We start from the raw sequence: 57,671 nt of genomic DNA on the forward strand, positions 1-57,671 counted from the left end.
TACAAGATCTACGGCGCGCTGATCGGCATTGAACGCGAGGCCATGAGCGACCCCGAACCGGCTCAGCGCGAGGCGCTGATCGACCGGGTGGACGGCATCGAGAACGCGGTCAACCAGATGAAGATGCCGCTCGCCTACGCCGACCAGTTCTACGTGCTGCGCGAGCATATCGGCTTCGTGCGGCAGCGGCTGACCATCGCGCAGGCCGCCGCACTCGACGCGCAGGGAGACAGCGTTCAGCACACCACGTAATATCGAAAGAAGAAACGACGGTAACCGGCGTGACGGCTACCGCGACGAGCAACGCACCAGGGAGATTCATATGAGCGCCTCGGCTTCCATCGATCCGCATCAGCCGTACTTTTTTTTCGATTTCAACTCTCCCTTTTCGTATCTGCTGCTCGAACAGCATGAAAAGTGGCCGAACATGCCGTTCGAAGTGCTGCCCGTCGACTATCTGAAGCTCCTCAAGCACTGGGGCCAGCCGATGCCGGGCAACATCCCGTCAAAGCGCGTGTTTATGTATCGATACGCGCTCTTTCGCGCCGAACAACTGGGTATTCCGTTCAAAATGCCGCCGTCGCATCCCTTCGATTCCAGCAAGGCGCTACGCCTTGCCGTGGCGGCGGGTGGGGAAATCGGCTGTATCCGCGAGATTTTCCGGTTCATCTGGAAGCAAGGCCGCGATCCGTCGAGCGAGCAGGGATTCGACGATCTGTGCCGCCATGTGGGCCTGCCCGACGGCGCGAAAATGATCGAGCTCGAGGACGTCAAGGCGACGTTGCGGGCAAATGTCGAGCGCGCGGTGGAACTTGGCGTGTTCGGTGTGCCGACGTTCGTGGTGAACCAGCAATTGTTCTGGGGCGAAGACACGCTGCCGATGGTGCTCTACGTCGCGCGTTCGCCGAACTGGCTCGACGGCAAGGAAGTACGGCGAATCAGCAATTTGCCGAGGACCGCGCCGGAAGTGTGACGCGGCGCGGTATGAGAGCCGGCTGATTCGTGAGGTTCAGCCCGCGCGGGTTGACGGCCGGCCCCTATTCGGAAGTGTGAAGCGGCGCGGGATGAGAATCGTCAGGTTCGGCGGGTTTCGGAGGTTCGGCCCGCGCTGGTTGACGGTCGGCCCCTATTCCATCCATAGCATGCACGCTATGGCGTGCGCGTTCGGTCGGGCTTAACGTAGTGCACTCTCGATCGGGCGTGCGCTGCGCCTGATCGTCCCGCCACGAATTGCTACGCAACACTCAGCCCCAAGGGTCCGCCCGAAGACCGCGCTCTATGACTGATCCCATCGATCCTGCCGATTACGCCAGCTCCGCCGCCGATTCCCTCGACATCTGGCTGATCCGCGTGCTGCAAACGTTGCTGACCGAGCGCAGCGTCACGCAGGCCGCGCTGCGCCTGGGGCAGACGCAACCCGCCATCAGTACGGCGCTGCGGCGGCTGCGCGAACTGCTGCGCGACCCCATTCTCGTGCGCGGCAAACAGGGTATGGTGCCGACCGAGTACGGCGCGTCGCTGCTGCCGGCTGTGCAGCGCACGTTGCGCGAGGTCGAGTTTGTCGCCACACCGCATGGCGCCTTCGATCCCACCACGTCACGGCGCACCTTCCGGGTCGCCGCGCCGGATTACCTGAACGACTTTTTCATGCCGACGATGATTCGCGCATTCCGCGTGGCGGCGCCGAATGCGCGGCTGGAGATCGAATCGCTGACGCCGACGCTTGATCACGAACGTGCGCTCGATGACGGCGATCTCGACCTGGTCGTCGGCAACTGGGAAAATCCCGAGCCGCGTTTTGCGCGCCGTGAACTTTTCACCGACAGCTTCGTGTGCCTCATGCGCCGCGGCCATCCGCTCGCACGCGAACCGCTGACAACGGCTCGCTATGCGCTCGCCGCGCATCTTGCGCCCACCACGTATAGCGGCGCGAAGCGTCATCCCATCGATATAGGCCTGGCGGGCGCAGGCATCCGTCGACGCATTGTCACGACCATTCCGTACTTCGGGCTCGTGCCGCAAGTGCTGCTGCAATCCGACCTGATCTTCACCGCTACGCGACGCTTCGCGCTGCATTACGCCGCGCTGTTGCCGCTGGTGGTCATGGAGTCGCCGATCGAGTTTCCGCCTATCGAAAGTTATCTGATGTCCTTGCCCGAGGTCAGCCGCCCCACCGACCTGGCCTGGTTGCAGGCGCTGATGGCCGATGTATCAATGGAGTTGACCGGGCAGTCCGCCGGCCTGGAAAACCGGTAAGACTTTCCCGCTCCACGGCCGGTCACGGGCCAGATGCAAATTCTTCGTCCGCAACGAAAATTCTGCAAACTCTTCCCCGACAAGGCTTTTCGCTATTCTGCGTATCCTGAAAAAGCATCTGGCGGGCCACGTTCGCGCCTAAGCTATGGGAGAATCACGCTTCTTCAGCGATATCAACCCCGCAATTACCCCAATGTCCACCGAAGCCCCGCTGTCCCGACGCGCCGATCTAGCCATTACCGGGCGGATCGTCTCGGTCGTCACGTTCACGTTCATTTGTTATTTGACCATTGGCATCCCGCTCGCGGTGCTGCCTGGTTTCGTGCATACGGATCTCGGCTACGGATCGGTGATGGCAGGCGTGGCAATCAGCGTCCAGTACTTCGCAACCCTCGCCTCGCGGCCGCTCGCCGGGCGCACGGCGGACACCATCGGGCCGAAGCAGACCGTGCTGTACGGGCTGACCGCCTGCGCGATCAGCGGCGTGCTGCTGCTCAGCGCGGCGCTCGCGTCGCAATGGCATTCGGTGAGCCTGGGGCTGTTGATTATCGGGCGTCTTGTGCTTGGCTTTGGCGAAAGCTGGGTCGGAACCGGTGCGATCACGTGGGGTATCGGACGGGTTGGCGCCGCCGGCAGCGGGCGCGTGATCTCGTGGAACGGCATTGCCACGTATGGCGCGCTGGCCGTTGGCGCCCCGCTTGGCGTGGCGATGGAGCGCTCGATTGGATTTGCGTCGCTGGGCGCGCTGGTGATTGCGCTGGGCGGCCTCGGCTATTGGCTTGCCACGCGCATGGCGGCTGTTCCGATCGTGCATGGCGAGCGCATGTCGTATCGCAGCGTGTTCTTTCGCGTGTTGCCGCACGGCATGGGTCTCGCGCTGGGATCGGCGGGATTTGGGTCGATCGCCACGTTCATTACGCTCTTTTATGCCGCGCACAACTGGCCTGATGCAGCGCTTTCGTTGACCGTGTTCGGCACGATGTTCGTCGGCTCGCGGCTGTTGTTTGCCAACACCATCAAAGTTTTTGGCGGCTTTCGCGTGGCTATTGTGTCGTTTGCGTTCGAATGCGTCGGCTTGCTGATGCTCTGGCTTGCGGCCGATCCCGCCTTCGCGCTTGCGGGCGCCGCGCTGACCGGGTTTGGCTTTGCGCTGATCTTCCCGGCGCTCGGGGTGGAAGCGGTCGGACTCGTACCGCCGGCTAGTCGTGGCGCGGCGTTGTCGGCGTATTCGGTGTTTCTCGATTTGTCGCTGGGCGTGACGGGGCCGCTGGCCGGGTATGTCGCCGGGGAATTCGGGTTCAGCTCCGTGTATCTGTTTGCTGCGGTTGCGTCGGCGGCGGGGGTGGCGCTCACCGTCGCGTTGTATATGCGCACAGGGCGCGGGGTGGGGGGAGCGGCTACGGCTTGAGAAGCCGGTTCGCTCAACCGATGAAAAACGTCCGCTTCGGCGGACGTTTTGTTTGGCGTGCTCAAACGGGTAAGAGGGGACTCGAAGACATCGGTCAACATTCCCCGTGCCATAATTTAATGCTGCTACCCGCCATCGTGCGATAGCGCTCTTGCCGTTTCACGAGCCGCTGATCATGCCCAACCTGCTTTCCCGCCACTTCCTCAGCATGGCCTACAACAATGCATGGTCGAATCATCGCCTGTTGAAGGCTTGCGCTTTACTAATCCAGGCAGATTTCGCCGCGTATCGAACCAGCTTCTTTCCGTCGATCAAGGCGACGCTCAATCACAATCTGACCGTCGACTGGTTTTACATCGACGCACTCGAACGCGAGCAGCGTAACGAGCTGCCTCATCCGCAGATCACGTCTTTCTTCGATCCGGAAGAACCCTTCGATACCTGCGCCGACCTGCAACGCGAGCAACGGCTGGCGGACCGGCGGCTCATCGACTATTGCGCTCAGCTCACCGATAACACCCTCGAGCGCCAGGTCACCCTCCTGCGTCCGCGCGCAAAACAGCAGGAAACACGTACGCGGCTGCTCGGACACGTGTTCCAGCATCAGATCCATCATCGTGGGCAGGTGCATGCCATGCTTGCCGCAACACCGGTCGCACCGCCGCAACTCGACGAATTTTTCTGCGATATCGATGCCGAGCTCCGCGCCGCCGACCTGGCCGAAATGGGCCTGAGCGAAGCGGCTGTCTGGGGATAAACGAAGAGCTCACCCGCCTCTGCCCATGGGTGCCCCTTCTCATTCAATCCCCGTCGCCGCGCTGCTTGTCTTAGAATCTGCCCTTGGTCCCCACTTCCTGCGCACTATGAACACGACATCGGAGGACCGCTGGCGCGACTTGCGCCCGGACCCGGACAGTGACACCCCGCTTTATCTCCAGCTCGCCCGCAAGCTCGGCAACGCAATCCACGACAATCGCTGGAACGCGGGCGAAGCCTTGCCCTCGGAACGCGTGCTGTCGGAAGCGCTCGGGGTATCGCGGATTACGTCGCGTAAAGCAATCGCCTTGCTGGTCGAACAAGGGCTGATTCGCCGCACGCAAGGCGCCGGGTCGTTCATCACGCCGCGCTATGAAGATCCGCTGTCACGGCTGTCGAGCTTCAGCGAAATGCTGCGTCGACGCGGTTTTACCCCCGGCTCGAAATGGCTCTCCCGCGTGATCGAACCCGCAAATCGCGATGAAGTGATCCAGCTCGGTTTATCGCCAGCGGCTGCCGTGACACGCTTGCGCCGCTTGCGCACGGCCGATGGCATCGTGATGGCCGTTGAGAACTCCACCTTTCCGGCAGCGCTGATTCCGGACCCGCAGGCTGTCGGCGATTCGCTTTATAGCTTCCTGGAACAGCGCAACCTGTCGATCGTGCGAGCCCTGCAGCATTTCCGCGCGGTGAACGCGAGCGATGAGATCGCCGCGCAAATGGGCATCGCGCCCCACGACGCGCTGCTGCTGATCACGCGCGTGGGTTATACGGCCGACCAGCGCCCGATCGAACTCACCGATACCTACTGCCGCAACGACTATTACGATTTCGTCGCGGAGTTGCGCAAGTAGCCGTCAACAGCGCTCACCACCAGCGCGGCTGATCGGTCCCGATAGGCACCGGCGGCGACACCCAATACGGCGGCGTCAGCGACATCCGTTCAGGCGGCTGCGTGCACGTGAGCGAACCAAACGGCGAATCGATGGTTTGCAGCATGTCGCGGACATCGTCGAGTTGAGGATCGGGCACGTTCTGACCGCCTTGGATCAGACCCATCGATTGCAACCAGCGCCCGGTCCGCGCCAACGCCACCCGCACATGCCAGCTTCCGCCTTGCGTGGCGCGTCGTTGCAGCGCGATCATCGCGCCAAGCGCCGCGAGATAACCGGTGGCGTGATCGAGTGCCTGACACGGCAGATGGCGCGGTTGCGCCTGACCAGCCGCTTGCGCTTCGGTCCACGCAATCCCGCTCGCCGACTGCACGAGGCTGTCGAAACCACGCCGTTGAGACCACGGGCCTTTGTGCCCATACGCCGATATCGTCACATACACAATGCCCGGGCGCAGCTGCGCAGCCTCTTCCGGTCCGAAGCCGTGCGCTGCCAGCGCGCCCGGGCGATAGCCTTGCAGGAAGACATCGGCATCTTTCAACAACGTGCGCAGCGATTCACGGCCGCTCTCTTCGCGAAGATCGAGCGTCGCCGAGCGCTTGCCGCGGCCGTTGTCGATGACTAACGGTGGAATGTTCGGCAGATGCGGACCGTTGATGAGCAGGACATCGGCACCGTGCTCGGCGAGCGTTCGCCCCGCCACCGGACCCGCGATGATGCGGCTCAAGTCCAGCACGCGGACGCCTGACAAAGGCCGATGCGGCTCGCCTTCACCGATGGATTCGGGAGGCACATCGTCAAGTCTGACGATCTCCAGCAGCGGTATTTCCGCAATCGCGTGGGCCTGCGGCGTGAGCGCCCATTCCTCCGGCGTGCGGATCAGCGCGGCGCACAGGCCGGCATCGGCTAGCGCCTCGTCCAGGCTTGCGCCATTCCATTGATGGATGGCCTGCGTCACGCCGGCGTGATCGTTCGCGCAGCCCAGCAGCTTCACCACGCCGTCCCGATGATGCTTGAAGTTCGTATGAAGCTGGATCCAGCGGCCGTCAAGGGTCTCGTAGAAGCCCATTAGCGGATCGCGCAGCTCCGGCGGGTTATCGGTCCCGATGCGCAAATAGCGCTCGCTGCGGAACGCAATGGCCGCGCGGCGCGTATAGATGTGCACGTCTTGCTGCCGGCCCGTGCGATGCCTGAAGCATTGCGCCGCCGCTAACGCCGACGCGCCCACGCTCGCCGCCGCCAACGCACTCACCCGATACACCGACGGCAGTTGCCGTTCGTCACCGCTGACCGTGAGGTGCTCAAGCGCCTCGGGGTCTCCCTCCGCCAGGCGCCAGAGTTCTTCGACAGGTTTCATGGCCATGTTCCTTCTCAAGGATCGTCCACGGATCGACGGAGCCGGGTATCCGTTTGCACGCTGACCATGATTTTACGTTCGTTTATCCGTGCGCCTGGTTGTCACTACTGGCCCGCGCCATTCACTTCTGCTGAAAGCGCATTCTCACCGATTCCAGCTCGGCGGGCAGACCGCGCGCCGGCGGGCGCTTGCGTGCCAGCGCAACAAACCCCAGCCGCCGATACAACTGCGCCGCCCGCTCGTTGCTTACCAGAACATCGAGCACGAGCCGTTCGCTCCGAGGGACGAACGACGGCACGGTCAGCGTCTGCGCGTCGTTCAGCAAAGCGCTGAATACGCCGCGGTTGCGGGCAGCTTCACGGGTGGCGCAATGCGCAAGCAGTGTTTCACCGCGACGCGGTGGCGGCAATTCACTTTCGAGGATCAGTCCGCGCCGGAGCACGGCGACCGTGCGCCACAAGCCGAAGGATCGCAAGGTCATCCATGCGAACCAGAGATTGTCCGAAAGCGTCGAGCGGCTGCCATGCGCCGCGAGTACGCCGACGACCTCTCCTCCCTCCATCGATACCCAATGCCGCCGCCACGAGAACCGTCCATGCGTGGACGCGAACGCGCTCTGCAGGAAAGCGATGCAGTGCTCCGGCGGCACGCCGAACAGGAAGCCGAACTCCAGCCTGCCCGAGGCGAAGACGAGCGGCGCAGCCTGGTGTGCATCGTCAGGACCGGCAGGACGGCCGCCGGTGTGGAAGCTTTGAGCTGCCATGGACGCGTCCGATGCGGGCGTCATCGCGCGAGCTTTCGCAGCACGGCTACCGTCTGCGAAATCTGTTCGGGCTCATGCGTCGAGCAGATAAAGAACCGCAGCCGCGCCGCGCGCTCTTCCACGGCCGGATAGAAAATCGGCTGGGCGTTGATGCCTTCTTCGAACAGCGCATTGGCCCATTGCGCCGCCTTCAGCGAACTGCCGGTGATCACGGGTACGACCGCAAAGCCCGCGCTCATGCCGGTGTCCAGGCCCGCACTGCGCGCTTCATCGAGGAACTGGTGACCGCGCTCCCGCAACAGCTTGACGCGCCACGGCTCGGCGATCAATCGTTCCAGCGCCGCCAGCGAAGCGGCCGCGAGCGTAGGCGCCAAGCCCACGCTATAGAGGAATCCGGGCGCCAGATGCCGCAGGATATCCACCAGCGCCTGCGAGCCCGCGATAAATCCGCCGCATCCTGCCAGCGTCTTGCTGAGCGTGCCCATCCAGATATCGACGTCCCCGCTCGGCACGCCGCAATACTCGCGGATGCCCTTGCCCGTCTCGCCGATCACACCCAGCGAATGCGCTTCGTCGACCATGAGAAAGGCGGCATGGCGCCGCTTCACTTCCACGAAGCGCGCGAGATCGGGGATGTCGCCATCCATGCTGTACAACCCTTCCACCACGATCAACACGCGCCGGAATTCATGGCGCACGCGTGTCAGCAGATCATCGAGCGCGCGCCAGTCGTTGTGCGGGAAGTTCAGGCGTTTCGCGCCGCTCAGTTGCGCGCCTTGCAGGATGCTGTTGTGCGCGAGCGAGTCATGGACGACCAGGTCACCCTGACCAAACAGCGAGCCGATGACCGTCACGTTGGTTGCGTGGCCGCTGACGAAAACCAGCGCGTCGTCGGCGTCATAGAAACGCGCCATCGCGTGTTCCAGTTCGCCGTGCACGGTGCGTTCGCCCGCGACCATCCGGCTCGCCGATGCCGACGTTCCGTATTGATCGATCGCGGCCTTGGCGCGCGCGTTCACCTGCGCATCGCCGGCCAGCCCGAGGTAGTTGTAGTTCGCGAAGTTCAGATACTGCTTGCCGGTGATCTGCGTCGTCGCCCCTGCGGTGCCCTCATGCACGCGGAAGAATGGCGACGTCACGCGCAGCTTGTCGCCCATTTCACGCAGCAGCTTCACCTGCGTGTAACCGGGCATGGTCTCGAAACTGCATAACGCGTCGCGCGTCGAGCCGGACGCGCTGCCGGGCGCCTGCGCAAGTTCCTGCGCGAGCGAACGCGCCGGAGCCTGAGCTTGCTGTGACACACGTTCGAGTTGTCGCTGCAATGCCTTTGCAGCGAGCTGCTGGCGAAAATTTCCGGTCAAATCCATGAGGTGTTTTTTCCTGTGTGGCGTGCGCTCAGGCGGGGAATTCGGTCCATTCCCATGCATCTCGATCGGCAAGCAGTGCGGCGAGCAGCCGATAGTTCATCTCGTGGCTGGGCCGCACCGCCGTCACGCGTCCAAGCAGCGGCGCACCCGCGAGCGCGAGGTCGCCGACCAGGTCGAGCACCCGATGCCGCACGAATTCGTCCGGCAAGCGCATCCCGCCGATCACCTTGCTGCCCACGATCGCCGCAGTCGAACTGAGCCGTGCGCCGCGCAGGATCGGCACGCCGCGCACATAGCCCGCAACAATGGCGAGCGCCGCCCACTTCACGCGGCCATACGATCGCGACGGGGCGATTTCGGCCGCGAAACTGGCGGGTGTGATGCCGCCATCCCAATGCAGGTTGCCGAACCCCTTGAGATCGTTGCGAACGCTCATTTCGTATCGGTCTGAAGGCTCGATGCTCATGCTGCGAACATTCTTGCTGCCTGCACCGTCCTCCACGCTGACCCGGCGCAACACGCGAATGAAGCGCTTGCGGGCAGACAGGGAACGCCGGCCGCAGCAGGTGATGGCTTCAATCCAGGGTTGAGCGCTGCCATCGAGAATGGGCACTTCTTCAGCGTCGAGTTCCACCGTCGCGTGATCGATTTCGCACGTCAGCAACGAAGCCAGTAAATGCTCCACCGTACGCACGCGGATGCCACCGCCCGTTTCGAGCGTCGTGCAGAGCGGCTGCGCGAGACGTATCGAAGGGCTCGCCGGCAACTCGGCAAGCACCCGGCCACTGCCCATCCGCCGAAAAATGATGCCGCCCGCCTCGCTGGGAACAACGCGCACATTCACGCGGCGTCCCGTGTGAAGCCCACGGCCGCTCAGTTCAAGGTTGCGGGCGAGCGTGCCCTGGTCGCCGTGCCAGCCGGCCGGGGCGCTCAATGCGTTCCCCCGGTGGTATCGGCGAGTGCGGCCTCTGAAACCGATTCCAATTCAGCTTCTGTATCGGGTTCCGCCAGCGCCCGGGTCTCGTCTTCAATACCGTGACGTGCAGCCAGTACCGACGCCTCGTCCGGTGCATCCAGCGACGTGCCTTCTGCGTCGCCGGTCATGACGGAATCCACGATACGCCGCGCCAGCGATACCACGGTCGCGCCTTCGGCCAGCGCCATCACCGAGAACTTCACGCCGAACGATTCCTCGACCGCCATGCCGAGCTCCATACCCATGAGCGAGTCCATGCCCATGTCGGCGAGCGACCGGTCCTTGCCAATCTTTTCCGGCGACATATGCAGGATCCGCGCGATCTGCAATTGCAGCGTTTCTTCGGCGAACCACAGCGCGTCCGTACGGGACAACGCGCGAATATGCGCGCCACATTCGCGCGTGACTTCCGCCGCGCCGCGCGTGTGCAGCTCGGAGTAGCGTTGCGCGTCGGCAGCCGGCATGCCGCGCGCGACGACATTCCAGTCGAGCCGCAGCACCGCTTCGCCGGAGCGGCCATCGAGCAGCGCTTGCTCCAGCGCAGCCAGTGCCTCCACCGACGTGATCGACAAACCGCCAATTCGCGCCTGCAACGCCTCGCGTGTTTCTTCATTGCGCGCGAGGAAACCGACGTCATCGACAGGACCCCACGCCATCACCGTGCCCGCGAGTCCGGCTGCGCGACGCTGTCCGACCAGCGCTTCGAGGAACGTATTCGCGGCCACATAGCTGCCCTGCCCCGGATTGCCGAGGAACGTGGTCGCCGACGAATACACGACAAACGCATCGAGCGTGCAAGTCCGCGTCGCGCGATGCAGATTCCATGCACCTGCGACCTTCGGCGCGAGCACGGCGTTGAAGCGGGCGTCGTCGAGATTACGGATCAGGCCATCGTCGACAAGCATGGCCGAATGCACGACGCCCTTCAGCGGCAAACCGCGTGCATCGATGTCGCGAATCAGCGTGTGAACAGCTTCGCTGTCCGTGATATCGCACGCGGCTACGTGAACCTCCACGCCCTCCCAGGTCTTGACTTCGTCGGCGAGGGCCGGCGCCAGTACACCACGGCGGCTTGCCAGCGTGATATGCCGCGCGCCGCGTTCGACCATCCAGCGCGCCGTCGAAAAGCCCAGCCCGCCGGTCCCGCCCACGACCAGATACGCCGCAGAATCATTGAGCCGCAATGCGTCCGGCGTAACCGTCGCGTGCGCGGGCGCGGGCGTGCCGCCCGAATACGTGACCAGCACCTTGCCGATCTGACGCGCCTGCTGCATGTGCCGGAACGCGTCTTCCACGCGCTCGGCAGGGAACGCGCGATAAGGCAGCGGATGCAGCACGCCATCGGCGAAGAGCTTCATCACGTCGGCGAACAGGCGCGCGGTGAGTTCGGGTAATACGGTCATCAGTTGGTCGGCATCGATACCGAAGTAGCTGATGTTGTTGCGGAACGGACGCAAGCCGATACGGCTGTTCTCGTAGAAATCGCGCTTGCCGAGTTCGAGGAAACGTCCGAACGGCCGCAAGGTATCGATGCTTCGTACCATGGCTTCGCCCGCCAGCGAATTCAACACGATATCCACGCCCGCACCGCCGGTGCGCTCGCGGATTTCATCGGCGAACAGCAGGCTGCGTGAATCGAGAACATGGTCGGCGCCCAGCAGCCGCACGAACTCGCGTTTCTCGCGGCTGCCTGCTGTCGCGAACACTTCCGCGCCGAAGTGACGCGCGAGCTGGATTGCCGCGATGCCCACGCCGCCCGCGCCGCCGTGAATCAGCACACGCTCGCCGGGACGCAGCCGCGCGAGTTCGCACAGCGCGTACCAGGCGGTAAAGAACGTGGTGGGAATGGTCGCGGCTTCCTCGAAGGTCATCTGCGCCGGCTTGTGGGCGATGGCCACGACCCGCGTACGCACCCGCGATGCAAACGATGCCGGTGCAAAACCGAGCACGGCATCGCCGGGACGAAAGCCCGTGATGTCGCGTCCCACGCGCACGATTCTTCCCGACAACTCCATGCCGATAGTCGCGCCCGCGAAGCCATTTTCCACGGCTTCGTCGGAGAGCAGGCCCATCGCGTACATGACGTCGCGAAAGTTCAGGCCGGTGGCGACGGGTTCGATCTCGACCTCGTCGGCCGCCAGTTCGCGATCGGGCAGCGGGAACCATTCGAGGTTACGAAGCGACCCCGGCGTGCCGAAGCCCAACACGGCTTCGACGCGCGCGCGCCCGGCAGAAACCAGGACCGGCTGACGCAATGCGGCGGTGGCGGCAGGCAGCATGCGCGGCACGTGACGGCCCGAAGGCGTCAGCAGCACTTCCTCTTCAGCATCGGCGGCAAGCAGTTCGCCGACGAGACTCGCCGCCGGGTTCGCGCATGCCGGATGCACATCGACGAGACGGCACGAAAGTTCAGGATGCTCATTGGCGATCACGCGGCCGAGACCCCACAACGTGGCCTGTTCAGGATGCAATGCGGCGGCGTCCGTCTGCTGCGATACGGACTCCGGCCCCACGATCAGCGGCGCACCGCCACGCGTGACAATCCAGAGCTTCGGCACGGGCACACCCGGATTGCGCGTGAGATCGCGTACCAGCCGCGCAAGCGCAAGCGAAAGATCGCGCTGCGATGACAAGACATCTTCACCGGCCAGGTCCGGCGCAATGAACATGACGTTCTCAGCGCCGAGCGTGGACGCCGCGGACAGCACGACGCAGCTCACATCCTGCCCTTCGGTATCGAGTTCGGCAGCAATGGCGGTATGCAACGCGCTCGAAGCACCGGTCGTCAACAACGCCCAGGAATGCTTAGACCGGCTGTCCTGTGCAGGCGTGTTTTCCGGTGCGGATGGTTGCCGCGCGACCACGAGCGTCGGCGCGCCTTCCAGGTCGAGGCCCTGCTCGACGTGCCGGAAAACATCGTCGAAACCGGCCTCCTGCAACAGGCGCGCGATTTCGGCGGCGGACAGCCAAGTCCGCTTTGCAGACTCGCTGGCATCGAGATTAAAGACGATGTCGGAGAAACGGCTGCGGCGCGCTTCGGTGATGATGACCAGCGCGCCCGGCGAAAGCCAGCCGCGCATTGCGTCAACGAATGCGCGCGGATTCGATTGCGCCGCGAGCGCGTGACTTGCAACCAGCACGTCGTAGTGATTCGCCGCGCCGCTGCCGAGCTTCTGCCGTGCGCCGCGCTCCAGCGTGACTGTATGCACGGCGGGGTACGCGGCTGTGTCGAAGGTACTCAGTTGTTCATCGGTTCCGGCGATCGTGCAGTCCACGCGCGACAACGGCAAATGCATGCCCAGCGGCTGCAACACATCGCTTTCCGGCGAATCGATTTCGAGCAGGCGCAAACGGCGCGGCTGCTTCCATGAATCGATGGCGGCGTTCACGCAATCGCCCACCAGTTGATTCACGAACGACCAAGTCGGCGAGCCTTCAAAGAAATGCTCGACCAGGCTGCTGCGTGCGGCCGGCAAAATCTCAACGCCAGACTTCTCGCCGCGCAATACCGGCGCGAGCGCGCTGCCGCAATGCGCGAGCAACGTCAATTCCGCGACGTGTGACGGCGACTGCGCAAGCAGCTCACGCCAGAGTGCATCGGTGGGCGGCAGGCTCTCGCAGGCGGCTTCGTCGCGAATCAGGCGACCGCTCGCGTCCCAGCTTGCGAGCCCGTCCTCAACAAGCATGTCCACCAGCCGCGCAAGCAGCGCCGGATGGGCGCACGGCGGCAGCGTGGACTGATTGAACACATCGAGCGCTTCGAGCGCGTGCAAGGCGTATGCGCTCGCGAGCACGTCGAGCAACGGCAGCACTTCGGTGAGATGCGTCGTGCGGCGCGCATCGTCTTCGGTGGACGCCGCGCCTCGTGCCGACAACGCGTTCGCAACCAGTCCAGCCGAGGCCGGAAGCGTACGCGCGTGCGCGTCGCCGGACAGTGGTTTTGCGTCGAGCACGTAGGCGAAGCGTGCAGGCGCGCTCGGACGGCGCGCGTTCAAATCCACGCGACGGAACCGGCACGCGCTTAGCCGCGCGACGATGACATCGTGTTCATCGGCGAATTCAAACGATGCCACCAGCGAATGCGGACTGCGGCGCTCGACCCGTGCGAGCACATACTTGACGGCCTCACCGCCGAGGAAGTCGATCCGTCCGAGTTGCACCGGCACATACGCGGCGTGATCGGCAACGCCTTCTTCGACACCCGCCGCCAGCAACGCGAACAGCGGATGAAAACCACTGTCCATCAACGCCGGATGGAACGTGTACAGATCCGGCTTGCGGCCGGGAACGGCACACGCCGATGGCATCGCGACTTCGGCGAGCGCGAGGTTATCGTCGGCAATGCGAACCGTTTGAACCCACTGGAATGCCGGACCGTAGGCAAGACCGATGTTCGTGGCTTGTTCGTACAGCGTCGCGCCGTCGAGCGCCGGCAGCGTCATCAGCCGCTCAAGTTCGGCATGCGGCACCACGGCTGGCGCGCTCATGTCGGGACCGCCTGACAGCAGACGTCCCGTCACATTCAACGTCCACGCCGCGTCACTCATGCGGTCGCGCGTTTCGATCGTGAACGCGGCAGTGCGCGGATCGACGCTCAGGCGCAAGAGCTTTGAATGCTGTGCGCGGAACACCACCGGCACGCGAATCTCGACGTTCTCGACCGCGCAGGTTTCCGTGCCGAAAAACACGCGCGCGGCCGCCAGCGCCATCTCCACATACCCCGCGCCCGGGAACGCGATATTGCCGTCCACCACGTGATCGGCCAGCATCGGCAGCCGTTCCGGATCGATATCGTTTTCCCATGCGAGCGCCTGATCGCGCAGCCGATACCCCAGCAGCGGATGCTCGCGATGCCGGTTCACCAGGTCATACGCTTCCGCAGTCGGGCCTTGCCAGAAGTGCTCGTGCTGCCACGGATAACCCGGCAACGCGATGCGTGCCGGCGCACGATCCGTGGGTGCAAAGCGATCCAGATCCGCACGCGCGCCGTTGGCGAGCGCCGCGTACAGCGCGTGCTCCAACATCTGTGCGCTGTCGTGATTGCGCTTTAACGTGGACAGCGCGCGCACCGGCAATTCCAGGTCGTCGCAGGTCTGCTTCACGTAGTGACGCAGGATGGAATGCGGGCCGACTTCGAGAAAAATCCGCACGCCCGCGCGGGCGAGATGCGCGATGGCATCGCCGAAATGCACCGGTTCGCGAATGTTGCGCCACCAGTAGTCGGCATCGAGCTGATCGCCCGGAAAGTCCGCGCCCGTCACCGTCGAGATGAACCGGCGCACCGATTCCTGCGGCGCCAAGTCTGCGAGGCCGTCGAGCACCGCGCCTTGAATCCGGTCCATGTGCGAGCTGTGGAACGCGTAGTCCAGGTCGAGCATCTGGAAGAACGTGCGGCTATCGCGCAGCGTTTCTTCAATTTTTTGCAGGCTTTCGAGCGAACCGGCCAGCGTGACGGCTTGCGGACTGTTTATGCCGGCAATTTCCACCGATGCCGCAAGCCCCAGTTCCGCGATGCGCGTGCGCATCGCGATCTCGCTCATGCCTACCGCCGCCATGCGTCCGAGGCCCCGTGTCAGCGCCTGAGCCTGGCTTCTGACCTTGATGACCCGCACCGCCTGCGCCAGCGTCAGGGCGCCCGAGGCCCACGCCGCGCCGATCTCGCCCACGCTATGGCCGAGACACGCGTCGTACAGAACGCCGCGCGCTTCGATCACCCGCACAATGCCCACCTGGATTGCGAATAACAGCGGTTGCGCGTTTTCCGTTGCGTCGAGCCACGCGGCCGTTGCGCCCGCGCGCAATACGTCGAGCAGCGATGCGCTGCCGTCGGCGCGCCAGTGTGCATCGACTTCTTCCAGCGCAGCGCGGAACAGCGGCTCTTCGTCGACCAGACGCTTGCCCATGTCCACCCACTGCGCGCCGTTTCCGGAGAACACGAGCGCGAGACGGTCGTCGTCGCCGGGGCTGGTGCCGCGGACCAGCGCGTTGGCGTCGCCGGTTGGGTCCTCGCCTTTACTCAGGCTTTCGAGCAACGCACGCGCTTCAACTGCGTTCGACGGCGCAATGATCGCGCGTTCGCTCAGCCACTGGCGCCCGCGCGCCGAGCTCACCGCCAGCGTATTCCAGGGCGTGCCCGCGTCCAGCATGGCGACGTAGCGCGCGGCGATGGCAGCCAGCGCTTCCGGTGCGCGCGCCGTCACGCAAAGCGGCAATAAGGAAATGTCTTTTACGATCTCCGTTTGAACGTCACGGGCCGGCGTGCGTAGCGGCGCTTCGCGCAGCACCACGTGCGCATTCGTCCCGCCGAAGCCGAACGAGTTCACGCCCATCACGAGCGGCTCGCTGCTGTGGAGCGGCGTAAGCCGGTCCACGACCTTCAAACCGCCGCCTTCGAAGTCGATGCGCGGATTCGGCGTCTTGAAGTGCAGTGACTCGGGCACCGCGCGGTGCTTCAGGCTCAGGATGGTCTTGAACAAACCCGCCATGCCGGATGCCGTCTCGAGGTGGCCGACGTTCGTCTTCACCGACCCGATCAGCAACGGCTTGTCAGCCGTCCGCCCAACCGATGCCGCTTCGACCAGCGCCCGCGCTTCAATGGGGTCTCCCACCGCCGTGCCCGTGCCGTGTGCCTCCAGATAGGCGAGTTCGCTCGGATCGATACCCGCGCGCTGGTACACGCTCTTCAGCAGCGCCGCTTGCGCAGCCGACGTTGGAACGCTGATTCCACCGCGCGAATGGCCATCGGAATTGACGCCCGAGCCCGCGATCACCGCGTGGATCGTATCGCCGTCGGCGAGGGCTTTATCCAATGGCTTGAGCAGCACGAATGCGCCGCCTTCGGCGCGCACGTAGCCGTCGCCGGAGGCATCGAATGCGCGGCAACGGCCTGTCGGCGACAACATCGACGCCTTCGAGAAGCCGATGAACGCCGACGGATGCGTCAACACGTTCACGCCGCCGGCAAGCGCCATGTCGGCATCGCCTGCTTGCAATGACTGGCACGCCTGATGGAGCGCGACCAGTGACGACGAGCAGGCGGTATCGATCGACATGCTCGGGCCCCGCAGGTCGAATACATACGACACGCGATTCGATGCAATGCTCAACGTGGTGCCTGTCGCCGTGTAGGCATCGATACCGCTCACGTCGTCCATGCCGCGATGGCCGTAATCCGTATTCGCCACGCCCACATAGACGGCGCAGTTGCGCCCTGCCATCCCGCGCGGGGGCAGACTCGCGTCTTCAAAGGTCTCCCACGCGAGTTCCAGCAGCAGGCGCTGCTGCGGGTCCATCTGCGTGGCTTCGCGACGGGAAATGCCGAAGAAAGCGGCGTCGAATCCCGCGACGTTTTCGAGCACGCCGGCCGCGAACGTGTAGCTCTTGCCCGGCTCGCGTTTTGACGGGTGCTGGTAGAACTCGGTGCCGAAGCGATCAGGCGGGATTTGCGTAACCGCGTCGCGGCCGGTGGACAGCAACTGCCAGAAGTCGTCGGGAGTGGTCACGCCGCCCGGAAAACGGCAGGCCATTCCTATTATTGCGATTGGTTTGGTCATCATTATTTTTCGATCCCGGCAAGACTGGGATCGCTCTCATCTTCATCTATTAGTTAGCGCATCGATACAGCGCCATGCTTCGCTTCGATCAGCTTGACGAGAGTCAGTCCAAGTCGTGCGGCGCTCATTGGCTTGTTGGTTCGTCGCTCCGTGCGCGTGCCATGGCTGCACCAAATGAAGTAATCGCTTGTGTGTTGAGGTTTGTTCAGTGAATTGAAAATCTTGGGCAGTGCCGGCACGTGATCACCGTAAAAGCACACGATGGATTCGCGCGGCCGCTGCGCGAGTGCGCGCATAAGGGCGCCGATCATAACGTCTGCGTTGGAAAGATGCCGAAGGTAGGCCGTCAGATCGTGCCAGCGCGGATCCTCGCCTTCGCCGTGATACTGCGCAGCCTCTCCCGGTCCTACGTGCTCAAGATGTAGCGGACCGTGATTTTCCATGGTCATCGCCATCACGAATGCCGGCTGGTCCCCGGCCGCTTCGAGCGCTTCGAGAATGGCATCCGCCACCGCTGAGTCCGCAACATGCGGACCGGCGCGCGGCGCCGTTGCGAATGCGCTGATGTCGGTGAAGCTATCGAAATGCATGAGCGGGAAGACACGCGCCCGGCCGAAGAAATCGGCGAAATACGGGTGAATGGCGCGCGTCACGTAACCCGCCCGCTTGAACCAGGCGGCAATCGTCGTGCACCGGGTCCGAACAAACGCATACGGATAAAAACGTGCGTAGCCAAGGCTGGTTTCAGGTAAGCCCGTCAGCACGGCGAACTCCGTGCGCATGGTGTTCGCGCCCCACGCCGGGACGGTCAGTTCGCCGTATTGCTCGGACTCGCGGCAGGCTGCGTCGAAGTGTTTCAGCAGCGACGGTTCGATCGAACTGCCCAACCGGCGCGCATCAAAGAAGGATTCGCTCTGGATCACGATCACGTCTGGGCGAGCAACTGGCGCCGCCGTGCGGGCGAATGGGCCGCTCGCGAGCGCGGCGTGTAGTTGGCGCGCAGTCGCGGGACGCAAGCCATTCGACAAGTAGGCAATGAAGGTTGAAAAGAACCCGTAGCGCCGCTGGTCGTTGTCCAGCAGCAAGGACAAGTCGAGCCGCGACGACAAACGCACGATCGCTGCGAGACTCGCCAGTACGACAAGCGCCAGCGAGGCATGCGGAAGCCGTGGCAGCTTCGGCCCGAAGATAAACGCAGCGACAAAAAGCGCTGCGCCTGTTGCTATAACGACCACCTTGCCAGCGCTCAGGAACGGCAGATACAAACGTGGGTGGCGAAACAGCTGGCTAAAAAGGCTGAGATCCGTGAATACAAACGGTTCATGTAGCGATTCATGCTTGGCGTTGCTCACGATAGCCGGCAACGCGACCAGCGAGGCCGTCACGAGCGCGGCGAACGCGGGGCGGCCGCTCACCCACAGGACTATCGAAAACAGCAGTGCGAGTGCAGCCACGCCGAGACCGATGGCCCGCCATGAGCGCTTGAACGACGCCCGCGGCAACGCCACGGCTTCCGCCATGCACGAGCCGATCATCGAGACGAGAAACCAGAGCGTGACCGTCACGTCATCAACGCTCCTCGCGTGGCAGGTAGGACATTGAGGCGAGAATGCCATCCGCGAGGCGGGCCGGAAGAAACCGGAGGAAGACCATTCCCCAGGCCAGCAGGCCGGGAAACGCAATCTCCCGCCGATTTGCGCGCAGTCCGCGACGAATAAAGCGAGCCGCTTTTTCGGCCGTCCAGAGAAAGGGTTTATTTCCCGGGAACATATCGCTCATTGCCGTCTTGACGAATCCGGGCAACACGATTGACAGCGCGATACCATCGCGTGCCAGCAGCGGCCGCACCGATTCCCCATATGCTTTTAGCGCCGATTTGCTTGCGCAATAGGCCGGGGAAATTGCCATGCCGTGCAGTGCCGCCAGCGAACTGACGACGGCGATCTGCCCGCGCTTGCGTACACGCATGCGTTCTACGACTGGCAGCACCGCGTGCATTGCGCCGAAGAAGTTGGTTTCCATCACCGCGTTTGTAAGCGCGAGGTCTTCCCAATCCGCTGCCGAAGCCAGCGTGCTCGCTATCCCTGCATTGGCGATCAACAAGTCGATGGAATGGGTATTGTCGAAATGATCCAGCCAGGTTTGCATGGCGTTGGCGTTGCGGACATCAAGCGCTGCTGTCACTACCTGCGCGCCGGCGTTGCGGCATTGCTGCGCGCAGTCCTCAAGGCGCGTGATGTCACGACCGACCAGGCCCAGCACGATGCCTGGCGCCGCGTAGGCGCGCGCGAGCGCTGCGCCGAGGCCCGCGCTTGCACCCGTCACAACAATGTGGCGCGGCACGCCCTCAGCCATACAGACGCTCGCGCTCCGGCACAAGCACGCTTGCATGCTCGCGATCAACTTCACGCCCGACACTTGACGCTTCGAGTCGCTGCACGGCGCCCGCTGTTGCCATGGCAATACCGGTTTTTGTGTAGAAGTCGCCGTTGATCTGGGTGTGATGAATCACATAGTCGAGGAACGCGTAGTACAGGGCCATGTCGGGGCCTTCTGCGTGGCGCCAGAAGTCGTCGATGCTGCCCTGCCACGCCATGCCGGCCATGTCATAGATTGCGGTGCCGAGCGCGATCAGCGGTCTGCGATGGTGGACCGCGGAAAGTCCCACCGTGCTGTTCACGACTACCACGCCTTTTGCGTGATCGAGCAAAGTGGGCAGATGGCCGGCTTCGATGTACATCAGGCGGTCTTGCATGCCGAGTGTACGCGCGAGGTCGTGAGAGAAGCGCCGATAGTCGACGATGCCAGTGTCTAAAGGATGGTTCTTGATGACGAGCAGCGCGTCGCTTGGTGCGTGGATGGCGAACGAGCGCATTACTTTTTCGATTGCTTCACGCACCGAATTGAACGGCGAATGCTCGATGATTTGCGAGTCCGAGTTCAGTTGCAGCGGGAAGACGTAATACGTGCGCTTTGTGCCGAGAACCATTGCGGTGGCTTTTGCAGCGCCCCGCTCATGCGCTTTCTTCCGGGAGAAACGCCGGGCCAGACCCAAATACTCTTTAATCCCATTATGTGGGCGATGACTCTCATAATTCGGAAACCGCGACGCATAAAGTGTATTGGCGGCCCGATAACGGATATCGTGCCAAGCGCGTTCATAAAGATTATAGCCAGTCGAATGACACGGCGGCGGCGGTGTGTGGCTACGTCGATCCAGATACCACGCCGGATCGCGCGGTAGTTTTGAACGACCATTGACACCGTATTTTTCGAGAGTTAACCAATGCGGACGGACATAGCCCTCTTCGAATACGTGGACATTCACGCCGTATTGCTCAGCGATTGGATGGATAGGACGATGGATTGAGCGGCAATCTCCAAACAAAAATATATCGGTAAATTTACCTGCTTTTAAGATTTCGTCATACCAAAGCGGTAAACGTGACGGATGTTCGAGGTAATCGCAGCCGGAATTTCTATCACCATAAAGAACGTCGCCGCCGCAGTAGTTTATGCGTAGCACAGAATGGCCCCGCGAGACCAGCGTGCCGGTAAGTCGATTGAAAAACGGTGACGCAGTGCCCTGTAAGGCGAGAAACGAACGCGTCATGGGAATGAAAATGTTGTCAGGGTGAACGCGGCTCTGCGGCAAAAGCGGCATTGCTAATCGAGTAATAATTGCAGAAATAATTACATCTTAACGTATTTGTAAGGTGGAAGAATACATGGAAAAGTTCAATATGTAACTATAATTATGGCATTATATTTCATTTTGTATACAACTTTATTGCAATTTTCGCGAGAGGGAGCGCGACCATGCGCTTGATTGCGTGAACGACCCTCTATTAATTCGTTGATTTTAATGAACTTTTTCAGGAACTCGATAGTTCGAACGACAATTTCATATTATTCGAGCACAGTGAAGTCGCTAACCCCCAGCGCACGGCGCGCTGCGTATATCTCTATATGGAAATATTTTCCGATCAAATTGATTGGAAAATATTTCCGGTTCCAACGTGTGCTGTAAGCTTTCGATGTGCGTGAGAACTACTCGACCCACCTCGCATGCAACGTCGCAGGCATCCGCTTCCAATGGTGAAAGCGTCCTTTCGCGAGGCCCTTTCTTACGGTGGGTGGAGGGCAACATGCGCTGGGCTTGCGCGCCGGAGGGGCTCGCTGCCAACGAATACGGCGCAGTCTGGGGGGACGAATCAGACGTTGCCGTCTTCCTCGCGAGCCTGTCTTCGGCATGGAAGGAAGGCGAAGCACGTCCAACACACCGAAAGCCACCATAGGCTAAGCATTGGTGGAGAAGTCGGGCGGATCCGTTCGCCGACGCGTAGCCGCTAATCGAAGGATGGCTGATTGCAGTGCCCTCTGTGCCGGCCAACGTATTGATGGATCGGTTGGCCGCGATGTTTCCGGAAGCGTATGCAAAGTCAGGCAAAACTGCGAACGTTACAACGCCGAGTCAAAGCATGGCGCGTCGAGCGCGTGAAAGGACTGAGCTTGGGCGGCCTACGTAAGCCGATAGCCATGCCGGTTGAAGCGTGATCTGCGAAAAAGTAAACGCTGACGGGGCCGGGCGCTCTGCGCCTGGAAGACCATGAAAGAGAGGAAGAAAACGACAACAATTCGTCGAGCAACATTCTCCCGTGAGGCAACACGACCGGACGTCCTGCTTGACAGTATCCAGCGCGGCAAGCCGCAGCTGATGCGTGGATTCTTTGCTCGTCGTGGCCGATCAGGCCGAGGATGACCCTGGGCACCGCATAGGCCAACGCGAGCGCTCGGCCGAGGCCGACCCTCGCGCCGGTGATGACGATGCGGGCGTTATCCACGTTCGCTTTCCAGACGGGGCACGGCCCCCGCTATCGCCATGACTATGCCAGTGCGGGTGTACAAATCACCATTAATTTGCGTGTGATGCACGACGTAGTCTAGGAAAGCTTGATACAGGGCAGTGTCCGGTTGCTCAGCATGCAGCCAGAAGTCGTCTAGCTCCCCCTGCCAGGTCAGTCCGGGCAAGCTGTATATCGCTGTGCCAAGCGCAATGACGGGACGGGAATGGTGTAACGCAGACAAACCCACAGTACTGTTCACGACCACCGCACCACGAGCATTCTCCAGCAATGTCGGCAGGTGACCGGCGTCGATGAAACGCAAACGGTCCTTGATATCCAGATCGACAGCAATTTGCTCCGCATGACGGCGATAGTCGATAGGCCCCATGTCGAGAGGATGGTTCCTGATGACGAACTCAGTATCCGCTGGCGCAAAACGGGCAAACGAATGAAGAATCTTTTCGATTGCATCCCGCACACTGTCAAAAGGCGAATGAACGACGATCTGAGCATCTGAATTGAGCTGCAAGGGGAAGATGTAATAGCCACCCTTTGCCGCCAGCACGCTGCGGGTCACGTGTTCGGCATTTCGATCATGCGGGCGTTTTCGTAGTGCTCGCGCCGCGAGACCGCCATATTCCCAGACGCCGTTGGTTGGTTGGTGACTGCGGTAGTGCGGGAAGCGCTTTGCATATAGCAGATTGGCAGTCCGGTATCGAATATCGTGAAACACGCGTTCGTAAAGGTTGTAACCGGTAGGACTGGCCGCTGGAATATGAGGCGTCCTCTTGCGCTGCTCGAGATACCACGCCGGATCACGTGACAATTGCGAGCGACCGTTCACCCCATGCCTCTCGAGCGTGAGCCAGTAAGGCCGGACATAACCTTCCTCGAAGACATGAACACGCAAGCCGAACGCCCGTGAAAGGGGATGCATATGGCGATGAATCTCGCGACAATCGCCAAACATGATCACGTCGGTGAAATTTCCCGATTTCAATAGTTGCGTGTACCACGCAGGCAAATCGGCCGAGGCGCCTGAATAGTTCCATGCATTGAGGCTTCCTCCGTACAACAGATCGCCACCGCAAAAATTGACTCGCCGCACGACGTGTCCGCGCTTAAGCAAAGCAGCAGCAAGTTGGCCAAAAATTGGCGAGCCCGGACCTTGAAGGATCAAATAGGAGCGATGCATTAGGCTAACGAGTATCCACTAAATGTTCTAAACGAGAGCCTCTTGCCGGCAGAGATGCAGACCAGGAGGCTGTTCGTATTGTCCGATTTTGCCGCGCGCCCATCTGTCGGCAAATCGGGGAACTGATGGGTTGGCTACTGATGAATCATGTTGCCGACCGGCGTGTTGCGTAATAGATCGCTGATCCAGAAATCCGTCAGTTTGCTTGCGTTGGCGCCTGCAGGTTGAACGTTTGTCCATTCGCGACAATCGACCATGACCCAGCTTCCGCTTGCATAAGGCGGACCATTACGTATATCGCAACGGCCTGACTTTGCGAGGCGGTCTGCACGACCACGGTTCTCCGATTGATGGGCACTGCCGACTGCGAGGTTTTGCCAGCGTTCCCATCGAGTCCATCCCAGTTCGCGCGTGAAGTACATTCGCTCCATTGAGCCCGCCGCTTCTGGCTTTGCGCCGGAAAAATGATCCGTGACGATGGTCAGCAAAGGCGCCGTCAGGTTATGAGCGAGGTCACGCCTGAAGCGCATCTCGCGCATGGACCACTCGGTGGCAGACGCGTCGAGGCGGCTCGGACAGGACTTTGGGTCCAACGACTGTCGCAAGTGGGATACGGCGGAACCATGTCTGGCCGCGAAGACGCTCCTATCAAACAGGAGCCAGCTGTCGTCCAGTGAGCGCAACGTGGCGGGCTCCTTGCAGTGTGGGCCGAAGAAAAATTTCAGCCCCTTGCTGTCCTGCGTCAGAATCACAGAGGCCTGATCCTCGGTCACTGCGGCAAGTTGACCGCCTTCGCCTTCGTCAAAACGACCGAATGCACGGGGTGGCGTTCCGAAATCGAATTCACTGGCTATCAGCACCCGATTCCCCGCCGCGACCGGGAAAGAATCGGTGCGCTCCAAGCCCGCCGGCTCCGAATTCCTGCTTGCGTCATTAGCCCAATCGTGCCGGACATAGGGCAGCGTCTCACCCGCCTTCAGGTCGCGATGGCTGACACACTGGCCGTCAGCAGCAAGAGGACTCGTGCCCGCGATGATGTTGCCGTTTGCGTCGACACATACGTCCTGGATAAGAAAATCCGACGCCGCAGCCCGGAAATCCTGTTCCGCGTGAGCGGCAAGCGTCGTCGATAAACTCGCAGTCGCAATGAAACACGAAAACAGCAACTTCGATAAAGGATTCATCGGAACCCGCCTTGCTTGTCTCAAGGTAAAGACTTGTTCACGCACGTTGTAGTCTTGCCAGGATGCCCTTCTCAGATTCCAGGCGTTTATACAATTCATCCAGACGTGCCGCATACGCGCCAGTCGAAAACACCGCCGCGCGCGCTACTCCCTTTCGCGAAAGCTCTTCACGTAAGATCTGATTCGTGTCGAGCGCGCGGATTCCTTCTGCGATCGCCCTCGGGTCGTATGGATCGACGAGCAACGCTGCATCGCCGCAAACCTCCGGCATCGAACCGCCGGTTGAACTCAGCACCGGCGTTCCCAATTGCATGGCTTCCAGAGCAGGCAACCCGAACCCCTCGTAAAGCGAAGGAAACATCACGGCTTTCGCGCCGCGAATCAGACTAACTAATAGCGGAAACGATGCATAGTCAATTCGATGAATACGCCGCCTTGTCACCATCAATTTGTCGACTTGCTCCAGATAACTGATTACATCTTCGTTCAGGAGCTTCAATTCCTGCTCGGATTTCCAGCCGAGCTTCCCGACGATCACAAGAGGAATGTCGACTCCGCTGCCAAGGAAACCCTCGATAAGGCGCGCAACGTTCTTCTTCGGCTCAATTGCCCCGAAAAACAACATGTAACCTTTATATTTCAGGTTGAAGGTACCCTCGACCTCCTGCTTAACGAGGTCGACAGGCTTATTAGCATACTTTGCGGGAATATCAACTGCCTGATAGGTATTCGTTACCCGCTCCTCGGGTATTCCAAGAATATTGACAATATCGCGCTTCGACGTCTCCGAGACGGTAACAATATGGTCGGCTCTTGACGCCAGAGCCTTCATGAGCTTGAAATAACGGCGTTTGACGTCCAGTGTCGTGTACGGTAGCCGCAACGGCACAAGGTCATGAATTGTATAGATGTTTCTTGCGCCCTGTAACTTCAGCGGCAATGGATACGTCCAGTGCGCGATCTGCGGTTTGGACGGCATCTTGACCGTGAAAAATTTACCGGCAAGATCAAACAATTTGTATGAGCGAGCGAATACATGCGGGATATTCCACAGCGCATCTGCACGTGGCAAGCGCGATTTGTACGCGTCCTTGATGACCGTATCCGTGAATGGAATCTGCGTAGCGGTCGCACTCATCAATGGCACAGACCCGAGCATGCGCAGTTCATAAATGAAGCGGTCCCGCAGATTCGGCCGACCGACGTTCGGATCGAAGAAGGCGATTTCCCTCATCAACTCGTTACGAGGCGAGCGACGCGTACCGTACAAAACATCAACGTCTGAACCCAACTCCTTAAGGGTGAAGCTCAGATTTCTCGAATATGTCGATATTCCGGTTCCCTCCTCCAAAGCAAGGTTATAGCCGTCAATCATTACTCTGGCTTTATGCATCGAAGTTCCTCTGTGATACGTCAAAAACGGCCCGGACGGAGCTGGAAATCGTAGTCATTTGGTAGAAATTTCTTTTATCGGTATTCAAGCGCCATCTAGAATGCTCGCCAGCTCCGCGCGCATCATCTGGGTCATCGCAACGCAATGAGCGACTTCCGCGAGATCAGGAGGTCCCGCTTTTCGCAGTTTTTCAGTCAGCGTGTTCAAGTCGAATGACTCCAGCGCCTGGCAGTGCGCTTCGATTGAGCGAAGATACGACGAAATTAGCTTCCCGGTTTTCCCTGTGTCGCTGTACACGGAGACGACCGCTTTTCCGAAAATTACGCCGAGAATCAAAGCATGGAATCGCGAGGTAATGACGATCCCTGCACTGGCATAAAGGCGCGCAGTAGCAGAGAGACCGTAATAAGCCGATTCCACCAGGCTAAGTCTTTCATTTTCAGCAAGCCATTCGAACAGAATCCGATCGTCTTCCGAATGAAGGATGAGTAGCACGTCATAGCCCTGCTCCTTGAGGGTCGCGATGATCTGCTGAGACACCGCTTTAAGTTCATAACCCTGCTTGGCCAGCCGGCTTTCAAGAACTGACGAGATACTGAAAAGTGCAAGCGGCTTTTCCGTTGCAAATGGCTGGCCTACTCGACGCAGTTCGTCCGCCATATAAAACGCCATATCAGCGCCCGCAAACGTACGCTCGAGTTTCTCGTCAAAGGAGGTCAAATCGAGTTTATCGCGAGGATCTCGAACGGAAAGAAAACTAGCGCTTGCAAGATGTTGCGAGTACACACGCTTTCCAATTTCCGTTTTGATGCCCTGCACCCCAACTCCCAGGACGACCGACGGCTTGCCCTGACGCGTTGCTTCCTGGATTGGATACAGGTAGTTGGCACAGTTAACAATGTCACTGTCGTAGAACAGTCCCCCGCCACCGACGGCGATCAGGTCGGCCGCACATATGGCGTCATAAGACACCGACGGCCCGACCAACTTGACCTCACCCACACCGACGTCTTCGAGCATTTTTTTCGCCGCAAACGAGACGAGATCGTCACCGATATTGCCGACACCGTACGCCGATATGAGAACAGCCGATCGCACGGATCGGTTTTGCTTGCGGACAAACGATTCGGTCCGCATATAATCCCTCACGGGAGGCACATGCTGCAGGAACGCTGACGATTCGGTATCCCCTGCGCCCGGCAAACCGGGTACGATAAGACTTCGGCGTTCGTAGCAGACGTAGACTTCATCCGCATAGACGGGCCGAAACTGAAACGACACGGCCGCCAATGCCTGAAAGCCGAGACGGTGCATCGCCCCCTTATGAACGACGACAAGCTCGCACGACGGAAGGTCAGTATCCGTCAGCGCAATGTACGGAATAATTTTCTTCTTGTTTTTTGATACGAGCTGGTACATCTCGTCCGGCACGACAATCGTCTGGCAGTCTGACGAAAATACAAAGCGCACCATATTCTGAAAAATTGAGTCAGACATTTTCTATAGAAATCTACGGGGTTCCATTTTCCGAACAGCGTTAAATGACATTACGCTGCGTGCTCTTTGATGCCGGTAAAGATCAGCCAACCTATTCCGAAGAAAGTATTCAGAACGACAAATACGGTCAAAATCATAATAATCCGCTTGGGGAACTCGGCCTCCTGCGGCAAATTAGGTTGAACCACTTGTATTAGAAATAGGTGATGCTTTGCAGCTTCGAGGCGAGCAGCCTGGAGTGACGTTAAGGCTGAGGTCAGGTTTGCCTCGGCAAACTGCGTGCGCACCTGAAGTTGCTCATATCCCGACAGCGTGTTCGCAAGACTATCCTTAGGCTGGGTCATTGATTGCCGCTGGATGTCGATTTGCCCCCTCAATGATGCGATTTGCTCCTGTAATTGAAGAACCTTTGGACTGTCCCTGTCCAGATAACGCGACGCTGCCTGTAAATCGATTTTTGCCTGAGCCAATTGCTGCTCGAGACCTGCCACGAGATCGCTCATTGAACTCGAAGTTCGTTCTGGATCAATAATCGCCTTATTCGCCCTGAACATCGCCATTTTCTGTTTCTGCTGGACCAGCGCCGCCTCAGCTTTCACGACGTCGTCCTGCGCCACGCTCAAGGCGTCACGCTCCGCTCGCTGACTAAATTGCTGAACCAATTGATCCGCGCCTTTGAGCATACAGACGGCGACAGCGCGCGCCTCTTCTGCGGAAAAAGCCCGAACTTTGATCACCCCAAGCCCGCTATTTATGTCGACATAAGCATCAATCATCGGAAAATTTTTAAAAAGATATTTTTTCACCCTTTCATCACTTGCATTCGAATCTAAACGGGCAAACACATCCAGACGCGGACGATTGTATATCTCCGCGATATTGAATGACTCTTTCAAAAGTCGAACGACGTCGTAAGATTGCAGGTAATCGACTACCGACAGCGTTACCTGCTCAGAAATCGTTGGCGCAGCGCCGACGAGCGAAGCCGACGATGCCCCGTCAGAATTCGAACCAGATTTAATGAAAAACCGAGCCTCTGTTTCATATTGATTGGACGCAATCAATATGCAGTAGAGTGCCACGAGCACAGTTGGAAGCACGACGATCAAGAAATATTTCTTTCTTCTGCTTATAAATTTAATCAACAAATTCATTAATCTAGCGATCCCGAAACATTAAATAATTATTCTGCCTCGTGAAGAGCCAGCGCATCCTCGATATCGTTACAAATTGATACCTGTCCGTTTTTGAGCAGGATGCCTTTTTTACAGTACATCTTCAAAATATCCGCACTGTGCGAAACCATGATCAGAGAGCCCACTGCACTTCTCTCCTCCAACGCAATCCTGCATCTTTCTTTGAACCGAGCGTCACCCACCGCCGCCACTTCGTCGACCACGAGACAATCGAATCTGATAGCAAGAGAAATGCCAAACGCCAATCTTGCGCGCATTCCGCTTGAGTACGTTTTGATGGGCATATAAAAATAAGTGCCCAACTCTGAAAAATCCTGCACGTAATCTATCGCTTCATTAACATCGATGCCATATATTCGCGCGATAAACCTGACATTATCCGCCCCGGTAAGACTCCCCTGGAATCCCGTACCGAAGCCTAATGGCCATGACACCGACATCGAACGGGATATTTTCCCAGACGTGGGATACTCGACTCCGGTAATCAAACGGAGAAGCGTAGACTTACCTGCGCCATTGTTGCCGAGAATACCGACCGTGTCGCCCTGATGTACCTCAAAAGACACTCCATCGAGGACGACCTTTTTGCCAGCTCGCGTATGGTGGACTTTTGTTACGTTCTCAACCCTGATCATTCAAGCACCACCCACGTTCTCGCTACTCGAAGCCCTGTCAGTCCCAAAAGTGTGAGCATCACGCACCAAACGATGACATATACCGGTTGCGTATATAAACTTTCGAAATTTGGAAACAAGCCCTCGCGAATGATTTCCTGAATTTGCGCGAGAGGAACCCAGACAATAATCGACCGAAACACTGCGGGGATCGTCTCGAAACTGGTGAATGCTCCGCTTACGGGCAATGCAAGATAGGTCAGTGGGTGAACAATCCGCTCAACAACAGGAAAGCGAACGCATAAAGCCAGCACAATCATTGAAATAGCAGTGACGAACCACAAATTCAGAGCCCATCCCATTAGGAAAGTAAGGGGCTTGGCGGGCAACACGCCAATTCCAGCATACGCACAAATGCCCAGCAGAAAAAACCCTGAGGTGAGAAGTGCTGCCGCTTCCAAAAGCGCACGCGCCAATATAAGGTCGACGAGCGTCACCTGACGATGGAACAATAGGGTCCCATTCGCCTCGACTGTTGTACCGGCACGGTTCACCAGGCTTCGAAACAACATGTAGCCTGTATAACCGGCAATATAGAACGGAGCCGGCTGCATGCCTGGAGGCAAACGTATGCCCAACAAATGGTGCACAGACGTTACGCCAATCGTCAAAAGCGAAGGTTCCACGAAAATCCAAAGATAGCCGATGTTGTCGCGGCCGAAGCGGGTGTGCATTTCGCGAATAATGAGCGCAGCGATAGTCCGCGCCTGTATAGCCAGCCCTTTCGCAAAACTCATACGTCACCCCGCGCGCGGCAATCCGTCAACATTATTGGAAAGCCCGTACTGAGTTGACGATTGGAAACGCTGCAGTAAAAATCAAGTTCATAAATTTCTGCAACTCGGCGACCGGCGCATTGGAGACATAAAGAATGTCGCGGTTCTGCATCTGAAACTCTTGCGCGGCGAACAAGCTTTCCGGATTGCGAAGGTTCAACCGATAAACCACTGGCACCAGATCATCAAACCCGACCTCCGTGGAACTGCCGGCGATTGCATGGGCATTTTCAAACCTGAAGATAAAAACTCCCTGCGCGTCAGCCCGGTTATCAATAGCCCCTCCGCTTCGCGCCAGCGCCTGGGCAAGACTGATGCCCTGCGCCTCGAAATTAACTTCGTCGTTCTTACCCGTCGCACCGAGCACGGTGAAACTGAGAGGCTGGAACACAGCGGTCACCACATCGCCGGGAACCAGCACGATATTCTGCGCGGGATCACGAATGATTGACTGCAGCGGCATGGAATGAACCTGCCCCCTGCGTGTCAATTGAATCGTCGTTTTGTCGACCGGTTGAGTTGTGCCGCCAGCATCCGCCAGCGCGTCAAGCAGGTGCTCCCCGCTTGGAGATAACGGCATCCTCACCGTGCTCTTCACGTCGCCAATAACGGTGACGTATGCCGATGAGTTGTGGGTCAATCTAGCGATGACTTGCGGATGATTCGCGCGTCCGGTGAGTTTGCGAACGATATCTGCCTGCAGCTCAGTTATTGTTCTGCCCGCGGCCTGGACCGGGCCGACAAACGGCACTACCACATCGCCACTCCTGTCCACGATTTGCTCTGGGAGAACCGTCGTACGGGACGATGTGCTTACCGTGGATATATCGCCAAAGAGCGCCGCAGGCGCAGCCTCCCAAATCGTAACCTCGAGAGCGTCCCCGGGGCCAATCTTGAGGCGATCTAATGATCGAGCAGGAAACTCTTCAGAGAATCTGGGCAAAACCCTTTTTGAACGCGTGAAGCCCCCATTTGCGCCGTCGATATCGACCACCTTGATTCGATCCATAGAAGACTTGGTCGCTGAGCCTCGGTCCACGATTGCTTGAGCAGAAGGACCTGAAGTCGGCACATAAGCGCACGCGGATAACGTAGCAACGATAGCCATCGCAACGACTTTAAAAACTAGGCTGCCCGAATTTTGCAATCTCATGTTGAACATCTCTTGCGCAGCATACAAAAATCCCATCGCCACTCGCCATACGGCAAATTAGCTCGAACAACAGCGAGATGATGAAGGTCCATCAAATTTCGACCAACGACAAGACAGGGCGCGAGCAATGATCACGCTACCAAAATCGCGAATTGTTACAGAAATGGACAGAATCACCTGCCATCTGAACCGTAGGGATAAACTGGTCTAATTGCGTTCTTTCTATGCTACGCCGAGTTGTCTCGCGACGAAAGGCCACTGTAATAAATAACGACTATAGCCAATTTGAGATAGCTCGTAAGATTTTCTTTTGTGTAACGTGCCGACTTCGTTGTTTTGCAGCGATTTTTTGCCCCTCTTCCCTTTCTTTTTTTGGGTAGCGTGATACGATCGGCGCCGCCATAGGCCTCGGCGCGGCGGCCGCGAAGGATTTGCAGCCCGGGCCGAGGAAAGAAGTTTTCGCGAATCGAATGTCGTAAAATGCCCTCAGTCAACGCGTCATCCCCGTACTCGCTGCCAAGCAGAACAAGTTTCCGCTGTGGAATCTTGGTCGGAGGGCGATCGACGAGACGACCGCATGGATTTCGATCGAATGATAGGATGTTTTGCGGGAAAGCTCCGAAGAACCCCGGCTGTCAAGGTTGATCCCTGGTCCAAAGTATTACAATTAATTTCAAGTGCAGACTATTTTCCTGGACGTCACTCGCCTGTTAATCCGCCTGCAGGGGGGGCTGCTTCCGACTGGAGTGGACCGTGTCGGACTCGCATACATTGCACGATATGGCTCCTTGGCACGCGCAGTTTTTTGCCAGCGCGGCTTCTTCATCGTCATGTCGCCCCAAGAATCCGCACAAACGTTTTCTAGGCTTACATCGCCGACTCAAAGCGCATGGTCGCTCCACGCTTTAATAGTTCGCGCCTGCCTCCGCCGCTTGCACGGGGAAAAAATTAAAAGCGGTATATTTCTGCACACCAGTCATAGCGGGATGGAGTTTCCGGGACTTTACCGCGCAATGAGCGCGCGGCGCATTAAATCCGTGTTTATGGTGCATGATTTAATTCCCTTAACTCACGCCGAATATTCGCGACCAGGCGTGGACGGCATACACAGGCGACGGATTCATGCTGCTTTTAAATATGCCGACGGCCTCATCGCCAACTCCCGCTCCACCCTAGCCTCTCTCGAGGCCGAAGCACAACGCGCCGGCCTCAAACTCCCCCCAACCGTGGTCGCCCACCTCGCCCCCGGCGTCACGCCCCGCCCCACGGCGCCCCGCCCCCTCCCCACGCCCTATTTCGTCATGCTCGGCACGATTGAGCCGCGCAAGAACCACTGGTTCATCCTGCACGTCTGGCGCCGTCTCGCCGAACAACTGGGCGCCGCAACACCAAAGCTCGTCGTAATCGGCCGTCGCGGCTGGGAATGCGAAAACGTCGTGGATATGCTGGAGCGGTGCGAATGCCTGAAAGGCGTCGTGATCGAAGAAGCGCACTGCTCTGACGAGCAGCTTCAGGCTTATTTGCAACATGCTCAGGCGCTGTTGTTTCCATCGTTTGTCGAAGGCTACGGCATGCCGCTCGCCGAAGCGCTCGCGCTCAAAGTGCCGGTGCTCGCCAGCGACCTCGAAGTGTTCCACGAAATCGCGGAAGACATTCCGGACTATCTCGACCCGCTCGACGGTCCCGGATGGCTCGCCCGAATCAAGGCCTACGCGCTCGCGGACAGCAGAGAGCGCAGCGCTCAATTAGGCCGCATCAAATGTTTTCGCGAGCCGACATGGGCCGAGCATTTCGAACACGTTGACAGCTTTCTCGAGGCGCTGCGCTAGATGAACCGACAAGTCATCGCGCCGCCGGCTTCAACGAGGCCGGCAGTCGATCTACTTAGTATTGCGCGTGGCTGGCGCTCGCTGAACTGGCTCGCCGGCCGATCGGCGCAACTGTGGATCGATCGCTGGTCCGGCCGCATGGCGTTGCGCTTCGCGCGCATGTGTGGCAAGCGTGTCAATGCCGCGTGGCCTGGACCTGTCTGGTCGCGGGGTCCATCCGGCACGCCGTTGTTGTCATGGTTCGTCGTGCCGGCCACTGATGCCGGCGCCGACGCGTTTGTAGTAGCACTCAATTCGGCGCTTAACGCCGCGCCAAAACAACGTCAGAATGCAGGCGCCTTACCCGAAGTTGCGCGGCTGATGCAACGCGTCGTGCGCAGCCGTGCCTCCACGCTGCGTCGATCACAGCAAGACTGTCCCGCCGCGCTACTCGAAACAAAACGCACGACTCGCGTCATGCTAATCGACGAGCGCACGCGTTCAAATGGACTCGGTGCTGTAGCGGTCCACAACTCGCAGCACGCCTTCACGCGAATGCTGTCAGCGGCGCGGGCCGCGCATCTGCATGCCGAATTCTGGATCGCGCGATCGGATGATAAAGGCTCTGGGCGTTGGCTCTCGTCGTTGGTCGACGGCATGCTGTCGGGCGTTCATCATCTCGGCGCCCGCGAATCGCTGTGCGCCGCGTTGCCTCACGTCGATCACGTCTATACGCTCGGGGCGTCGGAGGGCATGCATGCGCTGCTGGCCGGCGTGCCGGTGCACGTATTTGGCGCACCCTATTACGCGGGCTGGGGATTGACCGACGACGACCTGTACTTCCCGAACCGCATCGCACGGCCCACGCTCGCCGCGCTATTCGATGTGGTCTTCCTGCGCTTTGCGCGCTACCTGAACCCGGCCACGCATGCCCTCGGCACGCTCGACGATCTGCTCGATAGCATCGACTTGCAGCATGCGGTTCAGCAGCGCTTCGCGGATATGCAACAAGTGGTGGGGATTCGGTTCCAGTGGTGGAAGCGCCCGTTCGCAACGCCGTTCGTGACCGCCGGCGGCGCTGCGTTGCGTTGGACGGACGAGCCTGGATCGCTGCAAACTGACCAATGCGCAGTACTGTGGGGCGCACGAAGTGCGGACGGCCTCCTGCCCGAGGTTCGCCATGTCCGAATCGAAGACGGCTTCTTTCATTCGACGGGTCTAGGCTCGGACATGATCGCGCCGCGCAGTCAGGTGATCGATCGCCGCGGCCTCTACTTCGACGCAAGCCAGCCGAGCGACCTTACGGTGCTGCTGAACGAAACTGAGTTCAGCGAAGCGGAATTGGCGCGCGCAGCGGCGCTACGCGATCTGGTCGTCGAGCTTGGGGTCACCAAATACAATCTCGGCCGGCGTCACGCGACATGGACCGCGCCTGCGGGCAAGCAAGTCGTGCTAGTCCCGGGCCAGGTTGCCGACGACGCATCGATCCGCCTTGGCACGCGCGCCATTGGCACCGCCGACGCATTGCTGCGGGAAGTACGCCAGCGGCGCCCTAATGCATTCGTGGTCTACAAACCTCATCCGGACGTCCTGTCGGGTAATCGCAATGGACTGATCGACGCCCGACAGCTCGCGGACGTCGTCGACATGGAAGCGGATTTGCTGTCGCTCGTCGATGCGGCAGACGAGGTGCACACGCTGTCGTCGCTCGCGGGCTTCGATGCGTTATTGCGCGGCAAAGACGTCTTCACTTACGGCCTGCCCTTCTACGCAGGCTGGGGATTGACGCACGACGCACTCGCACCGGTGCCGTGGCGGGATCGCGTACTAACGTTAGATATGTTAAGCGCGGGGGTACTGCTGCGTTATCCGCTCTACTGGGACTGGCGCACGGATCTTTTCACGACTCCGGAAGCGGTGGTCAAGCAACTCGCGCCACAGGCCGCGCGGCCGCTCAAACAGCTACGCGGTAACCGCCTGCGCCCATTGCTGAAAGCAATCCGCTGGACTCGAAACGCAATCCGCCACGCCTCATGGTGCTACAGGAGAATTCTCACGCCCCGCCCTTAGCCTACTGGCTCTGGCGCAAATAGCGGAGATGCTCGAGAAGTTCGGTTTTGACCGGACACCGTATTGGGCCGAAAGGACCGCGTTCCAAGCGGTCGGCATGGCACTGTGGCAATGCGATCGAAAACGCCCATCGCAAAAATCGAGCAAAATTGCATAACCATAAAAACTTCCGAGGGAAATTGCATGAACATTCATCCGGTCATCCTGTGCGGCGGCAGTGGCACACGTCTTTGGCCCATGTCGCGCGGCGGCTATCCGAAGCAGTTCCTGAAGCTGACCGGCGATAAAACTCTGCTGCAGCAAACCGCTCTACGCGTGAACGCCATCGCGGGTACCGCCGCCCCTATAGTGGTGACGAACAACGAGCAGCGCTTCATTGTCGCCGAGCAGTTGCGCGAGGCAGGAACCGTCCCATCGGCCATCGTGCTCGAACCGCTCGGCCGCAACACTGCGCCGGCTATCGCGGCGGCAGCGTTGCTAACTTTGCGCACATCGCCTGACGCGCTTTTGCTCGTGCTGCCGTCGGATCATGTGATCCTCAACGAGGCAGAGTTCGCACGCGTCGCGCAAGCTGCGGCTGACGTGGCGAAGGATGATTATCTGGTCACGTTCGGTATCGATCCAACCGGCCCGCATACCGGTTATGGCTACATTCGTCGCGGATCGAAGATCGGCGACATCGCTGGTGCGTTCTCGGTTGCCGAGTTCGTCGAAAAACCGGATGCAGCCAAAGCTGCGGGCTTTATCGAGGAAGGCGGGTACTACTGGAACAGCGGCATGTTCTTGCTGAAAGCCTCCACCTACATAGAAGAGCTCCGCAAATACGAGCCGGAAATTGCGCGTCAAACCACGCTTTCGCTGGAACTTGCAAAGCGCGACGAAGACTTCGTACGTCTCGACGCCGGCGCTTTCCAGGACTGTCCAAGCGTGTCCGTTGACTATGCCGTGATGGAGAGGACCGATCGCGCGTCAGTGATTGCCGCAGCTGATCTCGGCTGGAATGACATCGGTTCATGGACAGCACTGGCGGAGATCGCCGCGAGTGATGCCGAAGGGAACGCGCTACTCGGCGACGTTCTGGTCGAGAACGTAACCAACTCGTACATTCGTGCGGAACATCGCATGGTGGCGGCCATCGGGCTCGACAACATCGTGATCGTGGAAACGGCGGATGCGGTCCTGGTGACGCATCGCGACAGCACGCAGGATGTGAAGAAGATCGTCGAACGGTTGAAGGCCTCGGGACGAACAGAATCGGTCACGCATCGGCGCGTGGTCCGTCCGTGGGGATCGTACGAAGGTATCGACCAGGGTTCTCGCTTTCAGGTGAAGCGCATTGAGGTGAACCCGGGCGCGCAGTTGAGCCTCCAAATGCATCACCACCGCGCGGAACACTGGATTGTGGTGAAAGGCACGGCAATGGTCACGAACGGCGATCAACAAATTATGTTGACCGAAAATCAGTCAACCTACATTCCGCTTGGCGTCACACATCGGCTCTTGAATCCGGGAAAGATTCCGCTCGAGCTGATCGAAGTCCAGTCCGGTGCATATCTGGGTGAAGACGACATCGTGCGCTTTGAAGATACATATGGCCGCGTGCCGTCGCCAGACCGGCCGGTGGTAGTCCAGTAAGCGTCACGGGGTCCTGATTAATCGACGTTATTGACCATTGATGACTCCGCCGCGCCCGAGCTTACCCCTCGGGCGCGCTGTTTTTCCCCTCCCTGAATCGCGTTGATTTGCTCTGATCTGCCGGGCCATTGCACGGCAGATCCACCTCCTCGCGTCAGTCCCTTCCGCACAAAAAACGCACATCAATCACCGGTTCGCGCACCAGGCGAAGACCACATTCCAGCCACACGGCTTTGCCCGAATCGTACGAAAAGGTGTGCGACTCCCCACATACCGCCCTTTTAAAGGGGAATACGTTGAGATTGCGCGTCGGGAGACGCCGAGACCAACACTAACAATGCTTGTCGCTCAGATGGCTCGTGCATCAAGCATGACACCAGAGAGACAACAATGATCACCAAGACAATGATTTTGGCGGCTTGTAGTGCAGTCTGGATTGGCGGGGTACACGCACAGGAGATCTACTTACAGGGCGGCACGCAAGGCGCGGGCATCGGCGGTGCAATCGGGCTTGGCTCGAACTTCGGGCCTCGGGCTTCACGCGGATTTCAACGCCATCAACCTTTCGCATAACTTCGCAGTAGGTGGAAATCGTTACGACGACGATATCCACGTGCGCCAGGGTGGTCTCTATCTGGACTTCTTCCCCTGGTCCAGCCTCGGTTTTCGCATGACGGGCGGTGTCCTCTTCACCGACGATAAACTCTCGGGCGTCTCCACGCCGTCAAACGGCACGTATGTGTTTGGCGGCAAGCATTACCCCGCCTTGCCGGGAGACACCGCGACGGCAACGGCTGAATATCCCACGGTCATGCCTTATTTCGGCATTGGCTTCGGGCATCAGCCTTTGGCCAAAGGTTTTGGCTTCATAGTGGACCCGGGCGTAGCGTACGGCGTGCCGCGCACAAGCTATACGTTGTCTCCGTCGCTGGCCCAGCATGCCGGCCCAGCATTCGCCCAGCAGATCGCCAGTACGGGCACGCAGAAACTCAGCGATAAAGCGCGGCGGTATCGCTGGTATCCGATCATTCAGATTGGCGTGTCTTATCTGTTCTGACACGTCCATCTCACTCTCAGGGAAAAGGCCCATCGTTTGCTATGCGTTCTCGGTATTCGGTATTCGATCGCCGGAATCTAAAGCGAGCGCCAAGTGTAGGGTGATCGGAATCAACCAATTGACATTCCGTCTCATTTGCGGGGCATTTGATAATTCGATTCGATCTGTCGACTCGAAGAAAACGTGCGGGTGCCTTGAACGTCTATTGCTGATCCGTCCGCACGGCATAGTCGTCTTCTCGATTGCCCCGCTATCCCGCCACATCCACGTAAAATCACGGCACCCCCTCCGCCGGCTCCCTTCATGCCCGACACAATCCGCTCGAACGTTACCCCCGCGCCCTCGCCCCAATCGCTCACCGTCATGTTATGGCTGGTCGCCACGGGCTTTTTCATGCAGACCCTCGACTCGACCATCGTCAACACGGCCCTGCCGGCCATGGCGAAAAGCCTCGGCGAAGCGCCCCTTCGCATGCAGGGCGTGGTCATTGCGTATTCCCTGACCATGGCGACGGTCATTCCGTTCTCCGGGTGGCTGGCCGACAAGCTCGGCACGCGCCATGTCTTCTTCAGCGCGATCCTGATCTTCACTATCGGCTCATTGCTTTGCGCGGATGCCCACTCGCTCATGCAACTCGTGATTTATCGCGTGGTGCAGGGTGTGGGGGGCGCCATGCTGCTGCCCGTTGGACGCCTCTCGTTGCTGCGCGTGGTGCCGGCCGAACGTTATCTCAGCGCCATGTCGTTTGTAGCCATTCCGGGGTTGATCGGGCCGCTTATTGGACCGACGCTCGGTGGCTGGATCGTGCAGATTGCCTCATGGCACTGGATCTTCCTGATCAACGTTCCGGTCGGCGTGATCGGGTGTATTGCCACGCGGCTCTTCATGACCGATAGCCGCAACCCGGCCACGGCCCCCTTCGATCTCGCCGGTTACCTGCTGCTCGCGGTCGGCATGGTCGCGCTGACCATCTCACTCGATGGCCTCGCCGATCTCGGCCTCCAGCACGCTGTCGTGCTGGTGCTGCTCGTGCTGAGCTTCGGGTGTTTCGTGGCCTACGGGTTGCACGCCGTGCGCGTGCCGCAGCCCATCTTTTCGCTCGATCTGTTCAAGATCCATACGTTCAGCGTCGGCTTGCTCGGCAACCTGTTCGCGCGGATCGGCAGCGGCGCGATGCCGTATCTGCTACCGCTGCTGTTGCAGATCAGTCTCGGTTATTCGCCGTTTGAAGCCGGTCTCATGATGCTGCCCGTGGCCGCTGCAGGGATGATATCGAAGCGCATTGTGACGAGCCAGATCATGAAGCGGGGGTATCGGAGCGTACTGGTGGTCAACACGGTGCTCGTCGGGCTCACGATGGCCAGTTTCTCGCTCACCAGCGCCGATCAGCCTCTCTGGTTGCGGCTTGTGCAACTGGCGTTCTTCGGCGGCGTCAACTCCATTCAGTTCACCGCGATGAACACGCTCACGCTGAAGGACCTCGGCACCGGCGGCGCCAGCAGCGGCAACAGTTTGTTCTCGCTCGTGCAGATGTTGTCGATGAGTCTCGGCGTCACGATCGCCGGCGCGGTGCTTGCGACCTTCACCGGCATTCTGCCGCGCGTCACTGCGACAAATTCGCTGCCCGCCTTTCATGCGACGTTCCTCTGCGTCGGCATTATTACGGCTGCGTCAGCGTGGATTTTTGCGCAGCTTGGCCCAGAGATTCGGGCCGTGAAGAACAAGAAAACAGATCCGTCGGAAGCGCATTGAAACGCTGGCGTCATCGCTTTGCCTCGCACTTGTCACGCACCACTCGGGGCACATTGCATCGCATAGACGCTTGCCAACAACGCGCCATCGCGAATCATCTGCCCGTGCGCGCTGCACTACGGAAGTGCACGCGGCCTCGCCGCCTTGTCGGCGATATAAACCGGGGCCGCAGCCCCGCCCCTGCCAGGCCCAGTTTCGGCGGGAATATCTCAAATATCCGGCAAATGCGCATATTTCTTGCTCTTCCGGGAGTGGGCCTATCCTGTAAACTAGTTCTTTCCCGATGTTTACTCCCACTCGAGCCGCGTTCGAACGCCTGCCAAAACACCATGAGCATGGTTGATCTCGACCCTCCCCGCTTTCAGCCCCCCCGCCCCGTCGCGGGCGATGATGGCTCGCGGCGCACTGTCCTGTACGGCGAATACACGGTGTTCAGCGTGTTTCAGCCGGTGTTCTCGGTGTCTCATCGCCGCGCAATCGGTTATCACGCATCGCTGCGAGCCCGGGATGACTCCGGCCGGCAAGTTCCATCGCATGAAGTGTTCACGCAGGCAGCACGGCGCGGCGATCTGCTCGAACTCGGCCGGCTGGCCGAATCCCTGCATCTGGGCAACTTCTTTTCCTTCGATAGCGACGACGAATGGCTGTTCCTCAGCCTCCATCCGGCCGCGTTGATGGACACGAGCTACGGCGATGCGCTGCTGGCATCGCTGAAAAACATCGGCCTGCCGCCGCAGCGCGTGGTGCTGGAAGTGCCCGAGCAAGCGGGCGGCGAGACCACGCGCTTCGCTGAAATCATCGATTCCTTGCGCAAGTCCGGCTTCCTGATCGCGCTGGATGGCTTCGGTGTGAAGCATTCGAACATCGATCGCGTGTGGCATCTGCGGCCAGATATCGTGACGCTCGATCGCTGTATCCTTCAGCAGGCGAGCGAACATTCGCATATTGAGCGGGTGTTGCCGGGCCTCGTTTCCCTGCTGCACGAGTCCGGTCAACTGGTGTTGATGGGTGGCCTGAGCACCGAACGCGACGCGTTGATCGCGCTCGAATGCAACGTCGATTTCGTGCAGGGCGCCTATTTCGCCGGACCCAGTGTGGAGGCCGTGAAACCGCAAGCCGCGCAAGGCGTGCTGGACGCATTGTCGGCGGCGTCCCGCGAACGCGTGGCCGCGCGCGAACGTACGCAGTCGGCGAGGCTGGCGCCCTATGTGGGCGCGCTGGAAACGGCGGCGGCGCGTCTGATCGAAGGCGAAACGCTCGCCAATGCGACCCGCACGCTATTGCAGCTTCACGAAACGGCGCGCTGTTTCCTGCTCGATGCATCCGGCCGGCAGATCGGCGACAACGTCCTGCCCGTCGCGCGTGCATCGCAGCGCGCCAAGCGCTTCCGGCCCTTGTTGCATTCCGAAGGCGCAAGCTGGGAACGCCGGCCTTATTTCATCGAAGCATTGCGCACGCCGGATCGGGTTCATCTGACCGCGCCGTATCTTTCGATCAACGAGGCGCACCTGTGCGTGACGGCGTCCATTGCGGCGCAAACACCGCGCGGCTTGCAGGTCTTGTGTGTCGATATCAACTGGGACGTGACATCGCAACGGCGTTGAGCCGCAGACGCGGGCGCACCCTGCGTCACACATGCGGGCGCGTCATTGCAGCCTTCACGGTGCGCGCCAGATCGCCCATCTGAATGGATTCGCGAACATCGCGTAGCCCTCTACGCGGCCTCTACGCGGTCCTTCGATACATGCACGTCCGCATATACCCGTCGCCAGGATCACAGGCCGTTGTGGGCGTGAGCGCTTCGCTTGGGCAATCACTTCCAGGCCGTTCATGCCGGGAATCGCGAAATCGACCTTCAGCACGTCCGGATTGTCGGCCTTCAGCCGCTTCAGCCGTGCGCGCCCATGTAATGCGGTGACCGTGTAGCCGAGCATCTTCAGGCGGTCGACGAGAAACGTCCGCACGTCGACGTCGTCTTCAATCACGAACGAGAATCCGTTCGTGCGATACGGCTTGCGCTACGATAACCCGTTGAACCTGCAAGCAAAACCACCCTCCATGAATCCTCGATCGCTGGATGTAAAACGCTTACTGCTGGCTGCGTCGCTGGCGTGGTTAGGATCGCAACCGGCATTCGCCATAGACACCATCGAAACCGCGCAGCCGTCCACGCTTGTCAGCGACATCCACACCTTCGTAGTAGCGGAAGACGGCTCCTTGACCGAAGACGATGAAACCACCCTCCGCGCAAACACGCCAGCGGGTATCGGCGACATCGCGCAACGCTACATCTGGTTCGACAAATCGACGTCAACCATCGACATAAGCGATGCGTACTCGCTCGGCCCCGACGGCATCAAACACATCGTCGCTCCCGACCAAATCCGCGAAATCCAGGAGCCGCGTTCGGCAGGCGCCCCCACGTTCGAGGACGCTCGCCTGAAAGCGGTGGTCTTTCCAGGGGTGAGCGCGGGATCGATCGTTCATCTGCGGTTTCATAAGACCCAGTCGAAGCCGGTCATCGCGGGGCAGTTCGATTATTTCGTCGAGCCTGAGCGTGGCCCAGTGGAAAACCAACGCCTGATCTTCGACCTGCCCGCCGACAAACCTCTTTATGCCGATGCACGCGGTTACATAGCCCTGCCGCCCGTAACCCGGGGCGGCCGCACGCGCTACGAATTCGACTATAGCCGGGCTCATTACGATCGGGTGGAAGCGGGCTCGGTCGGTTATGCGCAGTACGGCGACCGGCTGATGGTGTCGACGTTTCCGGACTACCGGAGCTTTGCCGCGAGCTATCGGGACGGTGCCGTCGATCCGAGCGCGGACGATCCGGCCGTGCGCGCCCTCGCACAATCGCTCACGCGCGACGAAACCGATCCCCGCGCCAAAGCGGCCACGCTTTACGACTGGGTACGCCACAATATCCGCTACGTGTCGCTGTTCCTGGGGCAGAGTCCCGCCATCCCCCACCGGGCCGCCGATATCCTCGCCAACCGCTATGGCGACTGCAAGGACTATGTGGCGCTCTACGGCGCGTTGCTGGCTGCAGTGGGTATCGAGAACGAGCCGGCCTTGATCAGCCTCGGCTCGGTCTATACGCTCCCGTCCGTCCCGGGCTATGGCGGCAGCGCGATCAATCACGTCATTACGTGGTTGCCGGGGTTGGGGCTATATGCCGACTCGACGGCCTTGAGTATCGAGTTCGGCGCTCTGCCGCTCGCGGATATGGACCGTCCAACGCTGCTGGTCGGCGACGGCACGCTGTCACGAACGCCCGCTACCGAGCCACTGTCCCGCACGGCGCGCCTGCAGATCGAGGTAACGCCCGACGGCTCGGCCGCGTTCGCCGACCAGGTGGAAGACGCCGGATGGAGCACCGGGCCGGAGCGGGCGAACCTCCTGCACGCGACCGCCGAGCGCCGCAAGCAGATCGCCGATGCCCGCCTTCGGGTGACAGGCCTTCGCGGTGTCGCGACGCTGAGCGCCAGCGACCTGGACGCAAGCAACGGCCCGCTGACCACCACCATCAATGGAACGCTCGACAATGTCGTCTGGCCCACCGGCACGACTGCCCTGCCCGCGCTGACGAGCCTCTCCGGCGGAATCGCCACGCAGGTTGAGAACCTGCTCGCCGAGCGCGTGCGGACCCAGCCGTTCATGTGTACCGGAGGCACATTCGATGAAGTCTCGCAAGTCACCTTGCCGAAGACGTTCCGAGTCACCGATGTGCCAACCGACGCAAATTTCACGAACGCGTTTTTCGATTATTCATCGCGTTATGTCTTCGATCCCGCGACGAACCTGTTTCAGGCAGAGCGTCATCTGAAAGCGAATTTCGGCAAGCAGGTTTGCACGCCCGCGGACTTCGCCGCCATGCAGCCGGTGTTGAAGCGAATCGAACGGGACACGGATGCCCAGGTCATCGTCAAGGCGATGGAGCCTTGATGGAGCGCGGTCAATTCGACGCGTAAGTTTTTGTAATGACGGCATGCGTGGCTGTAACCGGAATGTCGGGCGAGGCCGTTATGCTGCAAAACCCGCATTGATGGAGCGACCCGATGCGCACGGCCAGGCCATGATGACCCAAGAATCCGACAACATACCCAAGCATTCGCCCGCGCCGATTGATCGTTTGGGCGCGATTACGTCGCGAGATCCATCGGTTCACCGCACGCTTGCCGATGCGTGCCGCCAAGCCGGCGACGAACTCGGCGCGCTGGCCCATCTGATCGCAGCCCATACCCTCGACGCGTACGCGAGCAGCTCGCCGGACGCCCGCACGAATAGCCTGTGCGACGTCGCCACGGGCTATTTCATGAAAGGTGATCACGCTATCGCCGCGCACTGGTACCAGCTCGTGCTGACGCTCGATCCGAACGTCGCCGTTGCGTGCCAGAACCTTGCCGCTATCCATGCGGGCGAGGGAAACACGGCGCTTGCCGAGGTTTATCGCGAGCGCGCTTATGGAATCCAGCGGGTTTTTATCGAAGAAACGCCGGGCTGGACTCGCTCCGTCCTGATCCTGTGCGCGGGTAAAAGGACAGGTAACGTACCGTTCGACGCATTGTTGCCGGGCACCAGGAACCGTCGTATCAAGTACGCAATCGACTACGCCGCCGATAACGAAGACGCTCAACTGCCGCCCTTCGATCTCGTGTTCAACGCAATCGGCGATCCGGATATTGCCGCGCCGCTTGAAGGGAGGCTCGCGCGTTTCGAGGCGCAGTGTTCGCGCCCGTTGCTCAATCCAAACTCGGCGATCACCCCGACCTCCAGGCATAGGCTGGCCGCGCTGCTTGATGGCCTTGATGAAGTACAGACCGCACCGTGCTTGCGATACGAAGTAGAGAGTGAAGCACGGGACCGTGGAGCACTCGCTTCGCTACTCGCCGATCACGCCGTCACATTTCCACTACTAGCCCGCCCCGTTGCCGCTCACGGCGGCGACGGCCTGGTTCTTTGCGACACAATCGAAACACTTGAAAGCCGGTTATCGACGCAAGAAGGCGCCCAGTACCTGACCGCGTTTCGCGATTGCCAGTCGGCCGATGGCTTCTACCGCAAGTACCGCGTGATCTACGTCGACCGACAGCCGCTTCCCTATCATCTCGTGATCTCGCCGCACTGGATCGCGCATTATTTTTCCGCCGAAATGGAAAACCACGCGTGGAAGCTCGCCGAGGAACTGCTCTTCCTGCAAGACCCGCGCGCGGCACTCGGCGAGCGCGCAATGGACGCCATTGCGGCTATCGGCCAGCGGCTCGATCTGGACTACGGCGGCATCGATTTCACGCTTCTGCCCGACGGCCAGGTCTTCGTGTTCGAAGCCAACGCGACCATGCTCGCGCACTACGAGCGCGATAGCGGCGTGCTCGCTCACAAGAACCAACATGTGCAACATATCGTCGATGCGTTCGAGCAGATGCTGGCGCGCCGGACGGCGGGCTGAATGAACAAGACCATGAACTTCTCCGGCGGACCGGGTGCGTTACCCGCGTCGGTGCTGCGCGAAACGAGCGTTGCCATCGACGGGTTGCCCGAGACGGGTCTGTCGGTGCTGGGAATGAGCCATCGATCCGACTGGTTCCGCGCAGTCCTCGATGAAGCCGAGCGCAACCTGCGCGTTCTGCTCAACATTCCCGGCAACTACCACGTGCTGTTCATGCAGGGCGGCAGCAGCCTGCAGTTCTCCATGCTGCCGATGAACTTCCTGCGCCGCAGCGGCAAGCATGCCGAGTACATTGTGTCGGGTTACTGGAGCGCCAAGGCGCCGGTCGAAGCGCTGCATGAAGGAGATACGCGTGTGGTGTGGGACGGCGGCGCCGAGGGGTATCGCCGCTTGCCTGCGCCGGAGGAGTTGGACCTCGAACCGGACGCGGCCTACCTGCATTACGTGTCCAACGAAACGGTCGAGGGGCTGGAATTTACGGACATTCCAGGCCTGCGTGAGGTGCCGCTGGTCTGCGACATGTCCTCCAATCTGCTGGCGGCGCCGCTCGACATCGACCGTTACGCGATGATCTATGCGCATGCGCAGAAGAACCTCGGGCCGGCCGGTGTCACCCTGGTGATCCTGCGCGATGAATTCGCTCAACGGGCAACCCATGCGTTGCCGACCCTGCTTGATTATCGGACGCATATTCAAGCGCGTTCGCTGTACAACACGCCGCCCGTGTTTGCCATCTATGTGTTGATGCTGGTGACACGCTGGCTGCGCGATGAAATAGGCGGGGTGGAAAACATGGCGGCGATCAACCGCGCCAAATCGGAGCGGCTGTATCGTGCGCTCGATGCCGAGCCGGATTTCTATCGCGTGCATGGCGAGCGCGCTTGCCGGTCGACCATGAACGTCGCCTTCCGTCTGCCCAATGCAGCCACGGAAGCACAGTTTCTCGATGACGCCCGCCGAGAAGGCTTGCATGGCCTGGAAGGACATCGATCGATCGGCGGCCTGCGGGCTTCGCTATATAACGCGGTGACGCCCGAAGCGGTGGCGGTACTGTCGGAGTGGCTGGGCGAGTTTCGTCGGCTGCGGGGTTAGGCGGCGAAGGTTCGACTCACCGGGGTTGTCTCGGTCGTTCGCGCTCGTCATGCGGCGCCGAACAGCCAGTCGAGAAAGACCGTGAGTTCCCTGTCGTCCGATGCATCCCGCAAAGCTTCTACTTCGGCAATCAGTACGGTGGCTTTTCTGACCAGCACCGAATGTTCAGCGGACGGAATCAACTGAGCGGACGGAATCAAGATACCGGAAGGCGCACGATAGCGAGGGTACCGCCCTCGTCGTCGCTTGTGGAAATGAGCTCAAGCGAAGCGGTTTTTCCGTACAGCGCAGCAAGCCGATCACGAACCTGCTGGATGCCGAAACGGCTGCCAACGGGCGGTAAAACGCCAAGGCCTCCACTACCCCCGCCGTCGATACCCGCCCCCGTGTCGCGTACGCTAAGCACGAGCATGCCGCCTTCGCGCTGCGCACTCACCCTGATCCACCCTCCTGCAACCTTGGGTTCAAGTCCATGCTTGATGGCATTTTCGACCAAAGGTTGCAGCAGCAGCGGCGGCACCGACAACCTTGCGAGGTCATCGGGTAAATCGAGCCGCGTGCTCAGGCGGTGTCCCATGCGGGTCTGCATCAGTTCGAGATAATCGCCAATACGCGCAAACTCCGCGGACAACGAATGTGATCCCAATCCCGAGCGGGAGGCGTCAAGCGTCGCGCGCAGAAACGCAATCAGCCGGTCAAGCATGGCCTGGGCGCGCGGCGGGTCTTGCGCGATCAGCACCCGCAGGTTGGCCAGCGTGTTGAACAGCATGTGCGGTTCGAGTTGCGACTCCAGCAGCTTGAGCTGGTTTTCGGCGGCACTTCGCAGCGCGGTCTCGGTACGTGTTTCCATCTCGGCCATCCGGCCCCGGGCATAAAAGAAATACGTGATGCCCAGCGACAACACAAACACGCCGGTCATGCTCAACAGCATCGCCCGCGGATTGTTCATGATCGTGGCCGGCGCGTGCTGCACGCCGGTCAGCCAATCGCCGAACATGTGCGCGACGACGTAGCCCGCTACACCCGACACGACGACCCACGGAGCCATCAATTCCCAGCCGGGCCAATTGCGCCGGGCCCCCTGGTTATCGGGGGAGCGCTTGCGAATCAGGGAGGCGAGACCATAGCGGCCCGCTTCGATCAAGCTCTGGATAAACAGCGTGCTGCAAAGCGAATAGATCAGGTTGCTGGCGAACGAGTCGCGATACATCGCGTAGAAAAATACGGTGCTCGCCGCCGACACGAGGATAAAGATCCGCAGTTCGCGCAATAGCTGTTTCAGGATGTGATGAGCGTGACGCATGCGGTGGGCGTTGGTGATGTGCGGTTATTCAGGTGCGGCTGGAGCCCACGGGTTGTTCGGCAGCCCGCGTCCGCGCACGCAACTCCGCAGTCGTGTTGTCATCACCGTTTAGCGCCCAGTTGAAAGGCTTGGACAAGTATCCGAGGATCGCGGATACACTGCGCGCTACCCAGATCACGCAGCGGATCGACCCATTGCGCGGATTCTACGCGGTGCGGGTTGTGGCGGGTGATCGGATACGCCAGCCTATGGCGGCCAAGCAGATCGTCGTGATCCCGGCGCGGCATGGTCGCCGATTGGACAGTCACGCGAAGACGCTGGCGCAGGGCATACGGTGCGCTTGAGCCGATTGATAAGCCGCTTACCAAACCGCCCAATAGGCCGACAAACCAGCCGCTCAATACACCATGCCAGACGGCTGCGCCTGCCGCGCGGCACGCCACATTGCGAAGCCGCGCGCGAGGAAGATGCCGCTGAAAGTACCATACGCAAAACTCACCGAACCCGCGAACAGCCCGTCGACACTTAGATCGGGATGAATCGCCAGCGCGACGTTAGCGCCGAACCGGATGATGAACAGGCCGAGCATCAGCATCAGCGGGACGCAGCTTCCGGGCACGAGCAGACGCTGCTCGGCAGCAAGCCAGCGAGCTTTGCTGCCTATACCGGCAGCGTGGGACATTGCAAACGCCGCGAGCATCGCCGCCGTCCACGCGGCCAGCGCGACGGGCTGCGCGGCGAAGACGGACACGACGCCGTAAAGAGAGAGCGCAGTCATCGCGACGGGAATCGCCGTGGCGGCGCGCAGCGTCCTCTGTTGCGGCTGCATTTGCGAGACGCCGAGGAAAATCAAGGCCGCAAGCAGCCACCAGACCCAGTGCGGTGTGTGCTGAAGAATGCTGATGAGCATGATGATCGTCCTTATCCGTAGAGGAGATTTCGATGATGCTCATGGTCGGCGCTCACCTAGCGCGTCGCCAGCGGTTTGCGATGGGATGACATCTTGCGTCGCGAAACGCTCGGAGCGCGGCGCGAATTGTATGTGCGCGGATAGCACGAATCGCCAGTTGGCGGCAGGACAAAGGCCTGCAAATGACAACGGCCTACCGGCATGAGCCTGGCGGGCCGTCTTTTTGAACCGTCCTTAAACCGATGAAACGCGGCCCAGGTTGATCCGGCAAACCCGGGCTTTCCGCCAGGGCCAAACATCCTGCGAATTGATTTGCATCTTGGTTAAATACTGTATAAATTAACAGTACTGTATTTTTATACAGGATCAGTTATGGACCAGCTCATCCGCATCTTGAACGACGGTGACCGCGAAACGCTTGCATGGTTGCGCAAGCATGTCGGAGACGTGCGCGTGGCTGCTGCTGCGCGACATCTGGGAGGCAATGGCAAACCGTACGTGTCCGCGGTATGCCGCTATCTCAGCGTACGTCCACCAACGCCTCATCAGCATAGCCGGCCTGTTGAAGACTGCACTATTGGCGACAACTATCTTGCCCAGATCCGCCAGTTGTTGACACAGCGAAACCAAGCGTTGGCGAAGCATCAAGTTTGATGCTGCGAGTTGCCGCAAGTCCTCAGGAAAATAACAGCATGATTAACGACTCAGCCCTTGATAGGGATGTCCAGGACACCAATCCTGTCGCCCTCGAACGCGCACTGCGTAGCGCGTCGCTCGACCTCCAGCAGGTCATTGCCACAATCGCAGGCCGTCACCTCGACAGTGGCCGTCGCCGTTATTCAAGTGGCGCGCGAGTGCCGACCTGGCGCACGCTGCTGACAATCGACGAACAGGTCTTTGAGAATCGGGGCTTCACGGCGAAGCACAACGAGACAATACGCTCGACGTTTGTCCGGTTTGGCGACAGTCGTTTGTCCGGGATGGATCTCGACGAACCCGTCGACTGGCGACGTGACGACGACAACTTGCCAGCCGTGTACCTGCTCGTGCGCGAACTGGTACAGGCCGACGCTGCCGATGTGGCCACTCAGGATTAATGTGCCGGCAGCGCATTCGAATCCGGCCGTCTGAATCGTCCATAGCCGTGGACAAGTTTGGTCAGATCGCAAACGCTCAACTTGCTGTCGATGGCGAGGTTGAACATCGCGTGAATGAAACGGACCAAGCTACGCCTGACAACGGGTTCCGCGCAATCTGCCTAACCTTATTTGGGCAAGTTACGCGGTGAGTAAGGCGGCTGTTCTCCCTGCGCGCCGGACAAGTCTTCAGGTTTGCCGTTCATACGCTGGCGAACCGAGTCATTGAGGACAATTCCGCTCGGGAAGGTCCGTGGGGAAACGCCGGCAGCCAACCATATAGGGTTTCCCGCCCACGCTCGATGTCGCGGAGCCAAAGGGTCGGATTTGACTTCAACTGGAGGTCGGAGCGCGAACTTTAATCCCACATCTGGATGCTGCAGCCTGTCAACGACCCAGAGCAAGGGACCATCGGACAGGCCGTGTTCAGGATAGCCTCCGCCGATGTCGCAATGACCTCCTGGAAAAAGCGCCTGCGTCAGGTTGGGATTGGCATCCCACAACGTCGGCTCGAACGGCTTGCGCTCTTCGTCGAGCGATACCGCGTGCACGCCCAGGTTGATGTTGGGACTCAAGGCGGTGTCGCAGAAACGGAATAGATCAATCGCGGCGCCCGCGTGGTAAATCGGGATGCCCAGCGAACCGACGGTATCCCAGACCGCAACCGCGGTGATTTTCACCGGGACAAAAGAACTGGCGTCCAAATCCTTCGCGTTGGAGAAGGCACGGTGGATCTCCAGCAACTCAATCAGGCCGTCCGCTATCTTCTGAAACGTCGTGTCGTGGCCGTGGCGCCAGCGGTACCAGGCTGCCACGGCGGTGTCGTAACGCGTGTCGTCGTCAATGGCAGCGAAGTCTGGGCGCAGCAGACCTTCTCCTGCGATCAAGCCTGCCAGTGCGCGCGCGGTATACGCGCCCCGGCTAAAGCCGACGATCACGATGCTATCGCCGGGCACGAAGTTACGCGAGATGTAGGTATAGCCGCGAGCAATGCGGGCTACGACGCCTACGCCAAATGCGCCACCAGCCACCTTGTCCAGCAACTGCTGTGAATTGCCTACCCCGTGGATGTACTTGGCTATCTGGGCCGGTGTGCCGCTCGCGTCCTGAAGGGACTTCTCCATCTCCACGCCGCCCCAGTTGGTTCCGCCTGGCAGCAGGTTGCCGTCAAGCCACGCGAAGAGTTTGCAGACGTTGGTCAACTGAGGTTCGCAGCCTTGCGTGCCTGCAGGGGTGTTGCTGTCGCTCGTTGCCTGCTCGTCCGGCCCGTTCCAGGTGCCATCGGCACAAAAGACAATAGTCTTCGACATCAATCCTCCTTCGGTCAGTAGATACATCCTGATGTTTTATGCGATGCCGCCCAGCTGGCAAAAGCTTGAGAGTTGGAAGACCGGATCACACATCGAAGCGTTCCAGATGACCAAGTGGCGGCTGTGCAGGCTTACGGTCGATACTTAATTATCCTTAATGTATCGCGGTCATCCATCAATGAGTCGAAACCATTCTCGATGGCAAAGACATTGCCCGGTTCAATTTCGCCCGCAGATGAATGACCGGACAAATCACTTCGCTTGTGTCGGTTTCTGATCGAGGCTAAAGAGGCGGATAATCATTGCGTCAATCATGCGGAAAAATCCGTCTGCACCATAGCCAGCCAGGAACGCTATTCCCGACGCCGAAAGCGTCAACACACCGGCACCGGCGCTCACTTGCGCTGCTACAGAGGCCGGTTTAAAAAATAATCCGACCGCGAGCCCGGCAATGGCTCCAAGGATAATTCGGATGATTGCAAGTGTCTCGTCGCGGGGTGACAAAATGCTCCCGGTTATCCGATTGCTTATATCGCGCAAGAACGAAGCGATTGTTCCGACCAGCCCGAACAACAACGGTAATACATAACTTGCGTACGCCGACAGGACCAAGGTGATCGACTGGACGTCCTCTTGTCTTGCGATGAAGTCGCCCGTCTTATTTTTTTCCAGCGTTGGTGACGTAGGAAACGGAACCGTCAACCACGCAGAGGGCCACTTGTTAGCGAACGTCGCAACATCGTTGATCGACTTTTCGTAACGCGCCTGATAGTACGACCACTGGTTACAAAGCAACCTGACCTGATTGCTCTGGTCATCGATCCTGTCTCCGCAGCGCGTGGGCACGCTGTCGTGACTTTGCCGGTCTGCGGCGACTGTGGCATTTTCCTTGTCGATTAACGCGTATATCTGACCGGTCACATCGGTCACACTCTTTTGGTTCTCCTCGAAGCGGGAAGTTAATTGAACTCCATACACGACCAGCCACAAAAGAATCGCAGAAAATATGGTGATCGCAGCCCCGGCGCGGGCTACGTTTCTGTGGAAGCATCGGAAGCGCTTTGCACTCGCGATAAGTCCTGGATAGGCTGCCTTCGCGACGACGGCTCGAGTCCCTTTTTCAGCGATGACAATCGGTTGCTGGCCGGTCGATTCGTTACGCTTTGATTGAGCTGTTTCCTCCAGGAACATGTATGTGTATGCGATCGTGAGTCCATTAGCCGGATATGCGATTGAATTTAACTTGTCCTTCACACAAAGCAGCAATGCGGAATTGTCCGCCCTTTCCGGAAGAGATAGATTCGCTTCCGGCGGGTACCTCAGTGCACAGATTCGCCGGATCACCTCAATAGGCGGCAGTGTCGGTGTCTGCTTGGGTGGCTGCGTGGGTGGCTGATTATCCCCACGGTCCGCATTGCCTCCGTGATCTGGATTGTCCGTCCGGGCCGGATACTTGATATCGCCGATATCCCATATATGGACATCCGGCCGCCCGGAAATGAAATCCATCAACAGGAGAGCTTCATTAAGATCTCGCTGAAGTATCAACTGTTCTGCAGGGGACCCGACCGGACGAGACGCAGTGCGATTAGGGTTAGGTGATGGCAAAGGTTCTGTCGATTGCTCCAACGCCGGCTTTTCCCCGCTCGCAGGCACAGCCGCAGTTTCGCCGGCGCCTGGCGAGGCAAGATCAGGGGCGGGCGACGAATCGGGCGGCGGAGCCTGCCCAAGGTCGAGCGTACGGGAGCTCATGGCATTCACCTTTGGCACAGTCTCAAGTGCCGAGCGAATTGGGTATTAAAGCCGCGCCGCGCTGGTAGGCGTCTTCGAAACGATCCAGACCGTTTGTACCGCCGTTGACCAGTTCCCTTGCCGTTGCCATGTTACCGGCGAGCAAGGCGTTTTTGATCGCAAGCTCCTTGTCCGCGAGGAACAGTGCAAGCAGATTCGCAGCGATGGCCGGATCGCCAGCCAGATCCGGATTCTTGATCAGATCGATAGGCGGCGTGAGCTTCGGTCCGTATGTCGCGTAGTTCAACCGTCCAGTGAGTTGGACGTATCCCCTACCCTTGAACTGCGCACCGTCCGGCTGCCCCTGATTACCCAGATCCTTGCGGTTGTCGTAAAGGTCAAATGGATGGCCTGATGGCGACGTGTTGAATCGGGATTGCCCTTCGCTGATTGGCTCGAAGCACTCCACCTCGGCGCGCACGGTGGAAAGCGCCATGAGGACCATGGGCTTGTCCGACACCCGATTCTCGATCAGCGCCGAAAGCATCGGCGGCAAATTGGCTTTGATATTTCCAATTGGCGTGACTGGAAACATCTGGCTCACGACCTCGACGGATACCGCAGGAATGGCCGACGGCAATTCATCCGAATCGGCAATGCCTAGAGCCGACAACGTACGCGGTCCTGCGACGCCGTCGGGCAGCAACCCTTCGCTCTTCTGAAAAGCGATCACCGCTGCGACGGTTCCCTGCCCGTACGTGCCGTCGACGGCTCCTGGACTGAAGCCATGTCCCGTCAGCGCTTGTTGCAATGTCTTGACGTCGCTGCCGCTATCGCCCTGCTGAAGCATACCGTTTGGCATCGCTGCTCCTCTCTTTCACGATCATCGCGTCGACTGTTAATTCGTCGGATTCGGTTAAGCAGACAATAGGTGATAGTTCCAGCCTCTCCAGAACAAGCGGATCCTTTATGTGGGTTGGCGCACATTTTCGGTATGAGTATTGTTTCAACCGTTTGGGCATCAATAATCGCAGTGACGGATCGGAGCCAGGGCTGCGACGATCGACTCATTAATGCCACCGGGCACGGCAAACTGCAGAGGAAGGCGCAAACGAGACGTTCACTGATACTGGCTTGATTGCGCCTCGTCACGCTATTGCAACAGAACGTCCAACAGAACGTCCTTGACCGCTTTCAAAGTGTGTATGACTTATCGGACGTGATTCCAATTCTTGAAAACGGTCTTGCCCAACGTCAACGAATGCAAAGCGCTCAAGTTAGCGCCGGATAACCCGGGCGTTTTGCCCTTGGCCTTCAACATAAACCGGATCGCCGACGCGGAGATCCACATTCATAGGCTGCGTTACCGCAATCGTGACGCTGTTGCTCAGCCTCACGAAAATGTTCTCTCCATCCTTACGGTCAATCTCGTCATTCTGCAATTTGCTGCCAGCGAAACCACCGCCAAGTACGCCCAGCACCGTTGCAACTGCGCTGCCGCCACCAGAACCTATCTGACTCCCAACCAGGCCGCCGGCTGCCGCACCGAGGATTGCGCCCAGTCCAAGATCGTCGTGTCCTTTGATCGTTATGGGATCAATGCGGGTCACCACGCCTTGCCGCACCTCTTCAGCGCCGGGCTGGCTCGCGGGGTTGTATCCGTCACCGCCCATGCTTGCCGGAAGATTGGCGCATCCTGCCAGTAGCGCCGCGCTCACGGCAAGACTCGCCACCGTCATGCACCACGATTTCCTTGTATGCATTTTCCCTCCATAAATCGACAAAACCGAAGCCATGATTCAAGGCTTGCGCTTCATTTCTCTTCATCGCCTCATAGATATAAAAATCGTTTATTCTCTTGTCAGATTAAACGGGGCCGATTTATAAGATCATTCAACTTGCCCGTCAGCATCATCGCCATGAGCAACGGACATAAAGATGGCTTTACCGTTCCGTTCATACCGTGAACCGAATGCTGCGATGTGAGGCTTGACTGATATGCGCCAAGGTGAGGCACATCGTTTTGACGCCAGGAAGTAGTTGCAGCCCGGAGGTTACTGCAGCGCTTACATCAGCGCACAGATTTCACTCGGACCATCGAAGTAGCTCACTCACAGTGTATTGCACTACTGTTTTTCACTGACAGCGACCTTTCATAAAATGTACGGTAACGCACGAACGTGACTCCTCGCGATGTCGCTATCAAACAGATATAGCCATGAATCAGGCGGTAACTGAAAAAATTTGAATGGGGGCCGGCACCCGCACAACGTCGCGCATTGTATAGCCGCTTGCTGTCGTGGAGCCGATGTCTGAGTATCCGCGCATAAAGCGTCCGACTGACCCTTTATGGCCGAGCGCTGCCGGTCCGGTCGCATGGGTAGTCGGAGTAAAAACCGACGCGGTGACGCTCCTCTGAACGTAGTCCGAGCGAGCGACGACAAATGGCGTGCGCGCGGAGTAACCGATCAGCATCTGGCCAGACAATAGAGCAAAGTGCACAGGCTCAAAAAAGCCCTCACATGGAGGGCTTTCTTTGCCTACGGCTTCAAAAGTTTATTGCGGCGCGTCTTAACGCGTGTCCAAACTTTATTGCCGTTTCCAAAGTTTAGTGTCGCGAAACAAACTTCAAGCGCCAAAATTCTTCGACGCAAAGTCCCAGTTCGCAATGTTCCAGTACGCTTCAATGAACTTCGGGCGCGCATTGCGATAGTCGATGTAATACGCGTGTTCCCACACGTCGATGGTCAGCAACGCCTTCGCGTCGGTGGTCAGCGGCGTAGCGGCATTGCTTGTTGACACGATATCAAGCGAACCGTCCGTCTTCTTCACGAGCCACGTCCAGCCCGAACCGAACGTGCCGGTTGCGACCTTCGCGAACTCTTCCTTGAACTTGTCGAAGGAGCCGTACTTGGCGTTGATTGCGTCGGCGAGTGCGCCGGTCGGAGCACCGCCACCCTTGGGCGACAGGCTGTTCCAGAAGAACGTGTGGTTCCAGACCTGGGCTGCGTTGTTGAACACGCCACCCGATGCCTTCTTGACGATTTCTTCAAGCGAGAGGTTTTCGAATTCGGTACCCGGAATCAGCTTGTTCAGGTTCGTCACATAGGTTTGGTGATGCTTGCCATAGTGATACTCAAGCGTTTCTTCCGACATGTTCGGGACGAGTGCGTTCTTGTCGAACGGCAACGGCGGGAGGGTATGTTCCATGGTGCGAGCTTCCTTCTATGATGATTATGGGGGACGTGAGGAGTGAAGCAATGGAGCACTCGATTGTAGGCGAGTTGGGATAACCCCGCAAATTGCGGGTTTTTATGAGCAGTATCGATTACGAAGCTTTAACAGCGGCGTAAAAAATGCTCGAACGTTCCTTCTAAGCCGTCAAAAATACGGGCTTTCAAGCACCCGTGCGGGTCTTGTAAAAACGCGTGTGCGCACCGTATCAAAGCAGCATCCGATACACACCGCGGCGGGCATCAGAATTCATCGGAGAGCCGGGGCTGGATATCGGCCAGCACAATATCCGCCGATCCTTCCGCCAGATGCACGGTCAACGGCCGTTTCGGCTTCAACGCGTTCGGCGCGCGCACGGCGCGTCCGGACTGCGTATCGATCAAAGCCGCATAGCCGCGCTCAAGCGTGCGTTGCGGGCTCAACACCTGCAACCTCGCCGATAACTCCGACACCCGGGCGGCCGCCCGTTCATGCCGGCGCCCTTGCGAAACACTCAGGCGTTGTTCGAGACGCATCAGATGTTCCCGCTCGGCGGCGAGATCAGGACGCCAGCGTTGCCAGCGCATTTGCACGAGCGCAAAACGGGCGCGGGCATCGCGAACCGGACGCGCGCCAGCCGATGCCAGCCGCACCGCGAGTTGCCGCAAGTGCGTGCGCTGACGTTCCAGCCGCTCGGCCGGACTGACCAGTCGGCGCGCCAGCCAGTCGAGTTGCTGCGCGCGCCGCTCCATCATCCGGCCGAAACCGCGCGCGAGCGCCGCATGCCGGTGATCGAGATCGCGCAGCAACAACACGCGCTGCGGACTGACAAGTTCGGCGGCTGCCGTGGGCGTGGGCGCGCGGACATCGGCGGCGAAATCGGCGATGGTGAAATCGGTCTCGTGGCCCACGCCGCTGACAACCGGCATCGCACTTTCGGCTATCGCGCGGGCGAGCACTTCCTCGTTGAACGCCCACAGATCTTCAATCGAACCGCCCCCGCGACACACGATCAACACATCGACCTCGCGACGTGCGCTGGCCTCATCGACCATCGCGGCGAGCTTCGCGGCCACGCCCGCGCCCTGCACCGGCGCCGGATACACAATCACCGGCACGTGCGGCGCGCGCCGCGAGAGCGTGGTGAGCACGTCGCGCAATGCCGCCGCCTGCAGCGACGTCACAATACCGATCGCGCGCGGATGCTGCGGCAGCGCACGCTTGCGCTCAGCCGCGAACAACCCCTCTGCTTCCAGTTTCGCCTTCAGCTTCAAAAAGGCTTCGTACAACCGCCCTTGGCCCGTGCGGCGCACCGCTTCCACGCCGAGTTGCAACTCGCCGCGCGGTTCGTACATTGTGACGAGCCCGCGAACCTCGATCCGGTCGCCTTCGCGCGGCGTGAATTCGGCGTACTGCGCGCGGCCGCGGAACATCACGCAGCGCATCTGCGCCTGCACGTCCTTGATCGAAAAGTACCAGTGACCGCTCGCCGCTTTCGTAAAATTCGACACTTCACCCGATACCCAGACCAGCGGGAACGAACGTTCGAGCATCGACCCGATCGCCCGGTTCAGCGCTGAAACGGGGATAACGGCATCGGCACTGCCGGGTGAAGCGAAAGGATCAGAGCTCATCGAAGAAAAGGGTGGTCGGTTGAGGTTGAAAGCAAGGTTGAAAACAAGGCTGAAAATACGCTCGCCCGAAGGCGGACAAAAGGGCCATTCCGGTCATGCTGAACGGCCTATGAACAAGGCATGGACGATAGACCAATCAGCGTCCGAAGTGTAGCAAGTGTCCACAATGCACCGGTTTCCGAAAGCTAACGGGAACGCTTGTGAAACAATGATGAACGCACTTTAAGTCATTGTTTTAACAATGTTTTCTATCTCCAAAATATGACGAAGCCGATGCAGGTCTTTCCTGGTACCGATTTCAGGCCGTCGGAGTCCAAGTTGTTC

The 57,671-nt window shown here is 59.7% G+C and carries 42 protein-coding genes (1 of these 42 running past the window's edge); 17 read left to right on the forward strand and 25 right to left on the reverse strand.

Annotation, left to right across the window (positions count from 1 at the left end; genetic code table 11):
• From ACSQ36_RS15730 to ACSQ36_RS15755, 6 genes are all read left to right on the forward strand, one after another.
• Positions 1-252: the final stretch of a TAXI family TRAP transporter solute-binding subunit gene (locus tag ACSQ36_RS15730; RefSeq protein ID WP_436182593.1), read on the forward strand. The gene continues 1,104 nt to the left of window position 1, outside the view; the window shows 252 of its 1,356 coding nt (coding positions 1,105-1,356); the start codon falls outside the window, past its left edge; its stop codon occupies positions 250-252.
• Between the two features lie 70 nt (positions 253-322).
• A complete protein-coding gene (locus ACSQ36_RS15735; protein ID WP_436182594.1) occupies positions 323-973 on the forward strand; it encodes a 2-hydroxychromene-2-carboxylate isomerase in 651 nt (216 codons plus the stop codon).
• A gap of 305 nt (positions 974-1,278) precedes the next feature.
• Positions 1,279-2,256, forward strand: coding sequence for a LysR family transcriptional regulator (locus tag ACSQ36_RS15740; RefSeq protein WP_436182595.1), 978 nt, complete (start codon positions 1,279-1,281; stop codon positions 2,254-2,256).
• A 193-nt stretch (positions 2,257-2,449) separates the two neighbouring features.
• Positions 2,450-3,664: an MFS transporter gene (locus tag ACSQ36_RS15745; RefSeq protein WP_436182596.1), complete on the forward strand. Its 1,215-nt coding sequence runs from the start codon at positions 2,450-2,452 to the stop codon at positions 3,662-3,664.
• Between the two features lie 175 nt (positions 3,665-3,839).
• Positions 3,840-4,421, forward strand: a complete 582-nt coding sequence (locus ACSQ36_RS15750; protein ID WP_436182597.1) for a DinB family protein — start codon at positions 3,840-3,842, stop codon at positions 4,419-4,421.
• Between the two features lie 106 nt (positions 4,422-4,527).
• On the forward strand, positions 4,528-5,274 hold the full coding sequence (locus ACSQ36_RS15755; protein WP_213768578.1) for a GntR family transcriptional regulator: 747 nt from the start codon (positions 4,528-4,530) through the stop codon (positions 5,272-5,274).
• A 13-nt stretch (positions 5,275-5,287) separates the two neighbouring features.
• Here ACSQ36_RS15755 and ACSQ36_RS15760 read toward each other — a convergent pair whose 3' ends face one another.
• The 16 genes from ACSQ36_RS15760 to ACSQ36_RS15835 all read right to left on the reverse strand — a co-directional run bounded on the left by ACSQ36_RS15760 (position 5,288) and on the right by ACSQ36_RS15835 (position 31,244).
• Positions 5,288-6,676, reverse strand: a complete 1,389-nt coding sequence (locus tag ACSQ36_RS15760; protein WP_436182598.1) for a CoA transferase — start codon at positions 6,674-6,676, stop codon at positions 5,288-5,290.
• Positions 6,677-6,791: 115 nt separating this feature from the next.
• Positions 6,792-7,433, reverse strand: a complete 642-nt coding sequence (locus tag ACSQ36_RS15765) for a GNAT family N-acetyltransferase (RefSeq protein WP_436182599.1) — start codon at positions 7,431-7,433, stop codon at positions 6,792-6,794.
• 20 nt (positions 7,434-7,453) lie between these two features.
• Positions 7,454-8,800 carry an aminotransferase class I/II-fold pyridoxal phosphate-dependent enzyme gene (locus tag ACSQ36_RS15770; RefSeq protein WP_436182600.1) on the reverse strand — a complete coding sequence of 449 codons (1,347 nt, stop codon included), beginning with the start codon at positions 8,798-8,800 and terminating at the stop codon, positions 7,454-7,456.
• Positions 8,801-8,828: 28 nt separating this feature from the next.
• Positions 8,829-9,734 (reverse strand): UDP-3-O-acyl N-acetylglycosamine deacetylase, encoded by a 906-nt coding sequence (locus tag ACSQ36_RS15775; protein ID WP_436182601.1) that lies wholly within the window; start codon positions 9,732-9,734, stop codon positions 8,829-8,831.
• On the reverse strand, positions 9,731-17,332 hold the full coding sequence (locus ACSQ36_RS15780; protein ID WP_436182602.1) for an SDR family NAD(P)-dependent oxidoreductase: 7,602 nt from the start codon (positions 17,330-17,332) through the stop codon (positions 9,731-9,733). Before ACSQ36_RS15780 ends, ACSQ36_RS15775 begins: the two co-directional genes overlap by 4 nt.
• A gap of 50 nt (positions 17,333-17,382) precedes the next feature.
• On the reverse strand, positions 17,383-18,894 hold the full coding sequence (locus tag ACSQ36_RS15785; RefSeq protein ID WP_436182603.1) for an LTA synthase family protein: 1,512 nt from the start codon (positions 18,892-18,894) through the stop codon (positions 17,383-17,385).
• 4 nt (positions 18,895-18,898) lie between these two features.
• On the reverse strand, positions 18,899-19,684 hold the full coding sequence (locus tag ACSQ36_RS15790) for an SDR family NAD(P)-dependent oxidoreductase (RefSeq protein WP_436182604.1): 786 nt from the start codon (positions 19,682-19,684) through the stop codon (positions 18,899-18,901).
• The gene (locus ACSQ36_RS15795; protein ID WP_436183199.1) at positions 19,677-20,942 is read right to left on the reverse strand and encodes a capsule biosynthesis protein; all 1,266 of its coding nucleotides are present in this window, start codon (positions 20,940-20,942) and stop codon (positions 19,677-19,679) included. The genes ACSQ36_RS15790 and ACSQ36_RS15795 overlap by 8 nt, the downstream gene beginning before the upstream one ends.
• Before the next feature lie 1,223 nt (positions 20,943-22,165).
• Positions 22,166-23,371 carry a capsule biosynthesis protein gene (locus tag ACSQ36_RS15800; RefSeq protein ID WP_436182605.1) on the reverse strand — a complete coding sequence of 402 codons (1,206 nt, stop codon included), beginning with the start codon at positions 23,369-23,371 and terminating at the stop codon, positions 22,166-22,168.
• A gap of 134 nt (positions 23,372-23,505) precedes the next feature.
• The gene (locus ACSQ36_RS15805; RefSeq protein WP_436182606.1) at positions 23,506-24,555 is read right to left on the reverse strand and encodes a hypothetical protein; all 1,050 of its coding nucleotides are present in this window, start codon (positions 24,553-24,555) and stop codon (positions 23,506-23,508) included.
• A 37-nt stretch (positions 24,556-24,592) separates the two neighbouring features.
• Positions 24,593-25,948, reverse strand: coding sequence for a glycosyltransferase family 4 protein (locus tag ACSQ36_RS15810; RefSeq protein WP_436182607.1), 1,356 nt, complete (start codon positions 25,946-25,948; stop codon positions 24,593-24,595).
• Positions 25,949-26,032: 84 nt separating this feature from the next.
• A complete protein-coding gene (locus ACSQ36_RS15815) occupies positions 26,033-27,445 on the reverse strand; it encodes a polysaccharide pyruvyl transferase family protein (RefSeq protein ID WP_436182608.1) in 1,413 nt (470 codons plus the stop codon).
• A gap of 50 nt (positions 27,446-27,495) precedes the next feature.
• Complete coding sequence (locus tag ACSQ36_RS15820; protein WP_436182609.1) at positions 27,496-28,599, reverse strand: hypothetical protein; 1,104 nt, start codon at positions 28,597-28,599, stop codon at positions 27,496-27,498.
• 29 nt (positions 28,600-28,628) lie between these two features.
• Positions 28,629-29,276 (reverse strand): ABC transporter ATP-binding protein, encoded by a 648-nt coding sequence (locus ACSQ36_RS15825; RefSeq protein WP_436182610.1) that lies wholly within the window; start codon positions 29,274-29,276, stop codon positions 28,629-28,631.
• On the reverse strand, positions 29,273-30,052 hold the full coding sequence (locus ACSQ36_RS15830; protein WP_436182611.1) for an ABC transporter permease: 780 nt from the start codon (positions 30,050-30,052) through the stop codon (positions 29,273-29,275). The genes ACSQ36_RS15825 and ACSQ36_RS15830 overlap by 4 nt, the downstream gene beginning before the upstream one ends.
• Positions 30,053-30,083: 31 nt before the next feature.
• Complete coding sequence (locus ACSQ36_RS15835) at positions 30,084-31,244, reverse strand: polysaccharide biosynthesis/export family protein (protein WP_436183200.1); 1,161 nt, start codon at positions 31,242-31,244, stop codon at positions 30,084-30,086.
• Positions 31,245-31,921: 677 nt separating this feature from the next.
• Between ACSQ36_RS15835 and ACSQ36_RS15840 the strand changes: the two genes are divergently transcribed.
• From ACSQ36_RS15840 to ACSQ36_RS15865, 6 genes are all read left to right on the forward strand, one after another.
• Positions 31,922-33,073 (forward strand): glycosyltransferase family 4 protein, encoded by a 1,152-nt coding sequence (locus tag ACSQ36_RS15840; protein ID WP_436182612.1) that lies wholly within the window; start codon positions 31,922-31,924, stop codon positions 33,071-33,073.
• Positions 33,074-35,122, forward strand: a complete 2,049-nt coding sequence (locus ACSQ36_RS15845) for a capsular polysaccharide export protein, LipB/KpsS family (RefSeq protein WP_436182613.1) — start codon at positions 33,074-33,076, stop codon at positions 35,120-35,122.
• A gap of 183 nt (positions 35,123-35,305) precedes the next feature.
• The gene (locus ACSQ36_RS15850) at positions 35,306-36,757 is read left to right on the forward strand and encodes a mannose-1-phosphate guanylyltransferase/mannose-6-phosphate isomerase (RefSeq protein WP_436182614.1); all 1,452 of its coding nucleotides are present in this window, start codon (positions 35,306-35,308) and stop codon (positions 36,755-36,757) included.
• 511 nt (positions 36,758-37,268) lie between these two features.
• Complete coding sequence (locus ACSQ36_RS15855) at positions 37,269-37,814, forward strand: hypothetical protein (protein ID WP_436182615.1); 546 nt, start codon at positions 37,269-37,271, stop codon at positions 37,812-37,814.
• A 303-nt stretch (positions 37,815-38,117) separates the two neighbouring features.
• The gene (gene mdtD, locus ACSQ36_RS15860; protein WP_436182616.1) at positions 38,118-39,566 is read left to right on the forward strand and encodes a multidrug transporter subunit MdtD; all 1,449 of its coding nucleotides are present in this window, start codon (positions 38,118-38,120) and stop codon (positions 39,564-39,566) included.
• 329 nt (positions 39,567-39,895) lie between these two features.
• Entirely contained in the window at positions 39,896-41,170 is a 1,275-nt protein-coding gene (locus ACSQ36_RS15865; protein ID WP_436182617.1) for an EAL domain-containing protein, read from the forward strand.
• A gap of 54 nt (positions 41,171-41,224) precedes the next feature.
• On the opposite strand, the gene ACSQ36_RS15870 is transcribed toward ACSQ36_RS15865, so the two are convergent.
• Complete coding sequence (locus ACSQ36_RS15870; protein ID WP_436182618.1) at positions 41,225-41,551, reverse strand: response regulator; 327 nt, start codon at positions 41,549-41,551, stop codon at positions 41,225-41,227.
• Between the two features lie 73 nt (positions 41,552-41,624).
• On the opposite strand from ACSQ36_RS15870, the gene ACSQ36_RS15875 reads away from it, so the two are divergent.
• From ACSQ36_RS15875 to serC, 3 genes are all read left to right on the forward strand, one after another.
• Entirely contained in the window at positions 41,625-43,514 is a 1,890-nt protein-coding gene (locus tag ACSQ36_RS15875) for a DUF3857 domain-containing transglutaminase family protein (RefSeq protein ID WP_436182619.1), read from the forward strand.
• 130 nt (positions 43,515-43,644) lie between these two features.
• Positions 43,645-45,018, forward strand: a complete 1,374-nt coding sequence (locus tag ACSQ36_RS15880; RefSeq protein WP_436182620.1) for a hypothetical protein — start codon at positions 43,645-43,647, stop codon at positions 45,016-45,018.
• The gene (gene serC / locus ACSQ36_RS15885) at positions 45,019-46,110 is read left to right on the forward strand and encodes a 3-phosphoserine/phosphohydroxythreonine transaminase (RefSeq protein WP_436182621.1); all 1,092 of its coding nucleotides are present in this window, start codon (positions 45,019-45,021) and stop codon (positions 46,108-46,110) included.
• Between the two features lie 196 nt (positions 46,111-46,306).
• Here the strand turns inward: serC and ACSQ36_RS15890 are convergent, their stop codons facing one another.
• Positions 46,307-47,413: a sensor histidine kinase gene (locus ACSQ36_RS15890; protein WP_436182622.1), complete on the reverse strand. Its 1,107-nt coding sequence runs from the start codon at positions 47,411-47,413 to the stop codon at positions 46,307-46,309.
• A gap of 397 nt (positions 47,414-47,810) precedes the next feature.
• On the reverse strand, positions 47,811-48,323 hold the full coding sequence (locus ACSQ36_RS15895; protein ID WP_436182623.1) for a DUF6622 family protein: 513 nt from the start codon (positions 48,321-48,323) through the stop codon (positions 47,811-47,813).
• A gap of 372 nt (positions 48,324-48,695) precedes the next feature.
• Between ACSQ36_RS15895 and ACSQ36_RS15900 the strand changes: the two genes are divergently transcribed.
• Entirely contained in the window at positions 48,696-48,977 is a 282-nt protein-coding gene (locus tag ACSQ36_RS15900; RefSeq protein ID WP_213767263.1) for a hypothetical protein, read from the forward strand.
• Between the two features lie 38 nt (positions 48,978-49,015).
• The gene (locus tag ACSQ36_RS15905; RefSeq protein ID WP_213767262.1) at positions 49,016-49,420 is read left to right on the forward strand and encodes a DUF2471 domain-containing protein; all 405 of its coding nucleotides are present in this window, start codon (positions 49,016-49,018) and stop codon (positions 49,418-49,420) included.
• Positions 49,421-49,587: 167 nt separating this feature from the next.
• Here the strand turns inward: ACSQ36_RS15905 and ACSQ36_RS15910 are convergent, their stop codons facing one another.
• The 6 genes from ACSQ36_RS15910 to xseA all read right to left on the reverse strand — a co-directional run bounded on the left by ACSQ36_RS15910 (position 49,588) and on the right by xseA (position 57,347).
• The gene (locus tag ACSQ36_RS15910; protein ID WP_436182624.1) at positions 49,588-50,769 is read right to left on the reverse strand and encodes a DUF2235 domain-containing protein; all 1,182 of its coding nucleotides are present in this window, start codon (positions 50,767-50,769) and stop codon (positions 49,588-49,590) included.
• 252 nt (positions 50,770-51,021) lie between these two features.
• Positions 51,022-52,521 (reverse strand): hypothetical protein, encoded by a 1,500-nt coding sequence (locus ACSQ36_RS15915; protein WP_436182625.1) that lies wholly within the window; start codon positions 52,519-52,521, stop codon positions 51,022-51,024.
• A gap of 22 nt (positions 52,522-52,543) precedes the next feature.
• Positions 52,544-53,362 carry a peptidoglycan-binding protein gene (locus ACSQ36_RS15920; RefSeq protein ID WP_436182626.1) on the reverse strand — a complete coding sequence of 273 codons (819 nt, stop codon included), beginning with the start codon at positions 53,360-53,362 and terminating at the stop codon, positions 52,544-52,546.
• Between the two features lie 415 nt (positions 53,363-53,777).
• Complete coding sequence (locus ACSQ36_RS15925; RefSeq protein ID WP_436182627.1) at positions 53,778-54,263, reverse strand: glycine zipper 2TM domain-containing protein; 486 nt, start codon at positions 54,261-54,263, stop codon at positions 53,778-53,780.
• An 865-nt stretch (positions 54,264-55,128) separates the two neighbouring features.
• A complete protein-coding gene (locus ACSQ36_RS15930; RefSeq protein ID WP_436182628.1) occupies positions 55,129-55,710 on the reverse strand; it encodes a superoxide dismutase in 582 nt (193 codons plus the stop codon).
• Between the two features lie 266 nt (positions 55,711-55,976).
• The gene (xseA, locus tag ACSQ36_RS15935) at positions 55,977-57,347 is read right to left on the reverse strand and encodes an exodeoxyribonuclease VII large subunit (RefSeq protein WP_436182629.1); all 1,371 of its coding nucleotides are present in this window, start codon (positions 57,345-57,347) and stop codon (positions 55,977-55,979) included.
• Positions 57,348-57,671 lie beyond the last annotated feature (324 nt).

Source organism: Caballeronia sp. LjRoot34, from assembly GCF_964253815.1.
Lineage (GTDB): Bacteria > Pseudomonadota > Gammaproteobacteria > Burkholderiales > Burkholderiaceae > Caballeronia.

Bases quoted from the DNA above. Each gene is read 5' to 3' on its own strand.
- ACSQ36_RS15875 (WP_436182619.1), top strand. From the start codon at position 41,625: ATGAATCCTCGATCGCTGGATGTAAAACGCTTACTGCTGGCTGCGTCG.
- ACSQ36_RS15800 (WP_436182605.1), bottom strand. From the start codon at position 23,371: ATGCATCGCTCCTATTTGATCCTTCAAGGTCCGGGCTCGCCAATTTTT.
- ACSQ36_RS15795 (WP_436183199.1), bottom strand. From the start codon at position 20,942: ATGACGCGTTCGTTTCTCGCCTTACAGGGCACTGCGTCACCGTTTTTC.
- ACSQ36_RS15765 (WP_436182599.1), bottom strand. From the start codon at position 7,433: ATGGCAGCTCAAAGCTTCCACACCGGCGGCCGTCCTGCCGGTCCTGAC.
- ACSQ36_RS15740 (WP_436182595.1), top strand. From the start codon at position 1,279: ATGACTGATCCCATCGATCCTGCCGATTACGCCAGCTCCGCCGCCGAT.
- ACSQ36_RS15905 (WP_213767262.1), top strand. From the start codon at position 49,016: ATGATTAACGACTCAGCCCTTGATAGGGATGTCCAGGACACCAATCCT.
- xseA (WP_436182629.1), bottom strand. From the start codon at position 57,347: ATGAGCTCTGATCCTTTCGCTTCACCCGGCAGTGCCGATGCCGTTATC.
- ACSQ36_RS15930 (WP_436182628.1), bottom strand. From the start codon at position 55,710: ATGGAACATACCCTCCCGCCGTTGCCGTTCGACAAGAACGCACTCGTC.
- ACSQ36_RS15850 (WP_436182614.1), top strand. From the start codon at position 35,306: ATGAACATTCATCCGGTCATCCTGTGCGGCGGCAGTGGCACACGTCTT.
- ACSQ36_RS15920 (WP_436182626.1), bottom strand. From the start codon at position 53,362: ATGCCAAACGGTATGCTTCAGCAGGGCGATAGCGGCAGCGACGTCAAG.
- ACSQ36_RS15745 (WP_436182596.1), top strand. From the start codon at position 2,450: ATGTCCACCGAAGCCCCGCTGTCCCGACGCGCCGATCTAGCCATTACC.
- ACSQ36_RS15890 (WP_436182622.1), bottom strand. From the start codon at position 47,413: ATGCGTCACGCTCATCACATCCTGAAACAGCTATTGCGCGAACTGCGG.
- ACSQ36_RS15760 (WP_436182598.1), bottom strand. From the start codon at position 6,676: ATGGCCATGAAACCTGTCGAAGAACTCTGGCGCCTGGCGGAGGGAGAC.
- ACSQ36_RS15810 (WP_436182607.1), bottom strand. From the start codon at position 25,948: ATGCATAAAGCCAGAGTAATGATTGACGGCTATAACCTTGCTTTGGAG.
- ACSQ36_RS15910 (WP_436182624.1), bottom strand. From the start codon at position 50,769: ATGTCGAAGACTATTGTCTTTTGTGCCGATGGCACCTGGAACGGGCCG.
- ACSQ36_RS15805 (WP_436182606.1), bottom strand. From the start codon at position 24,555: ATGAATCCTTTATCGAAGTTGCTGTTTTCGTGTTTCATTGCGACTGCG.
- ACSQ36_RS15880 (WP_436182620.1), top strand. From the start codon at position 43,645: ATGATGACCCAAGAATCCGACAACATACCCAAGCATTCGCCCGCGCCG.
- ACSQ36_RS15895 (WP_436182623.1), bottom strand. From the start codon at position 48,323: ATGCTCATCAGCATTCTTCAGCACACACCGCACTGGGTCTGGTGGCTG.
- ACSQ36_RS15835 (WP_436183200.1), bottom strand. From the start codon at position 31,244: ATGAGATTGCAAAATTCGGGCAGCCTAGTTTTTAAAGTCGTTGCGATG.
- serC (WP_436182621.1), top strand. From the start codon at position 45,019: ATGAACAAGACCATGAACTTCTCCGGCGGACCGGGTGCGTTACCCGCG.
- ACSQ36_RS15845 (WP_436182613.1), top strand. From the start codon at position 33,074: ATGAACCGACAAGTCATCGCGCCGCCGGCTTCAACGAGGCCGGCAGTC.
- ACSQ36_RS15750 (WP_436182597.1), top strand. From the start codon at position 3,840: ATGCCCAACCTGCTTTCCCGCCACTTCCTCAGCATGGCCTACAACAAT.
- ACSQ36_RS15825 (WP_436182610.1), bottom strand. From the start codon at position 29,276: ATGATCAGGGTTGAGAACGTAACAAAAGTCCACCATACGCGAGCTGGC.
- ACSQ36_RS15815 (WP_436182608.1), bottom strand. From the start codon at position 27,445: ATGTCTGACTCAATTTTTCAGAATATGGTGCGCTTTGTATTTTCGTCA.
- ACSQ36_RS15735 (WP_436182594.1), top strand. From the start codon at position 323: ATGAGCGCCTCGGCTTCCATCGATCCGCATCAGCCGTACTTTTTTTTC.
- ACSQ36_RS15755 (WP_213768578.1), top strand. From the start codon at position 4,528: ATGAACACGACATCGGAGGACCGCTGGCGCGACTTGCGCCCGGACCCG.
- mdtD (WP_436182616.1), top strand. From the start codon at position 38,118: ATGCCCGACACAATCCGCTCGAACGTTACCCCCGCGCCCTCGCCCCAA.
- ACSQ36_RS15830 (WP_436182611.1), bottom strand. From the start codon at position 30,052: ATGAGTTTTGCGAAAGGGCTGGCTATACAGGCGCGGACTATCGCTGCG.
- ACSQ36_RS15820 (WP_436182609.1), bottom strand. From the start codon at position 28,599: ATGAATTTGTTGATTAAATTTATAAGCAGAAGAAAGAAATATTTCTTG.
- ACSQ36_RS15780 (WP_436182602.1), bottom strand. From the start codon at position 17,332: ATGATGACCAAACCAATCGCAATAATAGGAATGGCCTGCCGTTTTCCG.
- ACSQ36_RS15915 (WP_436182625.1), bottom strand. From the start codon at position 52,521: ATGAGCTCCCGTACGCTCGACCTTGGGCAGGCTCCGCCGCCCGATTCG.
- ACSQ36_RS15770 (WP_436182600.1), bottom strand. From the start codon at position 8,800: ATGGATTTGACCGGAAATTTTCGCCAGCAGCTCGCTGCAAAGGCATTG.
- ACSQ36_RS15900 (WP_213767263.1), top strand. From the start codon at position 48,696: ATGGACCAGCTCATCCGCATCTTGAACGACGGTGACCGCGAAACGCTT.
- ACSQ36_RS15925 (WP_436182627.1), bottom strand. From the start codon at position 54,263: ATGCATACAAGGAAATCGTGGTGCATGACGGTGGCGAGTCTTGCCGTG.
- ACSQ36_RS15865 (WP_436182617.1), top strand. From the start codon at position 39,896: ATGAGCATGGTTGATCTCGACCCTCCCCGCTTTCAGCCCCCCCGCCCC.
- ACSQ36_RS15790 (WP_436182604.1), bottom strand. From the start codon at position 19,684: ATGGCTGAGGGCGTGCCGCGCCACATTGTTGTGACGGGTGCAAGCGCG.